This window comes from Paraburkholderia sp., assembly GCF_035948235.1.
In the GTDB taxonomy this organism is placed as follows: Bacteria; Pseudomonadota; Gammaproteobacteria; order Burkholderiales; family Burkholderiaceae; genus Paraburkholderia.
In genome coordinates this window covers 1-56,664 of the sequence record NZ_DASZJJ010000085.1, presented here as the reverse complement: position 1 = coordinate 56,664, position 56,664 = coordinate 1, and the positions used below count along the sequence as shown (strand labels likewise).

The window sequence follows — 56,664 nt, the reverse complement described above, 5'->3', positions numbered from 1 at the left end:
GATCGAAGGCGCACGCCTGTGCGCCGCGGGACGTTATGCGTCCACCGCGCCAGGAGATGCCTGGGTGTTGTCGTTTTTGAGAATGCGAATGTTTCTCATTCGCTTCAGCAATTGTAATTAATCGTCACAATCATGTAAACAATTAAAAGGGGTATTCGTAGGATTTCGTTGACAGAATGACGAGGCTCGACGCCGCGAGGGCGGTCCATGCGCCCTGCGAATGGCGATATTGAGCGCTACGCCGCCCGCCTTCGGGCCGGTATGATGGCGCTCTCGCACTGGGCGCGCGGCGAGCAGAAGGACGCGCCCGGCGGCGCGAAGGCATCCATTCACGAACGTTCCAGAGGAAGACCGCCATGACGGCTGCAGCACAATTCGACCAGGTTTCCGTTATCAAACGCGCCAACGTCTATTTCGACGGCAAGTGCGTGTCGCACACCGTGCTGTTCGCCGACGGCAGCCGCAAGACGCTCGGCGTGATCCTGCCGTGCCAGCTCAACTTCGGCACCGACGCGCCGGAACTGATGGAAGTGCAGGCCGGCAAGTGCCGTATCCGTCTGGACGGTAGCGACGAGTGGAAGAGCTACGGCGCGGGCGAGTCGTTCTCGGTGCCGGGCAAGAGCCGCTTCGATATCGAAGTGACCGAGACGCTCGACTACGTCTGCAGCTACCTGTAAGCGATTTCGAGCACGCGCTTGCAACGCCCGCCGTGCCTTGCGCGCGGCGGGCGTTTTCGTTGCTGGCGCGACAACGCCGTCGCGACACCGTCGCTACAATTAGCGCGTGTTGCCAGACCGCAGCGCCTTTCCTCTACTGCCGCTCCTGCCGTGTTACCCATCGATCCCGCTCCACGCTCCCGCGCCCGACCCGACACCGAACGACCGCCCGCGCGCAGTCCGCTCGTGACGCTCGCCGTAGTGACTGTGCTCACCGGCATCGGCGCAGGCCTGGGCGGCATGCTGCTCGCGATGCTGCTGCATGCGATCCAGCACTTCGCCTACGGCTACAGCCAGGCGCATCTGATCGGCAACGAGAGCTTTCTGGAAGGCGTGACGGGCACCGCGCCGTGGCGGCGCGTGGCCGTGCTGGCGGCGTGCGGCTTGATCGGCGGCGTGGGCTGGTGGGCGCTTTACCGCTACGGGCGTGCGCTCGTGAGCATCAGCGCGGCGATCAAACCGGGCGGCCCGCGCATGCCGATGGTGTCGACTACCGTGCATGCGCTGCTGCAGATCGTGACGGTGGCGATGGGCTCGCCGCTAGGACGCGAAGTCGCGCCGCGCGAGATCGGCGCCGTGATCGCAAGCTGGCTTGCGCGACGCACAGGCCTGACCGCCGCCGAGCGCCGCGTGATGATTGCGTGCGGCGCGGGCGCGGGTCTGGCCGCCGTATACAACGTGCCGCTGGGCGGTGCGGTGTTCGTGCTCGAAGTGCTGCTGGGCACCTTCGGCTGGTCGGCGGCGGTGCCCGCGATCACGACATCGGCGATTGCGGCCGTAGTCGCCTGGATTGGCCTGGGCGACGAGCAGCAGTATCACGTGCCCGCCTACACGATCAACGCGCAACTGGTGGTGTGGTCGGTGCTGTGCGGGCCACTGTTTGGCGCGGCGGCGCATGTCTTTACGCGCCTGACAAGCCGCGCGCGCGACGCGTCACCAAGGGATTGGCGCTTACCGGTTTATTCAGTGCTGAATTTTGCGGCGATTGGCGTGCTGGCGATCTGGTTTCCGCAGTTGCTGGGCAATGGAAAAGGCCCGGCGGGATTGAGCTTCGACGATAACCTCGGCATTGGCCTTGCGGCCACGCTGCTGGTGCTCAAGGTCCTCGTCACGACGACGACGCTGCGCGCGGGCGCCAAGGGCGGCCTGCTCACGCCGGGGCTCACGAACGGCGCGCTGCTCGCGATCGTGATCGCGGGCCTCCTCAATCATGTGTGGCCGGGACTCGCGGCGGGCGCGTTTGCGATCGTGGGCGCGGCGGCGTTTCTCGCCGCATCGATGCAGATGCCTTTGACCGCCACGGTGTTGATGCTGGAGTTCACGCACGTGAACCACGATCTGGCGATTCCGATGCTGCTGGCCATCGCCGGATCGGTGGCGACGCTGCGCCTGCTCGCGCGTGCGCAACGGCCCGCGCGCGGCGCGGCGGCTGGCCGGTCGCCCCGGTTATCGGATGAAGAGCGCCAGCGCCGCCTCGCGGCCCTGCGCGACCCGAGCGCGGCGCGCGAAGCGTCGGACTGACACCTCTGCAGAACTTCACGCGCCCAGATCCGCGAGCGGATGCGTCTGACTACGCCACGGCGAGCAAAGGAACTGCTGCACGCGTTCATCGCGCACTTCGGCGAGCGTCGCGGGCGCCCAGCGTGGCTTGCGGTCCTTGTCGATGAGGTGCGCGCGCACGCCCTCGCAGAAGTCGCCCTCTTCGATTGCGCGCGCAACGATCCCGAGCTCCATCCGGAAGCTCTCCGCGAGCGTCAGTTGGCGTCCGCGCAGCAAGGCTTCGCGCGTGACTTCGAGCATCGTCGGCGAATAATGCGTGAGCGCTTCGAGCGAAGCTTCGAGCCAGGCGCGATCGGCTTCGGACGGTTCGCGTTCGAGCGCGGCGCGCAATGACGCGACGATCTCGACGACCGGTTTGCGGCGATCGAAGTGCTGCACGATCAACGCCGCGTTCCTGCTCAAGGCGCTCTCGTTCGTATGAACGTCCTGACACGGCGCATCGAACACGCGCCGCAGCGTGTCGCGCACATTGCCGTCGAAATGCGTCTGTGCAAGGCGCGCTTCGTAACCGTCGAGCCATTCGCCGGGCACGCAAAGATCGGCGAGATTGCAGTGAAGCGCGTCCGCGCCATTCAGCATCGCGCCAGTGAGACCCACGTAAAGCTCCGTCTCCACCGGCATTTTCGCCAGGAAGTGCGTTGCGCCCACATCGGGCAGCAGGCCGATGCGCGTCTCGGGCATGGCGATCTTCGTGCGCGAAGTCGCCACGCGCAGCGCGGCCGCCTGTCCGAGCCCCATGCCGCCGCCCATCGTCACGCCGTCCAGCAGCGCGACGAGCGGCTTTTCGAAGGTGTGCAGCGCATAGTCGAGCCGGTATTCATCGACGAAAAACTGCTGCCAGCCGTCCTCGCCCAGGCGCTCGCCCGCGCGCGCCAGCCGGTCGATCGCCCGCACGTCGCCGCCCGCGCAAAAGCCCTTCGGCCCTGCGCCCTTCAGCACCAGTGCAACGATGGCGTCGTCGCGGCGCACGCGTTCGAGCATGGCGGCGATCTCGCGCACCATCGCATGCGAGAGCGCATTGAGCGCGGCCGGACGGTTCAGCGTGATGATCGCGACGCGGTTGACCACGCGAAACAGCACATCGGCTTCGGCCTGCACTGCGGTCTGCGTGGAAGCGGGTATTGCATTCATTCCTTAGTTCTCCGTTTCAAAATGCCAGTTCGGCTTGCGCTTTTCCAGGAACGCATTGACGCCTTCGCGCTGATTGGGCGATTCGAACAGGTCGAGCATGCGCTCGCGCTCGACCGCCAGCGCCGCGCTGCGCGGCACACCATTGCGCGCCTGATGGATGAGCGCCTTGCTCGACGTCACCGCCTGCGGACTGAGCGTGGCCACGCGAGCGGCCATGACGAGCGCCGCTTCGCGCGCGCCGCCCTGCGGCACCACTTCTTCGACCAGGCCGATGCGCAGCGCCGTGGCGGCGTCCACGCGCTCGCCGGTGAGAATGATGCGCTTGGCCCAGCCTTCGCCGACGAGCCAGGGCAGCGTCTGCGTACCACAACCGCACGGCAACAGGCCGACGGCCGGTTCGGGCAGCGCCAGTTGTGCGTGCTCTTCGGCAATGCGGATATCGCAGGCGAGCGCGCATTCCAGGCCGCCGCCCATCGCATAGCCGTTGATCGCCGCAATCACGACGGCGCGCGCGTTCTGCAGCGTTTCGAATGCCGCGCCAAACGCGCTGGCCGCTTCGCGCGCCACAGCGCGGTCGCCGTCGGCGAACGCAGTGAGATCGGCGCCCGCGCTGAAAAACTTCGGCCCCTGCCCCGTGATGACGATGGCGCGCACGCGCGCCTCGCGATTGAAGGTTTCGATCACCTGCTGAAGCTGGCGCAGACCGTCGATAGTAAAGGCGTTCACAGGCGGCCGAGCGAGCGTGACAAGCGCCACCGCGCCCTCGTGGAGGTACTCGAATTCGATCATTTCGGACTCCGTCCTGATTTCAGCGCAGCTCAGGGAAATCTTCTTCCCAGTACTCGTCGGGCTGGCGTGCGGGCTCGGCCGTGCGTTCCATTTCCCGGCGACGCAACTCCACGCGGCGGATCTTGCCGGAGATCGTTTTTGGCAGATCGCTGAACTGCAGACGGCGAATGCGCTTGTACGGGGCTAGTTTTTCGCGCGAGAAGCGGAACACCTCGCGGGCGAGATCGGGACCGGCCTCGAACCCCTGACGCACGATCACGAAAGCTTTGGGCACGGAAAGCCGCAGTTCGTCGGGGCTTGGCACGACGGCGGCTTCGGCGATCGCTTCGTGTTCGATCAACACGCTTTCCAGCTCGAACGGGCTCAGACGATAGTCGGACGACTTGAATACATCGTCGGCACGGCCCACGTAGACGAAGTAACCATCGTCGCGGCGTAGCGCCACGTCGGAGGTGTGGTAATAGCCGTTGCGCGTGGCGTACTCGCTGGCCTTCGCGTTGTTTGCGTAACCCGTCATCAGGCCCAGCGGACGCTGCGCCAGCGGCAGGGCGATTTCGCCTTCGCTCACGGGTTGATCGTCGGGATCGACCAGTTCGACGCGATAACCCGGCAGCGGCCGCCCCATCGAACCGGCCACCACGGGCTGGCCCGGCGAATTGCCGATCTGGCAGGTGGTTTCGGTCTGCCCGTAGCCGTCGCGGATCGTGATGTCCCACGCGTGGCGCACGCGCTCGATGATCTCGGGATTGAGCGGCTCGCCCGCGCCGACGATTTCACGCAGCTTTACCGCATGGCTGGCCAGCGGCTCCTGGACCAGCATGCGCCAGACCGTGGGCGGCGCACAGAGCGTGGTCACGCCGCACTGCACGAGCGCGGCGAGCGTGTCCTTCGGCACGAAGCGCGCGTAGTTGTAGACGAACACGCAGGCCTGTGCATTCCACGGCGCGAAGAAGCAACTCCACGCATGCTTGGCCCAACCCGGCGAGCTGATGTTCCAGTGGACGTCGCCCGGCATCAGGCCGATCCAGTACATCGTCGAAAGATGGCCGACGGGATAGCTTTGATGCGTGTGCTCGACGAGCTTCGGCTTGGAGGTCGTGCCGGACGTGAAGTAAAGCAGCAGCGGATCGGTGGCGCGCGTGGGACCATCGGGTTCGAAGAACACGTTCGATGAATAGGCCTGCGAAAGATCGATCCAGCCTTCGCGCGACGCGCCAACGGCAATGCGCTTCACGTTTTCGTCCAGCGCGTCGAATTTCGCGAGTTCGGCGGCATCGACCACGACGAAACTCGCACCGCCCGCTTCGACGCGCTCACGCACGTCATCGGGCGAAAGTTGCGTGGTGGCGGGCAGCACCACGGCGCCCAGTTTCATCGCCGCGAGCATCACGTCCCAGAGTTCGACGCGATTGGGCAGCATCAACAGCAGACGATCGCCGCGCCCAACGCCCTGCTCGCGCAGAAAGTTCGCCATGCGCGAGGAGCGTTCGGACATCTGCGCATACGAATATTTCGTGCCGCCGTGCGCGAGATCGTCGACGATCCAGAGCGCCCGGCTGTCGTTGCCGCGCGCGATCACATCGAAATAATCGAGCGCCCAGTTGAACGTGTCGAGTTGCGGCCACGCGAATTCCGCGTAAGCGCGCTCGTAGTCGGTGCGGTGTCGCTGCAGCAGATCGCGCGCTTCGATGAAGGCCTGCGCGGAAGGGGTGAACCTTGTCATCGTCGTCTCCTGTCGATCAGAGTTGGCGCTTTAGCGCTTACTCTGATCCCATGCAGAGCACGTCGGCTGCACCTGGCGCGTTAGCGCCTGGTGCAGCCCCGTGCCGAGCTGATATGCGGCGCGATGGCGCCTCGTTTTTATTTCACAGCTGCCGCGCAATCACCATGCGCTGCACTTCGCTCGTGCCTTCGTAAATCTGCGTGATGCGCGCGTCGCGATAATGACGCTCGACCGGATAGTCGTTGAGGTAACCATAGCCGCCGTGTATCTGGATCGCGTGCGAGCAGACTTCCTCGGCCATTTCGGACGCATAAAGCTTGGCCTGCGAAGCCTCCGAAAGACAGGGCTTGCCCAGCGAGCGCAGCCGCGCCGCATGATGCACCAGATGGCGCGCGGCATTGATGCGCGTGTGCATATCCGCCAGCATGTTCGCGACGCTCTGATGGCCGATGATCGCCTCACCAAACTGCACGCGCTCGTGCGCATAAGTACGCGCCGCATCGAAAGCCGCGCGCGCAATGCCCAACGCCTGCGCCGCGATGCCGATACGCCCCCCCTCCAGATTCGACAGCGCGATCTTGAGCCCTTCGCCGCGCTGGCCGAGCAGATTCGCCTCGGGAATCGCGCAATCGACCAGCGAAATCGGGCAGGTGTCCGACGCGCGGATACCCATCTTTTTTTCGGGCGGCCCGACGTTGAAACCGGGCGTGTCGGTGGGCACGACGAAGGCCGACAGACCACGCTTGCCCGCATCGGCATCGGTCACGGCGAACACGATCGCAAGGCTGGCGCGCGAGCCGTTGGTCACGAACTGCTTGTTGCCGTTGAGCACCCATTTGCCGTCGCGCAGCTCAGCGCGCGTGCGCAGATTGTTGGCTTCGGAACCGGCCTGCGGCTCGGTCAGGCAGAACGCGCCGATCATCTCGCCGCTCGCCAGTTTTGCGAGCCAGCGGTCCTTCTGCGCGTCGCTGCCGTACTGCAGGATCGGGCCGCAGCCCACCGAGTTGTGCACGCTCACGAGCGTCGCGCACGAAGCGCAGCCCGCGGCGATTTCCTCCATCGCGAGCGCGTAGGCCACGTAATCGGTGTAAGAGCCGCCCTGCTCTTGCGGCACGATCATGCCGAGAAAACCCAGCTCGCCCAGTTGCGCGACGACTTCATCGGGCAGCTTGCCTTCGCGGTCCCATTGCGCCGCGTTCGGCGCGAGGCGCTCGCTGGAGAAATCACGCGCGGCATCGCGGATCATTCGCTGATCGTCGGTATAGAACTCGTCCATCTGTGTCTCCTTCCTCGGCCCGTTTCTGGGTCTATGTCTGCATCGCTGCGTGCCGGATTGCCGTTATTCGCCACTGTCGCGCGGCGCGGCGCCCGCCGCAAGGCTCCTGAAAAGTGTAGGCAGGAGCGCGTGCGGATTCGATGCCCGCCACGCTCAAATAGACTGAGCTGATTTACCATGAACGCTTCGGCAACCCCGTCAAAGGCCTGTTCGTGCAGCCAGGGAAAACCAGCAAAGTGAGCGAAAAAGGCACGATCGCGATGAGCCTCGTGCACGAGACGATTGCGCTCGCGCGTGCGCGCGGGCTGGACGTGACACCCATCGCGCAGGCGGCGGGCATCGCCCTCGACGCCCAGACACGCGTAAGCGCCGCGCAATACGGCGCGTTATGGGCGGGCATCGCGCGCGCACTCGACGACGAGTTCTTCGGCCAGGATTCGCACGCGATGAAAAGCGGCAGCTTTATCGCCATGACACACGCGGCGCTCGGGGCGCGCACCGGCCGCCAGGCGCTGCAGCGCACAGTGCATTTCATGCGGCTCGTGCTCGACGATCTGGCGGGCGAGATCGACATCGACGCGGCGCGCGTGCGCATCGCGCTCAATCATCGCGCGGGCGCGCCAGCGCCGGCCATGTTCGCCTATGCAACCTGGTTCATCCTCGTCTACGGCCTGCTGAGCTGGTTGGTGGGACGGCGCATTCCGGTGATCGCGGCGCGCTTTCGCTGCCCGGCGCCGGTCGCGGCCGAGGAATACCAGACGATGATCTGCGATGACATCGCCTTTGATCAGGACGGTTCGTGGTTCGAGCTGGCGCCCGCGTTTCTCGACTTGCCGGTGATCCAAACGGCCGCTTCGGCGCGGGCCTTTCTGCGCAACGCGCCGGGCAATTTTGTCGTGAAGTATCGCAACCCTGGCTCGTTCGCGGCGCGGGTGCGGCGTACGCTGCGCGCGCTGCCCGCCCACGCCTGGCCGGACGCCGACACCATCGCGCAACGCCTGAACGTCGCGCCCGCGACGCTGCGGCGGCGTCTGCATCAGGAAGGTCATAGCTGCCAGTCGATCAAGGACGAACTACGCCGCGACCTGGCGGTGGCGGCCTTGCAGGACCCGGCGCGCCCCGTCGCGGATGTCGCTGCGTCGGTGGGCTTCGCTGAGCCGAGCGCGTTTCACCGCGCCTTTCGCAAGTGGACCGGCTTGCGCCCGAGCGAGTACCGCCAGATGCGCGAGCGGGTGGCGGCGAAGGCGCGGTGAGCTTGCCATCGGCGCACGCGCGCTGCCCGCAATCCTGCGACGGCACCTTACTCAAACTTACCTTTCAGTTATCGAGATAGCGCCTATACTTTTAAGGGTTATCCCTAATACGAAAGGCCGTATCATGACTTCCCTTTCACGTATCGCGCTTGGCGTGTTCGCAGCGGCCTGCTGCGTGGCATCGGTATCGGCAGTGGCGCAGCCGTACGATCCCTCGGCCCCGATGACGCGCGCCCAGGTGCGCGCAGACCTCGCGGAATGGCGCGCGGCTGGTTACGATCCACTCGACTGGATCGACTACCCCGAAAACGCCCAGCGCGCAGGCGCCATCGTCGCGGCGCGCCGCGCGGCACGTATGTCAGGCGGCATGCCGCAGCCGATGCAATAAGCGCCCGTTGCGGGCGCTTCTTCCGGGGCGGGAGCGTCGATCCGCGTTTTCAGGCGGATCGGAGTTGCCGCTTTGTCTGTTTCACCCCCGCCCGACTGCCGCCAGACTGCCACCCGATTTTCACCGGACTACCACCTGAGTCAGTCCTGATTGCGCGCACATCGACCTTCACGATTGCTGCGCGCCGCTGCACAAATTGTTGCAGCGACTCCACGCGTTTCGCCCTGCCATTTCTGCTCACGACGGACAATTGTTTACAATCCCGCCCGTAGCGGCCTGACCCGGCATCCGCGACGCCTTCCGTCGCCCGCCCGCCGACGCCGCTCACCACAACAAATCAACCCGCTCGACTCTCAAGGGCCCGATCTTCATGGACGCCATCAAACGCTATTTCGGCTTCGAGGAAGCAGGTACCAACCTGCGCACCGAAGTCCTCGCCGGTTTCACGACCTTTCTTACGATGGCCTACATCATCTTCGTGAATCCGTCGATTCTCGGCGATGCCGGCATGCCCAAGGAAGCCGTCTTCGTCGCCACCTGCCTCGTCGCGGCGCTGGCGTCGATCGTCATGGGCCTCTATGCGAACTACCCGATCGCGCTCGCACCCGGCATGGGTCTGAATGCGTACTTCGCGTACGCCGTGGTCAAGGGCATGGGCTTTACGTGGCAGGCCGCACTTGGCGCCGTGTTCATCTCGGGCTGCCTGTTCTTCGTCGTCACGCTGCTGCGCGTGCGCGAGGCCATCATCAACGGGATTCCGCATTCGCTGCGGGTGGCGATCACCTCGGGTATCGGCCTGTTCCTCGCCATCATCTCGCTCAAGACCTCGGGCGTGATCGTCGGTAGCCCCGCCACGCTGGTCGAGCTTGGCAATCTGCACGATCCGCACACGATTCTCGCGATCATCGGCTTCTTCGCCATCGTCACGCTCGACGTGCTGAAGGTGCGCGGCGCGATCCTGATCGGCATCGTCGGCGTGACCATCCTGTCGTTCTTCTTCGGCGGCAACCAGTTCCACGGCATCTTCGCGACGCCGCCGTCGATTGCGCCGACCTTCGGCCAACTCGACATCAAGGGCGCGCTCTCGGGCGGAATCCTGAACGTGGTGCTGGTGTTCTTCCTCGTCGAACTGTTTGACGCGACCGGCACACTGATGGGCGTGGCGAACCGTGCCGGCCTGCTCGTGCACGGCAAGATGCACCGTCTGAACCGCGCCCTGCTGGCCGACAGCACCGCGATTCTCGCGGGCTCGGTGCTCGGCACTTCGTCGACCACGGCTTATATCGAAAGCGCCTCGGGCGTGCAGGCGGGCGGCCGCACCGGCATGACCGCGCTGACCGTCGCCGTGCTGTTCCTCGCCTGTCTGTTCATCGCCCCGCTCGCGGGCGTGGTGCCCGCCTACGCGACCGCGCCGGCGCTGCTGTACGTGTCGTGCCTGATGCTGCGCGAACTCGCCGACCTGCCGTGGGACGACGCCACCGAAGTCGTGCCCGCCGCGCTCACCGCGCTGGCCATGCCGTTCACGTACTCGATCGCCAACGGCGTCGCCTTCGGCTTCATCTCGTATGCAGGCCTGAAGCTGCTGACGGGCCGTGCGCGTCAGGTGCGCCTGATCGTGTGGCTCATCGCGGCGGTGTTCCTGTTCCGCTACTTCTATCTGGCAGGCGGTTAAACACCACGCGCCACGCGCGGATTCCGATCCGATGCCAGAACGGGCGGCCTGCGGGCCGCCCGTTTTTGTTGGTGTTTCGTTTGCAACAGCGCGAGCGAGGTCAACATTCCGGCCATGCTTGCGCACAGCGCGGCGCACACTCCTTATCATGCGAACACCCCATGATTACGCCGCTGAGCCAAGGAGCCGCTTTTGGCCACTTTCCCCGCCACCGCCGAACGCTATTCGAAGCCCGCCATCTTTTTCCACTGGGCGATCTTTCTGCTTGTCGCACTCGCTTATCTGGCGATCGAGATCCGCGGACCCAAGGGTTCTGACAGCCGCACGCTCTGGAACACCGTGCACTACTGCGCCGGCACCGCCGTGCTGGCGCTGGCTGTGCTGCGGCTGCTCTGGCGGCTGTGGCGCGGCGCACCGCACGAAATCGACTCCAACCGCGTGCTCACTTTCCTGTCGCGCGTCGTGCATCTGGCGCTCTATCTGTTTATTTTCGTGCAGCCGCTGCTCGGCATTCTGACGGTCAACACTGGCGGCCAACCGGTCACGCTGCCCGGCCTCGATCTGCAAATCGTGCTGGTCGGCCCGGACCCGCTCGCGCGCAAGCTCATCAAAGATGCGCACGAGTTGATCGGCAATGTCTTCTATTGGGTGATCGGCATTCACGCGCTGGCGGCGATCGCGCATCACGTGTTCTTCCGCGACAACACGCTGCGACGCATGCTCTGAGCGCCCTCAAAGCAAAAACCCCGCAACGCGCGGAGCGTTGCGGGGCGTCGCTGGGGCTATTGATCGGTCAGCCGCAGGTCAGGCCTCTGTCCAGTCCGTTCAGGACGCGTGCGCCTGCACGAAGCGCACATAGCCGCTGCGCAGCGTCAGGCACTGCGCGCGCGTTTCGGAAAGCAGGCGGCGCGCGACCGCCTCGATGCGCTCACGATGATGATCGAAGGCGTCCAGCACGTCCTCCGCACGCGGCGATGCGGCACCGAAATGATCCTCCAGCGCCGCCGCCGTGATCGTACATTCCACCCTCTCTCCATCGATCATTGCCGGGAACGCCAAAGTCAGTTCTCGCCCCGAGTATTCAGGGGCCTCGTTCGGAAACAGGATCTTCATGGGAGTCGCCTTAGGGTAGGAAGTGAGCGGGGGCCGCGGTTTTCGATGCACCTCCTCGGCATACACGCGGTTCAAAATGTCGACCGCCGCACGTCTCGCTTCGCGAACCCGTTGCGGCGGTCGATTGGATTCACTTTAGGACACTTCGCGCGGCTGGCAAGGTCGACTTTGTCACACGCGCGAAATGTTCTTCGCGGCCCTGTTTTTCAGCGTCCGCTGGGTCTGAGCTGGGTCTGAGTTGCGGCAGCGAATGCGGCGCACGTTGCGCGCGCAAGCGCAATTTCGATGATGCAGTGCAGCGTCGCCCAGGCATGCGCGACGTGGCCCGACGATCAGGATTCGCGATGCTGGTGATGTTCGATTTCGACGTCCCTGGGATGGACTGTCAGCATCACGACGAATGCGGCGATACCACCCGCCACGATCGCCATGCCGTAATCCACGTAGATGTGCTCGTCGAAGAGCAGACCGTGGATGGCCAGCGCGAGACCGGCCAGCGCGGCAAAGACGGCAAGCGCCGCCACCAGGATCCTCAGTTCGCCATGGACCATGATGCACTCCGCAAGGGAGCCGCGACGGCCCTGAAAACCCCGTACTGCGCATTGCGCCGCCGCCGGAACGCCGTTGCGCGTCCCTGTATTTATCCTGGCACCCGTGCACGGAAAGGCAAGCAGCCGTTGCGATGAATTGCCCCCGCCCGCCGCGCCGGGCAGCAATTGCCCGGATGCAGCGCGCGCCGGGCTTCCTGTACCATGGACCGAATACCTGCCGGGCGCGCATCGGTTTTCGTCATGCTGCAAAGCAGCGATAACGTGCGCACGCCCAGGCAGACACGAGCAGCCGGCGCGCATGGATTCGAACGCTTCCGATTGGATCGGAACGGATCGCAATGCATGCGCCAGCCGGCCAGACATGGAGACACGCGTGACCCGACGCCCAACCGTCACCGTCAAGGCACCCGACGCGGCCCGCGCCGACGCGATCGCCCAGGCGCATGCGCGCTCGCGCTCGCTGGGCCTGCGTGCGAGCGCCACGCCCGAGTTCGACGCCCTGGCGGGCGCCGACCTGCGCAATCTGATCGACGCTAACCGCACGCTCTACCATCAGGCGCGGCCCGTGATGGACGCGCTGCACGCGCAGATCGTCGATACCGAAAGCATGGTGTTGCTCACTGACCGTAACGGCGTGATCCTGCACAGCCTCGGCGACACCGATTTCGTCGAGAAGGCGCGCCGCGTGGCGCTGCGTCCCGGCGTGTCGTGGGCCGAGCGCGACCGGGGCACCAATGCGATCGGCACGGCGCTCGTCGAGAGCCAGCCCACGACCATCCATGCAAGCGAGCACTTCCTGCGCGCCAACCACATCCTGACCTGCTCGTGTGCGCCCATCGCCGATCCGTGGGGCCGCACGCTCGGCGCGCTCGACGTGAGCGGCGAGTCGCACGGCTTTCACAAACACACGCTGGCGCTCGTGCGCATGTCGGCGCAGATGATCGAGAACCATCTCTTCAACACCGAATTCGCCGATGCCGTGCGCCTGCAATTCCACGCGCGCGCGGAATTCATCGGTACGCTGTACGAAGGACTGGCGGCGTTCGCGCCCGACGGCACGCTGCTGTGTGCGAACCGCAGTGCGCTGTTCCAGTTCGGCGCGCCGCTCGCAACCTTGCAGCAGCGCGGCTTCGACGCGCTGTTCGGCATCCCGTTCGCGGCTTTTCTGCAGCGGCTCATGCAGGCGCACGGCAACCCGAATACGCCGCTCACGCTTACGCTGCCAAGCGGCGTGCGCGTGCTCGCGCAGGGCACTCCCGGTGCGACGGTTTCGCGCGCGCAGCCGGCATGGCCCGCGACTTCTGCGCCGGCCGCCGCATCGGCCGGTCGCAGCGAAAACAAATCCGGGCGCACGACCGCCACCGACTGGCAGCCGACACTCGCCGATCTCGACACCGGCGACGCCCGCATGGCCGCCGTGCTCGAGCGCGTCGCGCGGGTGCGCGGGCGCGACATCCCGGTGCTCGTGCTGGGCCGCACCGGCACCGGCAAGGAATGGCTCGCGCGGGCGCTGCACCAGGATTCGCCGCGACGCAGCGCGCCCTTCGTCGCGCTCAACTGCGCGGCCTTACCCGATTCGCTGATCGAAGCCGAATTGTTCGGCTACGAAGACGGCGCGTTCACGGGCGCGAAGCGGCGCGGCAGCCCCGGCAAGATCCAGCAGGCGCACGGCGGCACGCTCTTTCTCGACGAGATCGGCGACATGCCGCTCGCGCAGCAGGTCAGGCTCATGCGCGTGTTGCAGGAGCGCGCCGTGGTGCCGCTCGGCGGTGCGCGTGCTGTGCCGGTCGATCTGCGCATCGTCTGCGCGACGCACCGCGACCTGCGCGCAATGATCGCCGAAGGCACCTTCCGCGAGGATCTCTATTACCGCATCAACGGACTTGCGGTGACGCTGCCGCCGCTGGCCACGCGCAGCGATCTGGATGCGCTCGTCGCGCGCGTGCTGACGCTCGTGCGCCGCGAGATTCCCGAAGCACCCGCGCGCATCGCGCCCGAGGTGCGGGCCTGCTTCATGCGTTGCCGCTGGCCCGGCAACCTGCGCCAGCTCGCCAACGTGCTGCGCACCGCCGCGATCATGGCCGAAGGCGAGGACGCCATCGAACTCGCCCATCTGCCCGAGGATCTGATCGACGATTGCGACAGTGCCGAAGATGCGCAGGCGCCCGATCTGGCCGCCGATCCGCCAGCCGTCATGCCCGATATCGCGTCCGACGCGGCGCCCGCGCGTCTGGCCGACTGGCAGGCGCGCCTGATCGACGACACGCTCTCGCGCCATGGCGGCAATGTCTCGGCGGCGGCGCGCGAGCTGGGACTGGCGCGCAACACGGTTTATCGGCATTTGCGGCGGCGCTAAAGGTACGCGGCGGGGGCGCCGCCTGGTTCCAGGTTAAGCTTCGCGGCGACGCTTTGCCGATACGCCCGCCTATGAATCCCGACGCACCCGAATCCCGCTCAAATGAGAACGACGCGGCCCATGTGCCGGTCGTGCGCGTAGAGCCGCTAGGTGGGGAATTCGAAGCGCCAGCCGAACTCACCCTGCTCGAAGCGGCCAGTTTTGCGGGTATCCGCCTGCCGCGCCTGTGCCGCAACGGCACCTGCCGCACCTGTCTGTGCCGGCTCGTGAGCGGCGAAATCCGCTACACAATCGAATGGCCGGGTCTGTCGCGCGAGGAAAAGGCCGAAGGTTACGTGCTGACCTGCGTGGCGGTCGCGCAAACGGACCTCGTGCTGGACGTGCCCGAGGCCGAGTGGTCCTGAGCTAAAAAACCTTAAAAAACGAAAAACGGCCCGCGACGTTGCATCGCGAGCCGTTTGTTTCCTGTTTCCTGACCGGGCGTTGGACGCCCGCCGCTCAGGTTCGAGCGGCCTTATCGATATTACTGCGATCTTACTGACCGCCGAAGTACACCGACTGCGGACCACGGCGAGCCGCTTCCGAGACATATCCAGCGCCAGCCGCCGACGTGCTGCTCACACCACCATAGGCGCTGTCGCCCTGGGTGACGGCCGCGCTACCTGCGCCAACGACGTTCTGATTACGGCTCGTTTGCTGGAACTCGACGAGCTGGGCGCGCACCTGATCGCGCGTGAGGCCCTGGTCGGCAGACTGGGCGAAAGCGGCCAGCGGGGCGGTGCAGGCTGCGGCGATAACAACGGCTTGAATCAGCGACTTCATGATGTGACCTCCGGAATTGTTTGAATCGCCCGGCATGCTGCATCGCGATGCGCGTGTTCGAGCGTTGACTGGATTCTAGGCAAGCCCTTGATCCGGATATATGCCGAAGTCGGCGAATTCCAGTTGCGGATTTCGCAATAATCGATTTACTGCAGCGCAACAATGTGACCCCAAATCTCTCCCTTGTGCTGTCTACCTGTACGAAATAATCAGACAATTTCTCCCGTCGATTGTTGTCGCCAGGAGAACACTGAATTCGTTTTCTAAGTATTTACCCTAGGCCTTCGAACGCATACATTGCTGCCATGGGTTACGCCATCGCGTGAACCCCTCAAAAAAGAAATCGGAGGTAGTGGAAATGAAATCGCTTCTTGGAGCTGCGCTCCTCGCCGCAGTGGTCGCCGTCCCGACTGTTTCGTACGCACAATCGCAAGAGCAAGGCCTCACGCGCGCCGAAGTCCGCGCCGATCTGGCGCAACTGCGTGCTGCCGGTTACGACCCGAGCGACTGGATGCACTATCCGCAAAACATTCAGGCTGCTGAGCAGAAGGTTGCTGCCGAGAAGGCCAACACGGCCTACGGCTCGTCGACTGGTTCGACCTCGCAGTCCGGCCAGTAAGCACTGGTTCGAAATAAAGGCCGCCTTGTGCGGCCTTTATTTTGTTTGCAGCGCCCAATGCAATCAGGCCCGCCGCTCTTTCGAGCCGCGGGCCTGATTGTTTATGGCAGCAATTGAGGGCACTCACTATGCGCCAGGTCAGGCGCCAGTCGAGCGATCCGGTGAACGGGCTAACGGGCTTAGCGACCGCCACCGCCGTGACCTCCGCCACCGTGCCCACCACCGCCACGGCCGCCTCCACCATCGTGACCGCCGCCTGACGGCCCCCATTGGCCGCCGTGACCACCGCCGCCATGCCAGCCGCCGTGACCGCCACCCCACGGCCTGCCATGATCGCCGCCGTGCCAATGGTCACCGCCACCACCCCCGCCCCAGACACCGATATTGACGCTGCCATAAGCAGGGGCGGCGTACCCCGGCGCGTAGCCGTAATCGTAATAGCCCGGTTGGCCGTATCCGTAGCCATAGCCCGGCGCCACCGCACACCCGGCCAGCAGGGTGATGGAACCCAGTATCAGCGCGATTTTCAACATGACGTGCTCCCCTTTCTACTATGTAAGAAAGAGGATTCGTTATGAAGTTCTCGCTGAATTGTGAGCGTGAATTACGAATGTAACTGCGCGTGTAGCCTCAGTTGCGGCCGCCGAAAGCGTCGTTGATCTTGCGGTCGGTCTGATACTGGCTGAGCGAATAAACGGCCCAGATGGCGGCCGGAATCCAGCCGATCAGCGTGATTTGCAGGATCAGGCAGATGATGCCGGCGATCGGCCGGCCAATCGTGAAGAACAGCAGCCAGGGGACGATAAGCGCAATCAGAAGACGCATCTTGGAAAAATCCTCGAGGACGGTTCAAGCAAAAAAGAAAAAATCAGTTGACCGGCGCAAAGCGCGGCACGAGCGAGCCTTCGAATTCGACCAGTTCGAAGAACACCGAAGCCGGCCGCGTCCAGATCGTGCCGTTTGCCGCGCGGTACACGATCATCGTGACCGTCGGATCCGATTCGAGCGTCGCCTCGCAAACGAGTTCATACATTCCGCCCTTGTAGTGCCGATAACGCACCATTGTGATTACCTCGTCGATTGCGCAAGACCGTCTTGCATGATCCGCCAGTGTAGCAATGACGCGCGGTGGCGTGCGACGGCGCTTTCTGCGCCCTGCCGTCGCAGACGAACGATACCGCGCTTTTAATACGCAGTCCGGATCAATGAGCATAAACCGGCGTGCACTCGCATGCCGGGATTTTTTTTGCGCTGGCGCAAGGCTTTTTGTCGTGCAATAAAGCATGCATTGCCACACTCGCTGGAGCCACGCGATGGCCACGCTCGAAGCCTTCCGCACCGTACTCGACGATCCGCATACGCCCGAGATCATCCGCAATCACATCATCGATTCGCTGCAATATGCGCTGCGCAATCACGGCCAGATTTTCGCTTCCAAAGAAGTCGAATGGCTCGCGACCTGGGACGACGCGCGCATTCCGCTGGCGGCGTCCAGAGAGCTGAAACGGCGGGTCGCCGAAATCAGCTAGCCGCGCCTTCAATCCGCGCGCATGGCGAACACCGCCTTGAGATCGTGCTGCGAACGCAGGCGCGCCTGACGCGCGATGCGCTCTTCGATTTCGTCGAGGTGTTCGCGCATGGCCGCGAGCGCCGCAGCCTGCTCGCCGCTCTCCAGCGCCGCGATGATCTGCGCGTGCTCGTCACTCGCGCATGAGGTGGCCTTCGACGGATCGAAGAGCGCCTTGTAAAGCTCCGTCTTCGCGACCAGTTGCGCGAGCGCCGCTACCAGCGCGGCACCGCCCGCCAGCTCGGTCAGCAGCAGATGGAACTGGCCGGCGAGCCGCACCGCTTCATCGACGCGACCTTCACGCAACGCCTTCTTCTCACTGCGCACGTGCGCGGCGAGCTTGCGGCGCATGCCCGCGTCGAGTCTGCCGCACAGGCTCACGACCACGCCCGCCTCCACCACCTGACGCGCCCGGAAAGCGGCGCGAATGTCCTCCTCGGATGGCGACGGCACAAACGCGCCGCGATTCGGCGCGAGCACCAGCTTGCCTTCGAAACCCAGCCGCGCCAGCACCTTGCGCAGCGCGCCGCGCGTACAGCCAAACGCCGCGGCGAGTTCGCGCTCGACCAGTTGCTGGCCCGGCGCGAGCTTGCCCTGCAACAGCGCTGAATTGATGGCAGCGTAGACCTGCGCTTCGACGTCGGCATCGTCGCCAGCCGCGGCGGGCGGCGCTTCGGTGGAGTGAGCGGTACGTGAGGATCGGGTCGAGGAAGCCATGAAGCGATGCGCGTGAAAGAGCCAGCCGGCATTGTAACGATGCTGCCAGGCGCGCGTCATACAACGTGAGCCGTCGCGGCCGCTATACCTGGCATAGCAATCCACCGCCCAGATTGTTGACAATCAATCTGTATAATGGTCAACCAAAATAGCTTTGAAAGGTTGACCGAATGCCTGCTTCATCCAACCCCACATGCGTCCGGGCAGCGGACGCCAGCGCCATCGTCTGGTACGCCACCATCGTCGCCATCGGGCTGAATCTGCGCCCGCTGCTCACCTCGATCAGCCCGCTCATGACGACGATCCGCGAAGCGACCGGCCTGTCGTTCTACGGCGCGTCGCTGCTGACCAGCCTGCCCGTGGTGGCGATGGGGCTGGGCGCGTTCGGCACGGGACTGCTCGCGCGCAAGCTGGGCGAGACGCGCGGGGTGGCGCTCGGTCTCATCGCGATTGCGGCGGCCTGCGGCGCGCGCGCATTCGCCGCTAGTGGCGGTGCGCTCATGCTCACCGCCACGGCTGCGGGCGCGGGTGTCGCCGCCATCCAGGCGCTGCTGCCGGCCGTGATGAAGCAGCGCTTCGCGCAACGCGTACCCCTGGCGATGGGGCTTTTTTCGGCGTCGATCATGGGCGGCGGCGGTCTGGGCGCGAGCCTGAGTCCGCTGGCGGCGCGGCTGGGTGGCTCGTGGCATATCGCGCTGGCCGTCTGGGCCGTGCCTGCGCTGCTGGCTCTGGTGCTGTGGTTGTGGCTGAACCGCGGCGCACGGACAACGGCAAGTACGGCGGCGGCGCACAACCACGGCCATCACGCCTCGGTGCCGGTCTGGAAGAAGCGCCGGGCGTGGACGCTGGGCCTGCACTTCGGCCTCGTCAACGGCGGTTACACCAGCCTCGTGGCCTGGCTGCCCGCGTACTACCAGCAGCATGGCGCAAGTGTCGCGGCCAGCGGCTCGCTGCTGGCGGCCATGACGGTCTTTCAGGCCGCCTGTGCCCTGCTGCTGCCGCTCGCCGCCGCGCGCTTCACGGATCGCCGCCCCTGGCTGATCGCCGGGCTGAGCCTGCAGTGGATCGGCATCGTGGGTCTGGCGGCCTGGCCCGAGGCCGCGCCGCTGCTGTGGGTCGCGGCGGCTGGCGCGGGCCTGGGCGGCACGTTCTCCGTCACACTGGTGACCGCGCTCGACCATTCGGGCGACCACCGCATCGCGGCACGGCTCGTGGCGTTCGTTCAGGGGCTGGGCTTTGTGATCGCCGCGCTGGCGCCGGTCGTGGCCGGACGCGTGCGCGATCTGACGGGCGGGTTCACCGGCGCGTGGATCATGCTGGCCGTATCGATTTCGGCGATGATCGCGCTCACGCTGGCCTTCTCGCCGCGCAGCTACGGGCGCTGGCTCGGCCTGCATGGGGGCACCGCCCTCGACGCCTGATCTGTCGCCGTATTCGATCTCCGTACGCGGCGCCCACGGCAAACCCGGACGCCGCGTGCGCGCAACACTCTCGCGCGGCGCGCCGTCAAACGTTTGCATTCACCGCTGTACGAATGTACAGTGCGTGCAGCCCGGTTGCCGTACCGGGCTTCGCCGCCTGCGGGCGTGCCCGCCAGCCAGCGCAAGGTGCGCGGCCGGCGCGGCGGGGCGGCCCTGTTCATCAAAACGGAGATCACGACGTGCGATTCATTCTGACGGGGACGATGCTGTGCGTTCTCGCGTCCACCGCGCTCGCCGGGGAACACTACACCGAGATCTGGAACCCGCCCGAGGCGCGCACGCCCGGCGCGCATCCGGTGTCGCCCGACAGGAAAGCGCACGCGCATCACACGAAGAAAAAGCTCGCCAGCGTCGAGCGTCCGGACACGCGCAAGATTGCCGAACCGGCCATGCGCGCACCGGCTCCCACCGTGCCGATGCTTCCGAACGGCGCATCCGGTCAGGGCGGCGCGACCGGTGGCGTGAAGTCGAAAACCGACGGCCTGCCCGAAATTCCACCGCAGATCGGCCCGGACGGCAACGTCCTGCAGGTGAGCTACGCCGCTGCGGCGCGCCGCCAGCACAACCCGTCACCTGCCGCACTCAAAGCGCTGCCCAACGTCTCCGTCTACCGCGCTCAATAAGCGCAAGGCATCGCGCCGCTCATTCCCGCATCGGCGCCTTCAGAAAACGTCTCCAGAAAAAAAGCGGCCCCGCCACCTTACGGTGCGGGGCCGAATCCCATGTCAAGGAGATGCTCATGGAGGAGACGCTTTCATCGTACCGATGCCCGCACGCCGCCCCAACCAATGCTTTCAGCTATGCATATGGCGCGGGCCGCACAGGGCTGAACCCGTCGCCTGCGCATATCGTTAGAACAAAAAGTCGTTTCGCGCGACATGGCGCGGTCACTAAGATGGCAGTTCCGACGTGAACGCATTCTTTGCGCCGGCCCGCAGCCGCAAGACGCGTTGCCGCGCGTGCGGCGACGCATCCGGACACGGGCCCCACCGCTTACCCGAGGAGCACCCCTTGAGCATTTCCGATTCCAGACATCGTCCGCTCGTCGTTGGCATCGGCGGCACGACGCGCGAAGCGTCCTCCACCGAACGCGCACTGGCCTTCGCGCTGCGCGGCGCGGAACAGGCCGGCGCACGCACGCAACTGTTCGGCGGCACCTTCCTGCACAGCCTGCCGCACTACGCGCCCGAAGCCGCGACCCGCACCGACGCCCAGCTCGAACTGATCGAAGCCGTGCGCGCGGCGGACGCAGTCATCATCGCTACGCCTGGCTACCACGGCGGCGTGTCCGGCCTCGTCAAGAACGCGCTCGACACGCTGGAAGAACTGCGCGCCGACGAACGCCCCTATCTCGACGGCCGCGCCGTGGGCTGCATCGTCACGGCCTATGGCTGGCAGGCCGCAGGATCGGTGCTGACGTCGCTGCGCTCGATCGTGCATGCGCTGCGCGGCTGGCCGACGCCTTTCGGCGCGGGCATCAACACGCTGGAAACGCGCTTTGACAGCGCGCATCAATGCTCCGATCCCAAGGTCGTCGATCAGCTTTCGACGGTGGGCCAGCAGGCCGCGCAATTCGCGCTCGCTTTCAACACGCAACGCGCGGCGCACCCGTCGCAAACGCTTGCGACGAGCGCGACCAGCACAACCAGCGCCGCTTCTGCGCGCAATGAAGACCGCCTGAGCGTCGCGGTTTAACGCCGCGCCCGATACAGCCGAAGCATGACGGGGCGCCGCGCGCCTCGTCTTTCTGTTCGCCGTTTGCGCTACGCGCACCGGCGCTTCCCCTTCCGAGCGCCTGCCTTTGCGCGCCAGCGCACAGAGGCGCACGCCTTGCGTCGGCCAGCCCACAGACGCCGCATTTTGCGCGATCGACATTGGAGCCGGGCACACCAGCTCGCCTCATCGCGATCATTCTGCTGACCGTTCCAGTCCGCCCGTGATTTGCTTGCGACGAAAGATTGGTTCCCCTCGCGCATGGCAGCCCCTACGCTGGGCTCGTACTGGCAAACGCACAAGCGAGGTACTCATGCGCAATTCGCATACAGGCAGAACGCAGGAGCTGGACGCCATGAACGCACCCATCCGCTACAAAGGCTACGAAGTCGCGCCCAGCGCGCAGGCATTGCCCAACGGGCTGTACGCCGCCAATCTGACGATCGGCACGCTCGCCGCCCCCGCAACGGGTCAATCCGCCGCTCAATCCTCAAGCGCGCGCGGCGGCGCGAGCCAGAAGATCGTTTCATTCGACGCACTGGATTATTTCTTCGACGAACGCCATGCGCTGGCCTATGCATGCCGCTGGGCGCGCATGTGGATTGACGAGCAGCGGCGCTGCGCGTGAGCCAGCGCCTTTCCTTACGGTTATGACAGAATAGGAGTCACATTACTGTCATCCTTTACGCTCCATGTCTGACACCCTGACGCCAATCGAGGACGTCGGCGCCACCGACCTTGCCGACCAGGACGCCGCGCTGCGCCACTGGACTCACGACACGCCAGGGCCCATCAGGATAGGATCGGACGAACATCGCAGGATGTTCAGCCGGATGTTGCTCGACACCCACGATCCGTACCGTCCCGCCGTGCTCGACTGGCCGAAGCTCGAACCCGACGCGCTGCGCCGGTTGACCTCGCTGCCGATCTGGGACATCGCCGTGCAGACCGAAGGCCGCGCGTCGATCCGCGTGAAAACCTACGCGAAAACCGTGCGCGATCCACTCCTGCGCGAAGCCATCGAAATGGACGGCGACGAGGAAGCGCGCCACAAGGTCGTGCTCTCGCATCTCGTGCAGGCCTACGGCATCGAACTCGCGCCCGAACCCAGCTACCCGCCGCCGAAAGATCCCGAATGGGCGTGGATGTTCACGGGCTACAGCGAATGCATTGACAGCTTCTTTGCGTTCGGCTTGTTCCGCTCCGCGCAGCGCTCGGGATTCTTCCCCGCCGAACTCGTCGAAACCTTCGAACCCGTGATCCAGGAAGAAGCCCGCCATATCCTGTTCTTCGTGAACTGGGTGGCGTGGTATCGCAGCAATCTGCCGTGGTGGCGACGTCCCTGGCACTCGCTGCGCGTGGGCGCAATCTGGATCAAACTGGTGTGGGACCGCGTGGCGATCGCGCGCGGCATCGACGCGGACGGCGTCGCGCAAGATTCAAATTTTCTGCCCGCCAACCGCGAAGTACTGGGCGATTCGCTCAAGCCGCATGAGATGATCGAACTGTGCCTCAAGGAAGATGAGGAGCGCATGAGCGGCTACGATCCGCGCCTGTTGCGCCCGCGCGTCGTGCCCGCGCTCGCGCGCCTGGCGCTGCGCTTCATGAAGAAGAAGTAAACAAACCGGACACCGCGCACGCGACAACGATCGCATCGCCATCACGGCTGCACGAGGAGAAGACTGCATGACCTGGACTGTCGACCAGCAGCTGGAACTGACCTCGACGCAAGCCGTCGAGGCGATTCGCGCGGGACGCCTCAAAGCCGCCGACTATGTCGCCACGCTGATCGCGCGCGCCCAGGCGCTCGCCAATCTCAATGCGCTCACCGCGCTCGACGTGGAAGGCGCGCTCGCCGCCGCACAGCGTATCGACGCGCTAGGCGCCAACGAGCGCACGCATCTGCCGCTCGCGGGCCTGCCCGTGGTCGTCAAGGACAACATCAACACGCGCGTGCTGCCCACCTCGGCGGGCACGCCCGCACTCGAAGGCTTTGTGGCGGCGCGCCACGCGCCTTCAGTGCAACGACTCGTGGATGCTGGCGCCATCGTGCTGGGCAAGGCCAATATGCACGAGCTGGCGTTCGGCATCACCAGCACTAACCTCGCGCCGCATGCCGGCCCAGTGCGCAATCCCTGGGACCCCGAACGGATTCCCGGCGGCTCCTCAGGCGGTACGGCCGCGGCGATCTCGGCGCGCATCGTGCCTGCCGGACTGGGCTCCGACACCGGCGGCTCCACGCGCATTCCCGCCGCGCTGTGCGGCATCGTGGGCCTGCGTCCGAGCGTCGGTGACGGCGGCACGCAGCGCCGCTATCACGACCCGCAGGCCGTCGTGCCGATCAGCCATACGCGCGACACAGTCGGGCCGATGGGCCGCACCGTCGCCGATGTCGCGCTGCTCGACGGCGTGATCACCGGGCTCGGCCCGCTCTCGCAGGCAGCCGTCACGAATCTGCGCATTGGCCTGCCCGCGCCGTTCTGGGCGGGACTCGAAGCCGCCACCGAAACAGTGGCGCGCGCCGCGCTCGCGAAACTGACGGCGGCGGGCGTCACCCTCGTGCCGGTCGAGATGAGCGACATCTTCACGCTCAACGACCGCGTGAGCATGGCCATTGCGCTGCACGAGCCGATCGACGATCTGCAGGCCTGGCTCACGGCCAACCAGACGCCCGTCCAAACCGTGGCCGACGTGGCCGCGCGCATCGCCAGCCCCGACGTACGCGCCGCCTACGATGCGATCCTTGCCGACACGCGCGGCAGCGACTATCAAACCGCCATGACGGTATGGCGGCCGCGCCTGCAGCAACTCTACGCGCAGACTTTCGCCGCCAGTGGCATCGACGCGCTGCTGTTCCCCACCACGCGCCTCGCCGCCGTGCCGATCGACGATCTGAACGGCTCGTCGAGCGTGTCGATCGACGGCGGCGCGCCCATCGACGAACTGGAAGCCTATCTACGTAACACCGACCCCGCGAGCAATGCCGGCATCCCAGGCCTCTCGCTGCCCGCCGGACTCACCGATGCGGGCCTGCCCGTCGGACTCGAACTCGATGGCCCCACCGGAAGCGACCGCCGGCTGCTCGCAATCGGCCTTGCCTTCGAGGAAATTCTCGGCACGCTGCCTGCGCCGGGCATCTGATCCCTTATGCAAACACAGGACACCGAATCAATCTGATTTCGTAACCCGCTGCACAGTCACAACGTAGTTCCTACATAAACAATCAGGAGACAGGTGATGAAGGTATCGAAGCTCTTTCTCGCAGGCGCGCTCGCGCTATCGACCCTCGGCTTCACGGCCGTGGCCGCGCACGCCGAAGACCTGCTGGACAGCGTGAAACAGGCGGGCGTGCTCAAGATCGGTCTGGAAGGCACTTACCCGCCGTTCGACTCGCGCAATAGCGCGGGGGAACTGGAAGGATTCGACGTCGATGTCGCGAAGGCCGTGGCCGCAAAGCTCGGCGTCAAGCCCGAATTCATTCCCACCGAATGGAGCGGCATTATCGCGGCGCTGCAGGCCGGCAAGTTCGACGTGATCGTCAACCAGGTGACCATCACGCCGCAACGCCAGCAAGCGCTCGATTTCAGCCAGCCTTATACGTATTCGGCTGCGCAATTGATCCAGCGCGCCGACGACAAGCGCAGCTTCACCTCGCTCGACCAGTTCAAGGGCGAACAGAAGATCGGCGTGACGCTCGGCACCAATTACGACCAGATGGCGCGCGCCGTGCCCGGCATCAATGTACAAACCTATCCTGGCGCGCCCGAGAAGCTGCGCGACCTGGCCGCGAAGCGTATCGACGCGACCATCGACGATCGTCTGATGCTGCCGTACATCATCAAGAATTCGCAGTTGCCACTGCGTCCTGGCGCCGTGCTCAAGGGTGCGAATCAGGAAATGGGCATCCCGTTCCGCAAGGGCAATCCGAAGTTCGAGAAGGCGATCAACGACGCGCTCACGCAACTGAAACAGGATGGCACGCTCAAGAAGATTTCGATGCACTGGTTCGGCAGCGATGTGACCGTGCCGATCGCGCAGTAAGCGCAGGCATAACCCTATCTTCACGCTTCACCGACAGCGCCTGACTCGCGATGAGTCCGGCGCTGTCGTCTTTTCAGCAGCGCGCGAACGATCTTCGTCAAGAATCGTCAGAGCGCTCATTGCCCTGTCAACGCCTGTCGTTCGCACCCGTTAGCCGATAGTCTGCCCGGCATTGCGCCCCAGACGAACCGGATTAAAAAGGGAAAAAGCATGCGAATCCCAGGTGTTTTGTGTGGTGCGGCGGTGTTCACGCTCGCTTCGATGGCGGCGCACGCCGATGATTTCGGCTTGCGCGACAATGGCGCACCCGCGCAAATCGTGCAACACGCGCAGACGCATCACGACGATAGCCACGAGCGCGGGCGCGCCGCACATTGGCGCGAAGAGCGTCGGCGCGATGCGCACGCGCACGACCACCACGGTCAGCACGAAGACAGCGGCGCGGTATTCGATCCTCGCCGCACCGATTACCGCAGCTAGCCACATCGCTGCGCTGGGGCAGAGGACGGGCATCGCGCGAATTGACCGCTCAATACTGGTCCCCTACACTGATATCCCTTTTGCCTCAACGACAAAAGGGATCGCCATGCCCCGAAACCGCAAGCCGCAGCGCCCCAGAAAGTTCGGCACGCGCTTTCGCCAGGAAGAATTTTTACCCAGGGACTCCTGACGAATATCCTGAACCCGAAAATGGCGCTATTTGTACTCGCGCTGTTTCCGCAGTTCGTCCGCCTGCAGGACGGCAACATCGCGGGCCAGATCCTCATCCTCGCCACCGTGCTGAATCTGATCGGCCTGTGCGTGAATGGCGCGGTCATTCTCTGCGCCAGCCATGTCGCGCGCCGCCTGGGAGCGCGCCATCAGCCATCGCGCTGGCCGCAATATCTGCTGGGTTCCGTATTCGCGGGCCTCGCGCTGCGCCTCGCTTGCGCCAATCGAAATTAACCGGCTTGTCATCCATGCCCGCCGCAATCGGCAAGCGGGCAAACGGTGCGCGCACTACTGCGACAAAACCGCGCACCGCCTCCCCTCAAATCCTTCTCCAAGCGCTCTATTTCCAGCCACCGCAGCGCTGAATCAAGGCGCGCGTGTCCGTTTGAACCCCCTCCGTCACACATCGCCGCTACAATGAGAACAGTTCTCATTTCATAAAACAACGAATCCCCATGCGGCTGACCGACCTAACCAAAGGCGCGACTGCCTTTGTCGAGCGCGTCGAAGACGCCTCTACACGCGACCCCATCGCACAACGCCTGCGCGATCTCGGCTTCGTGCCCGGCGAACCGGTGCGCATCGTGGCCCGCGCGCCATGGAGCGCCGACCCGCTGCTCGTGCAGATCGGCTCCACGCGCTTCGCGCTGCGCCGCGCCGAAGCGGCACGTGTAAATGTAAGCATCGAACGCGACGAACTCGTTGCGGGAGCAACGAAATGAGTCAGCTACCGCTGCGCGTCGCCCTCGTCGGCAATCCCAATTGCGGCAAGACCGCGCTCTTCAACCTGCTCACCGGCGCGCGCCAGAAAGTCGCGAACTATGCGGGCGTGACCGTCGAGCGCAAGGAAGGCCGCTTCTCCACGCCCTCGGGCCGCAAGATCCAGTTGCTCGATCTGCCCGGGGCCTACAGCTTCGATTCGGCCAGCCCCGACGAACGCGTCACGCACGACGTGCTGATGGGCCGCTATCCCGGCGAAGCGATTCCCGATCTCGTGGTCTGCGTGGCAGACGCGACGAATCTGCGCCTGCATTTGCGCTTCGTACTCGAAGTCAAACGCATGGGCCGCCCGGTCGTGCTTGCGCTCAACATGATGGACGCCGCGAAGCGCCGCGGCATCACCGTCGATGTGCCGAAACTCGCGCGCGCGCTCGGCATGCCCGTGGTCGAAACGGTCGCCGTGCGGCGCAACGGCGCGCAGCCGCTCATCGAATTAATCGATGGCGTCGATATCAGCACCGCGCTCGCGCCTGACGCCGATGGCGCGGCAATCGACGCAGGCGGCGATCTGCACGCCACCGTGCGCGCCATCCTCGCCGATGCCGTGACGATGCCGCGCGCCACCGACGCCCGCGACGACGCCATCGACAGCGTCGCGTTGCATCCGGTGCTCGGCCCGCTGATCCTGGCCGTGGTGATGTTCCTCGTTTTCCAGGCGGTGTACTCGCTCGGCAAGCCGCTGACCGACTCGATCGGCGATGGCTTCGACTGGCTTGGCGGCATCGCGGGTGCATGGCTGCCCGACGGCCCGCTGCGCAGCCTGCTGACCGACGGCCTGCTCACGGGTCTTGGCACCGTGCTGGGCTTTTTGCCCGAAATTCTGGTGCTGTTCTTCTTCATCCTCGTGCTTGAGGAGTCGGGCTATCTGCCGCGTGCGGCCTTTCTGCTCGACCGCATGATGGTGTCGGTCGGCCTCACGGGGCGCTCGTTCATCCCGCTGCTGTCGAGCTTTGCCTGTGCGATTCCCGGCGTGATGGGCACGCGCAGCATCTCCGATCCACGCGACCGGCTGGCCACGATTCTCGTCGCGCCGCTGATGACCTGTTCCGCGCGCCTGCCGGTGTACGCGCTGCTGATCAGCGCGTTCATCCCGCATCGCATGGTGTTCGGCATCTTCAATCTGCAAGGGCTGGTGCTGTTTGCGCTTTACGTCGCGGGCATCGCGGGCGCGATGGCGGTGGGCTGGGTCATGAAGCATCTGCGCCGCGACCGCACGGAACATGCCTTGCTGATGGAATTGCCTTCGTACCGCGTGCCTCGCGCGCGCGACGTGGCGATCGGCCTGTGGGAGCGCTGCACGATCTTTCTCAAGCGGCTTACCGGCATCATCCTCGCGCTGACCGTCATCATGTGGTTCGTGTCGACGTTCCCCTCGCCGCCTGCAGGCGCGACCGGACCGGCCATCGACTACACCATCGCGGGTTATCTGGGGCGCGCGTTGCAATGGCCGTTTGCGCCACTCGGCTTTAACTGGCAGATGAGTCTCGCGCTGATTCCGGCGTTTGCCGCGCGCGAAACCGCCGTGGCCGCGCTAGCAACGGTCTATGCCGTAGCGGGTGGCGACAGCGACGTCGCAGCGCTCGGTCATACGCTCGCGCAGAACTTCTCCGTGGCGAGCGCGCTTTCGCTGATGGTGTGGTTCGCGTTCGCGCCGCAATGCATGTCGACGCTCGCCGTGATTCGCCGCGAGACGCGCTCGTGGCGAGCCGTAGTGGTGTCGTTCGGCTATATGTTCGTGGTGGCGTATGCGGCTTCGTTCATCACGTACCAGGCTGCGAGGTATTTTCTGTGAGCACGAATCTTCTGCTGCAATATGCGGTGATCGCGCTGCTCGTCGCGGTGAGCTTCTGGACCGCACTGCGCAAGGTCGCGCCTAAAACGACTTCGCGCATGCAGGCTGGTATGGCGGCTACGCTGTTGCGCTCACAACGAAATGCATTTGCGCAACGCGTGGGTCGCTGGCTCCAACCCAAAGGCGCGACGGGCGATTGCGGCGACGGTTGCGGCACCTGTGGCACCTGCGGGCCGACTGACGCGCCTGCCGGGAAAACGGTGACGTTTCATCCGCCGCGCAAATAAGGTCAGTGCGCCTGAACGAAAAAAACGGCCCACCAGATCAACTGGTGGGCCGTTTCACTTCACACGCTGTGTTGCGTTCAGTGACGAATCATCACGTGACGCGCAACGGTATAGTCTTCGAGCGCATACGCCGACATATCCTTGCCATAGCCCGAACGCTTGAAGCCGCCATGCGGCATCTCGCTCACGAGCATGAAGTGCGTATTGACCCACGTGCAGCCATATTGCAGACGTGAGGCAAACTGCATCGCCGTGCCCACGTCCTTCGTCCAAACCGAACTCGCCAGACCATATTCCGAGTCGTTGGCGTATTCGAGCGCCTGTTCGGCGTCGCGCACCGGCGTGATCGACACGACCGGCCCGAACACTTCGCGCTGTACGATCTCGTCGGTCTGACGCGCACCGGCAATCACAGTCGGCTCAAAGAAGTAACCGCGCTCGCCCCACGCACGGCCGCCGGCAACCACTTCGATATGCGCATTGTCGCGCGCGCGATCGACGAAGCCCGCCACACGCTCACGCTGGCGCGCCGAAATCAGCGGCCCCATCTCCACGCCTTCGTCGCGTTGCTCGCCAAGCTTGATGGTCTTGACCGCAGCCGCGAGATCGGCAACCAATCGTTCGTACACCTTCTGATCGGCATAAATCCGGCACGCTGCCGTGCAGTCCTGACCCGCGTTATAAAAGCCGAACGTGCGGATGCCTTCGACCACCGAGGCGATATCCGCATCGCCCAGTACGATTACCGGCGCCTTGCCGCCCAGTTCCAGATGCGTGCGCTTCACGGTCTGCGCCGCGCTCTGCATGATCTTCTGCCCGGTGCCCACGTCGCCGGTGATCGACACCAGACGGATATGGCGATGCGCGGACAGCGGCGCGCCCACGCTCTCGCCGCGCCCAGTAACGATGTTGAGCACGCCACGCGGGAACAGATCGACGGCGGCTTCGGCCAGCAGCAGCGCCGTGAGCGGCGTGAGTTCCGAACTCTTGAGCACGACGGTATTGCCCGCCGCGAGCGCAGGGCCGATCTTCCACGCCGCCATCATCAGCGGATAGTTCCAGGGCGCGATGCCGGCAACCGCGCCCAGCGGATCGCGGCGAATCATGCTCGTGTGACCGGCGAGATATTCGCCCGCCGCCAGCCCATGCTGCGTGCGCGCGGCGCCCGCGAAATAGCGCAGGACGTCGGCGATCGCCGGGATTTCATCGTTGAGCACGGCCTGATACGGCTTGCCGCAATTGAGCGATTCGAGGTTCGCGAAGCGCTCGGCGTTACGTTCGATACGGCTGGCGAGTTCGATCAGCGCTTCGGCGCGCTCGCGCGGCGTGGTGGCCGCCCACGCGGGAAACGCGGCATGCGCGGCGGCAACCGCCTGTTCGACCTGCGCCGCGGATGCCTCCGAGATCTCGCACAACGGCAGCCCCGTGGCCGCGTTGTAGACGGCGTCGGCCGGGCCCTCGCCCGCCACCAGCTGGCCGTCGATAAGCAGACGCGACGGCAGTTCCTGTTTGATCGTCATGATGTCCTTGTTCCTGTTTTCGTGGAAAACTTTCGTGGATAAATTCAGTCGATGCCATTGCCAGGCGACGTCGGCGCACCGTCGTCGTATTGCGCGAGAAAATCCACCATCGTCTGGTGATAGAGCGAAAAGCCTTTATAGTCGATCAAATTCTGGTTGAGTGATTTAAGCACGCGATGCGTGCGGCGCGCCCACTTGGGGATCGTCACGAGTTCGTCGAGGCTCAGGAAATACGTGCGCACCGGAAACACAATCGCATTGCTGCGCGGCAGCCGGTGCAGCGGCTGCAACTCCAGCCGCATATGCACTTTACTGCCAACGTTTTCGGGCGTCACCGTCAGGCGGTCGGGCGCCCATTCGTGCAGCGTCTCCGCCGAGGTTTCCAGACGCGGATTGACCGTGAGCGTCCAGTTCAAACGGCGCACCGGGTGGCCCGTGCGCAAACGCTTGAGGAATTTCAGCGCGCGGTCGAGCACGCCGGTTTCCTGAATCAGCGGCACCGGGCCATGCCATTCCGACCAGCTCATGCCCAGATTGAAACGCAGCGAATAATCGGCGCGCTCCGTGGCCATGCCGGCCGATTTATAGAGCGAATCGTCGCGATCGTCCACCACGATCCATTCGCCTTGCGCCTGGCGCGTTGCGTACTCCATCGGCTCATACGGCAGCGTAGCCGGATCGCCAAACGTGAAGGTATCGCGCAGACCCATCAGGCGGTTTTCCCACGTCCAGCGCGAGCCTTCGCGGATCAGGGTGAAATGCTCGGGATAATCGCGCGCATACGATTCGAAAATCAGTTCCAGCAAATCCCATTGCGCCTGCATCGTATGCGGCAGCGACGCGTAGTGCATGCCCGGATTGTTCTCCAGCGCAATCGCGCGCTCGCGCATTTCCGTGAGGTAATGCTCGTCGATATCGAAGGCCGCGCGCAGCACACCGTCTCCGGTCGGCACGTGCGGTTCGAGATTCATCGAATAGGCGTACTCATCTTCGAAGTACGGGAACGGGAAGCGGCGAATGCTCTCTTCGCTGTTGCGAAACGCGTAAGGCGGGCGGAAGCTGCCTTCCTGCTTGAATACGGTGGTCATGGCTTTTCCTAGAGATCGAGAACGAGTTTGCGGCAGCTCGCGCGCGACACGCACGGCATGATGCGGTCATTGCAGACGCGCTGTTCGGGCGAAAGCCAGTCGTCGCGGTGTTCGATTTCGCCGTCGAGGGCGAGCACGCCGGTTTCGCAATGGCCGCATGCGCCACCCCGGCACAGATAGGGAATATCGACGCCCGCAGCCTCGATCGCTTCGAGCAGGCTCATCTCGGGCGCGACCGTGATATGCACGTCGCTGCGCTGCAGATAAGCGTCGAACTGCACGCCACCGGTCTGCTCGACGAACTTCTCGTAGTGCACGTGACTGTCGGCCCAGCCCGCGTCACGCGCGGCGTCCAGCACCGCGTCGATCATCGCCTGCGGTCCGCACACGTAGACGTGCGTGCCGAGCGGCTGCGCGCCCAGCACCTGCGCGAAGTCGATCGTTTCGCCCGCAACGTCGTGGTAGACGCGCACATCGCCATCCGGCAGATCGGGCAGAAAGCGCGCCATGCGCGCATGCGCCTCATCGCGCACGCCGTAGTGCAGTTCGAACGGCACCTTGCTCTGCCGCAGATCCTGCAACTGCGAAACGAACGGCGTGATGCCCACGCCGCCCGCAAACAGGATGTGCTTGCGCGCAAGCGCATTGAGCGCGAAGTTGTTGATGGGCGGCGTGATACGCAGCGTGTCGCCCACTTTCAGCTCGTGCATGCGGCGCGAGCCGCCGCGCCCGTTGTCCTGGCGGCGAACGCCGATTTCATAGCGGCGCGTGTCGAAGGGCGAACTCATCAGCGAATAGGCGTTGCGATACACGATCTCGCCATTGGGAATGAGCGTGAGCACGTGGCTGCCGCCCGAGAAACCGGGCAGCGGCGCGCCGTCCTCGGCTTCGAGCGAAAACACGCGGATCAGCGGCGTGACATCCTCCACCGCACGGATCACGACTCCAATGCTGCCTGCCTGCGTACTCATGTATCCAGTTCCTCGTCGGGTTGTGCGGCGCCGGTCTGCTCGGCATCGAACTTGACGCCCATGAACGCGGCCATGCGCGTGGAGTAGTGATCGCGCACGATCAGATCGAGCCCGCAACCACCGCAGCGAAACACGCGGCGTGTGACGTCTTCATTGCGCGCATCGCAATGCACGCACCACACGCGGCGCACGAAGGTGCCGTTGTGCTCGCGCTTCACTTCATCGCGATTGAGGTTGAATTCGGAGGCCACCTGCATGGTGTTGCCGATAAAGCTCTCCGAACCCGACAGATAGAGCCGCAGCCCCATATGCGCGGCGTCGAGCGTGTTGCGCAGGCCGTCGACCAGCGCAGCGTTGCTCACGAATACGCCGAGTTCGTCGGCACATTCGCGCTCCAGTTCGGCAAGATGGCTCACGCCCGAAAACGACTGCGTGGAATACATCACGCGGATGCGCGAAGCGGGCGTGCCGCCTTGTTTCAGTTCGCGCAACAGGCGCAGCATGGCGGCGCCGCCTCCGCCCTGCCCGACCACGAGATGCACCGTGCCGCGTTCGAACGGCGTGAGCGTCTCGTAGACCGGGCGGCTCTTGATCCCAGTGATCAACATGGTTGGTGCCTCCTCCGGTTACTGCATCGGCCACCGCACTGGCGTCGGCGGTTGTGTGTGCAACGATGCTGCAATCGATAAAGCCAGATCCGTGCCAGCGCCATAGAACCCATGTTTTACGGCTGTCTGCCGTAGTTAACCCTGATTGCCGGGGTTTTTTGGCGCTGCAAATATGCAGCATTCTTTTTTTCTGCAGCACGCAATTCATGTTGAGAGAGCTTCCGTTCGTCGCGTTCGAGATCGCCCCGGACGGCACCGTCGCCGAGTACAGCGAACTGGCGGCGCGACTGGTGGGCTACGGCCGCATCTGGCGCGGCTGCCCCATCGAAATCCCCTTCGACCCCGATAGTTGCGCACGCATCCGTTTGCGCCTGGACGCCGTGCGCAGCGCCAACAGCAACGATTACGAGCCGCCCGTGCGCCTCGTCGCGCTCGATCGCGACGGCCGTACGGTGCCCATCGACATGCAGCTGGTCGGCTTCAGCTCGCGCCAGCACCTGCGCGCGCGCCTGTTCGTCTACGAGACCACGCGCCCCGAACTGCTGATGGGCGCGCTGATCGACCATACGGAAGTGCTGCGCGGCTTTATCGAAACCTCCAGCGAGCCGATGTGGGGCATCGAGTTCGACGAACCCGTCGATCTGCGCGGCACCGAGGACGACATCGTGCGCCAGGTGTTCGTCAACGAATGCCACTGGATCTTCTGCAATGTGGCGCTGCATCGACTCTATGAACTGCCCGAGGGCGAGGACATGCGCGACAAGCCGGTGGCCGCGCATTTCCCGCGCAACGCACAGAACGAGTCGTTCGTGCGCCAGCTCGCGCGCAGCGATTTCAACGTCGAGCGCAGCCTCACGGTCGATCTGAAGCACGACGGCACGGCCACCTATGTGGAAAACAACGTGCGCGGCCATATCGAATGCGGCCGCCTGCATCGCATGTGGGGCACGCTGCGCGACGTGACCGAATCGCGCCGCGAGCGCGAGCAGATCGTGCGCCAGACCGAACTCGTGCATCGCGTGCTGGCCGCGCTGCCAGTCGCCGTGGTGGTGGTCGATCGCGAGGCGCGCATCACGGGCGTCAATCCTGCCGCCGAAGCGCTGCTGGGCGCGGGCGCGGTCGAACTGCTCGATACCGCGCTGGACGCGCGTATTCAACTCACCGATGAAACCCTCAAGCGCCGCTGGTTCAACGGCGAGCCACACGAAGGCGATGCGGAAATCCATTTGCAATCGGGCCTTGTGATTGGCTGCAACCTGCGCATCGCCCCGGTCGACAACGAATTGAGCGAATTGTTCGTCATCAGCGTCGTGCCGGTCGCGAGCACGCATGCACGCCGCCGCCAGGCGCTCTTTCACCGGGGACGCTCGTGAGATTCGCCCAGACCCCGCTCGACGCGCGCCGCCCCTTCAATGCGGCCGATATCCCCAGCTTTCTCGGCGATCCGCGCTGGGAAGCGATCTGCGATCTGATCCCCGAAGGCGTGACCGTGGTGGATGCAGGCGGACTCGTGACCTATATGAATACGTCCGCGGAAAGCCTCAATGAATTGCGCAAGGCCGAATGGATCGGGCGCAGCTTCGAGGATTTCATCGAGGAATCGTGTCTGCGTTGCGACGCTTTGCGTAGCGCCTGGCGCGGCGCGCAACGCCTGCCCGATACGGCCGTGCGCGCCGGCGAGCGGATGGTGTCGATCTCCGCGCGGCCCTTGCGTGACAGCCAGGGATTGCCGTGCGGCTATCTGTTCTTCCAGCGCAAGCTCAGCTCGCCCGCGACGGCGCAAAACGCGCCGCTGCGCGAGAGCGGCGAGCGTCCGCTATTCGCGGCATCGGCGCTGTGGGACGAGGCGTACCGCATCGGCCTGCGCGCGATCGACATGAATAGCCGCGTGCTGTTGCTCGGCGAATCGGGCGTCGGCAAGACCGAACTCGCGCGCCAGTTGCATACGAATTCGACCCGACGCCATGGCCATTTCATTCACGTCAGTTGCGCGGGCATTCCCGAATCGCTATTTGAATCGGAGATGTTCGGCTATGACCGTGGCTCGTTTACCGGCGCGCTCAGCAAGGGCAAGGCGGGACTGATCGAAGCCGCCGACGGCGGCACGCTGTTTCTCGACGAAATCGGCGAAATGCCGCTGGCGCTACAGGCCAAACTGCTCGTCGTGCTTGAATCGGGCCGCGTTCACCGGCTGGGTTCGACGCAGCCGAAAACAGTGGATATCCGCGTGATTGCGGCCACCAATCGCGATCTCGAACAACTGGTCGCCGAGGGCAAATTTCGCAGCGATCTTTACTACCGCCTGAGCGTCATCACGCTGTCTCTGCCGCCTTTGCGTGAACAGAAGATGTTGATTGGGCCGTTGCTCGATTATTTCGTCGCGGCGGCGGGCGTGCGGCGCGGCAAGCCATTTGCACTGGCGGCGGAATGCCGGCCCTTGCTCGAAGCGCACGGCTTTCCGGGCAATGTGCGCGAGTTGCAGAATCTCGTCGAATATCTGGCCGTTGTTTGCGATGAAGTCGCGCAGATCAGACATTTGCCGCGGCACGTGGGACTGATGCGCGCGACAGCGCGCAACGACGTTGCGGCGCAGACCGAAGCGAGTGCACTAGCAGCACAGCCACGACCGTCGCATGCGACGAATCCCGAAGGCGCGAGCCTCAAGAGCCTCGTCCGTGAATTCGAAAACGGCCTGATTGCCGATGCCATCACGCGTTACGGCAGCAAGCGCAAGGCCGCCGAAATGCTGCAAACCGATATCGCCACGATCGTGCGCAAAAGCAAGCTCGCTAATCCGGTATGAAATCGCAGCGTGAATTCAGCAGACGAATCACCTGCGAGCGCTGCATAAATTCATCACCGGGCCATCAAACGCTGCCGACGCGCAGCACCCTTGCGCCCACAACCAACCGAAACACCATATCGAATAAGGCTTTGCGCATTTTTATGCGCGCCATTCGCGTGTTGGTATGAAACCTGCATTAAACGTCCTCGCGACCCGGAGCGCTCCGGCGCATCGAGCGAAAAAGAGCCGCGCCTTGCCGCTTCGAAAAGGCGCGCGACGACATGACATGAGGACAGACAATGAACCATCCCCATCCCTCTCCCCACGAGGATGACGATCTCGCGCAACTGAAAGCGCTCGGCTATACGTCGAATTTCGACCGGTCGATGAGCCTCTGGGAAAACTTCTCGCTTGGCTTTACGTATCTCTCGCCGGTGGTCGGCGTGTACACGGTGTTTCAGTTCGCGTTTTCGGCAGGCGGGCCGCCGATGTTCTGGACGTATCTGCTGGTCGGCCTCGGTCAGTTGCTGGTGGCACTCGTGTTCGGCGAGATCGTCTCGCAGTTTCCGATCGCCGGTGGCCTTTATCCGTGGGCGCGCCGCCTCGTCGGCAAGCGCTGGGCGTGGATGGCGGGATGGATCTATCTTTGGGCGCTGTTTTCGACCGTTGCGGCTGTGGCGGTGGGCGGCGCGCCTTATCTCGTGCAGTTGCTGGGACTGCCGCCCAATCACACGCTGGAAATTCTGGTCGCCGTTGCGATGATTGCGGTCACAACGATTCTCAATCTGAGCGGTACGCGTCTGCTCGCACGGGTGGCCATGTTCGGCTTCATTTGCGAATTGATCGGCGCCGTGGTGGTGGGCGCATATCTGCTGTTCTTCGCGCGCCTGCATAACCTGAGCTTCCTGTTCGACACGATGCATCTGGGCAATGGCGCGAGCTATCTGCCCGCCTTCCTCGCCTCGAGCGTGGCGGCCATGTTCGCGTACTACGGCTTCGAGGCCTGCGGTGACGTCGCGGAAGAAACGCCCGACCCGGGCCGCGCAATTCCAAAGGCCATGCGCATGACGATCTATATCGGCGGCGCGGCGGCCATGCTGGTGTGCCTCGCGCTCGTGCTCGCGCTGCCCGATCCGCAAGCGGCGATCAGCGGCAAGGACGCCGATCCGGTTGCCAGCACTCTGCGTCATGCCCTGGGCGAAGGCGGCTTTCGCGCTGTGATCGCCGTGGTGCTGGTGTCGTTCTTCTCGTGCCTGCTGAGCCTGCAGGCAGCAACCAGCCGCCTGATTTTCGCGTACAGCCGCGACCAGATGATCTTCGCCTCGCGTCATCTCGCGGTGCTCTCGCCGAATACGCATGTGCCCACGCGCGCGCTGTTCGTCGCAGGCGTGGTGCCGGCGCTCGTCGCCCTGCTCGGGCTCTTCCTTGACGACGCGGTGAAAACCATCATCGTGTTCGGGTCGGCGGGGATCTATATCGCGTTCCAGTCGATCGTGCTCGCGGCACTGATCGCACGCGCGCGCGGCTGGAAGCCGGCGGGCAAGTTCCGCCTGGGCGCGTGGGCGTGGCCCGTGAATCTGGCGGCCTTCGCTTACGGCGTGTCGGCCATCGTCAACATGATGTGGCCGCGCTCGCCCGACGATCCGTGGTATCTGAACTACGGCATGATCTTCACGACGGCCCTGGTGATTGCAGCCGGCCTGATCTACATGATCGCTGGCCGCCCCTATGCACACGGCACCGCCGCAGCGGGCGATGCCCATCTGCTGCACCTGAAGAATCCGCGCGCACAAGCCGCGCTCGATCAGGACGACGCCCAGCACGCGACGCGCTCGCAACTGCAAAGCTGATACGGGCAACTCGCTGATGCGGCGCGGCGGATACGAACACCGCGCCGCCTCCCACTCTTCGACTGGAAACACCATGCGACGACTTCACGCCGCGCTGCGCGCGTGCGTCCACGGCTGCGTGTTCGCCTGGACGATTTACGGCACGGGTGTGCCCTGCCGCTCCTGAACCTGCGCGCTCGACTCATTAGAACGAACATCATGCAACGCAAACACCTTCTGATTGCCGCGTCTTTCATGTGCGTATGCACATACGCAGCGGCGCAAAGCAGCGTCACCCTCTACGGCGTACTCGACGACGGCATCAACTACACCTCGAATTCGGGCGGCCACGCTGCGTGGCAAATGGCCAGCGGCGATCTCGCCGTGAGCCGATGGGGCCTGAAAGGCAGCGAGGATCTGGGCGGCGGCCTGCACGCCGTCTTCGATCTCGACAGCGGCTTCAATCTGCCTTCGGGCCAGGCCGGCTACGATGGCCGACTGTTTGGTTACCAGGCTTATGTGGGCCTGCAGTCGGACCAATACGGCACGCTCACGTTCGGCCGCCAGTTCGACTCCGTCGCCGATACGGTCGCGCTGCTCACTGCCAATGGCAGTTGGGCCGGCTTTCTGTTTTCGCATCCGCTCGACAACGACAACACCGATGCGACTTACCACGCGAACAACGCCGTCAAATTCACCAGCGCGACATACGGCGGACTCACGGCCACGGCGCTCTATGGCTTCAGCAATCAGGCCGGCAGTTTCGCGCAGAACCGCATCTTCAGCGCGGGCGTGAATTACACATGGCAGACGCTGACGGTTTCCGCCGTCTATGCCGATCTTGGCGCGCCGGGAAGCAATGCCTCAGGATCGATCGCCGCCGACGACATCGGCTTTTCCGCGGCAAATCAGAAAACCTGGGGCGTGGGCGCGAGTTATGGCATCGGCCACGCAACCGTGGCGGCCGTGTACACGCATGCGAACGTGCAAAAGGCGCGCGAATCGATCTACACCGGCGATCTGGGCCTGGCCGAAGATGCGGGTCTACGCTTCGACAATATCGAGCTGAACGCACGCTATAACGTGACACCTGCGCTGATGCTCGGCGGCATGTACACGTACACGCGCGCCACGCTTGCGCAGAACGGCAACCAGGCGTCGCTGCACTGGAATCAGTTTGGACTGATGGCGCAATACGCGTTGTCGGTACGCACTTCGCTTTACGCGCAAACGGTCTATCAGAAGGCGTCGGGCGGCAACACCGGCAGCGCGCTCGACTTCGCCTATATTCCGGGCGCGGCGGGTCTGGCGTCCGGTTCCAGCCAGGTGGTTGCGCGCGTGGGCATCAATCACGCGTTCTGATCCATGGCAACGGCGCGCGCTTGCAGCGTCATGCGGCCTCAAGCGCGCGTCACAGAGTTTCGGCTACACTCCCCGCAGCAAGGCAAGCCCGCGCGGCGTCGCGCGGTTCTCACCTCATTCGCCCTTTCTGCGCCGATGTCCCTACCCCGTCACGCTGCCGCTGCATTTTCGTCCCACCGCCGGTTCGCATCGCTCGCCGCCACATGCGGCTCTGCGCTGATTGTGGCGCTCGCCGTCACGGGCTGCGTGCGGCTTTCCACTTTCGACCCCAACGGTCTCTGGAAGGTCGTCGGCGAACAGTGCGTGCCGAATGCTCGGGACAAGGGCCAACCCGGTCCGTGCACCACGGTCGACTTCCAGAAGCGCTATGCGGTGCTCAAGGACATCAGCGGCCGCGCGCAATATCTGCTGATTCCCACCGACCGCGTCTCCGGCATCGAAAGCCCCGATATTCTCTACGCGGGTTCGCCCGAATACTGGGCCGGCGCGTGGTCGGCAGGACGCTACGTGGGCGACAAGCTCAAGATGACGCTTGCGCCCACGCAACTGGGCCTCGAAATCAACTCGTCCCAACAGCGTTCGCAGAACCAGTTGCATATTCACGTCGATTGCATGCGCAACGATATCGCCGATGCACTCGCGCCTTATCGGCACGACGCGCCGGGTTCATGGCGCACTGCCACGCTCGACGGCAAGCGCTATCGCGTCACGCGCGTGACGAGCCTGACCGACAGCAACAATCCATTCCGCGTGGTCGAGCGCGACCTCGGCCCGCAGCAGGCCATGGCCACACAGACGATCCTCGTAACCGGAGCCGGTGCCGACACGGCACGCGACGGTTGGCTCGTCGTCAACAGCGCCCAGGATAGGGAAGGCGGAACGGGCACCGCAGAGGGCCTGCTCGACCATTCCTGCGCGCTGGCCAGGACGCAATAACGCTTGTTGCACGGCTCAAACTGAGCCGTCCTCACGGGCGAGCGCCACAAGCCAGCGTCGAATCACCTGCTCTTCATCGGCGTTAAAACCTTCGAGCATCTGCGTTTCAAGTTTCCTCACGCGCGCGCGGCATTGCTTGAGCAGGCTCTGCCCCGCCTGCGTGACCTCGATCTGCTGAATGCGCCCGTGCACGGGATGTGGACGGCGCTCGATCAGGCCATTGCGCGTGAGGTTCGCGACGATCACGCTGACTGTTTGCGGCGTGAGCGCCGCGAGCCGCGCCAGATCCGCGCCCGACACACCCGGATAAGCCACCAGCATCGTCAAGACAACGAATTGCGGCGGCGTCACACCCAGATCGTCGAGCGCGCGTTCCATGCGCAAACGCTGCGCGGCGCCCGCCTGACGCAACAGATAGCCGATATAACCGCTCTCGCCACGCTTGCCAACGCCCGCTGCGGGAATCTCCGGCGCATTGCCGGCATTGCCCCCAACCCCGTCGGAGCCGATTTTGTGTATACGCTTCGCCATATTGCAGATGATGTCAGTGTTCGAATATGATGTTCGTGCTCTGATATTATCTCCCAACCGACGCGAGGTCCAGTCATGTCGCAGCGCATTTCCTACGAAACGTTTTCGCACGATGCACCGCAGGTAGTCGCGGGACTCGTGACCATGAGCAAGGCCGTGGACGCCTCCGGCCTCGAAAAGTCACTGACCGAACTGTTGAAGATTCGCGCTTCGCAAATCAACGGCTGCGCGTTCTGTATCCAGTACCACCTGAACATCGCACGCGATCTGCCGATTGCGCGCGAGAAGCTCGATCTGGTTTGCGCATGGCGCGAGGCGCGCTCGTTCTTCAGCGAACGCGAGCAGGCGGCGCTGGCCTACACGGAAGCGCTCACAGCGAAGTTGCACGAAGGGGTGAGCGAGGCGCTCTACCGGAAGGTTGCCGAGCAGTTTCCCGGCGAGCAGATGGCGTATCTGACTACCGCCATCGCCAATATCAACGCGTGGAATCGCATTGGTGTGGCGCTGCAGTTCGCGCCGCCTGTCAAGGCTTAAGGCGTAATCGACGCGGGCCTGTTTGCGTTGCGCAAACAGGCCCGCCTGCCGCTTTAACCGGCTTCCAGCATCAGCAACTGCGCCCCGTCGGCCACCTGGTCGCCCACGCCATACAGCACTTCGGTGACCTTGCCCGCAGTCGGCGCGCCAATCGTGTGCTCCATCTTCATCGCCTCCATGACGATGAGCGGCGTGCCCTTTTCCACCACCGTGCCCGGTTCCACCAGCACGGCGATCACCTTGCCCGGCATCGGCGCGGTGAGGCGGCCTTCGCCGTGCTCCGCATCGGCCGCATGCGCCAGCAGGTTCTGCCATTCGAAGGCTAGCGCCGTGCCAAGGCAGAACACATGGAACACATCGCCGTCGATAAACACGCGCCCCGTTACGCGCGTATCGCCGATCGTCGCGCCGTATTCGGCCGTTTGCGCGCCGCGCCACCAAGTGTAGGCTTCGTCGCTCCCCACGCTATTGATGGTCTGCGCGCCGCCGTCGTGCGAGAACGCCACGGACACCTGCGCATCGCTATCGACGTCGCGCCACGAAAACGTCTGCGTGAAACCGCTATTCAGGCGCCAATGCGCCAACGCCTGCCACGGCGAGCCACTTTGCGATACACCGCCTTCGCGCGCGATCAACGCCGCGCACGCCAGCGCGAGCGCCTCGCGCACCGGCTTGTGCTGCGCGGCGAACAGCGCGTCGTGATGACGCTCGATGAGCCCCGTATCGAGATCGGCGTTCGAGAACGGCTCGCTCGTCACCAGCCGATGCAGGAATTCCACGTTCGTATGCGGCCCGACGATCTCGCACTCCTCCAGCGCGCGACGCATGCGCGCGAGCGCGTCCGCGCGCGTCGTGCCGTGCACGATGAGCTTGGCGATCATCGGATCGTAGAACGGCGTGATGGTGTCGCCTTCGCGCACACCGCTGTCGATGCGCACGCTGGCGCGCCGCCCCGCATCGCCAAGCCGGAACTCAACGCCCTCCGGCATGCGCAGATGCTTGAGCGTGCCGGTGGAAGGCAGAAAGCCGCGCGCCGGATTTTCCGCGTAGATGCGCGCTTCCAGCGCGTGGCCCGTCACCGCGAGTTGCGACTGTTCGAGCGGCAGCGGCTCGCCCGCCGCCACACGCAACTGCCATTCGACCAGATCGAGGCCCGTGACCATTTCCGTCACCGGATGCTCGACCTGCAGACGCGTGTTCATCTCCATGAAATAGAAGTCCGCGCCCGTCATGATGAATTCGACGGTGCCCGCACCCACATACTGCACCGCGCGGGCAGCGGCCACAGCGGCTTCGCCCATCGCGCGCCGCACTTCATCGGAGAGGCCGGGAGCCGGCGCTTCTTCCAGCACCTTCTGGTGCCGACGCTGCACAGAGCAGTCACGGTCGAACAGATAAACCGCGCCGCCGAGTTTGTCTGCGAAGACCTGCACTTCGACGTGGCGCGGACGCGTGAGGTATTTCTCGATCAACACGCGGTCATTGCCGAAGCTGCTCGCGGCCTCGCGCTTGCATGACGCCAGCGCGGCGGCGAAGTCCTCGCTGCGTTCGACCACGCGCATGCCTTTGCCGCCACCGCCCGCACTGGCCTTGAGCAGCACGGGATAGCCCATGGCGTCCGCTTCGCGTTGCAGCAGCGCGGCGTCCTGATCGTCGCCGTGATAACCTGGCACGAGCGGCACGGCTGCCGCATGCATCAGCGCCTTGGCGGCAGCCTTCGAGCCCATCGCCGCAATCGCCGCGACCGGCGGGCCGATAAAGACAATCCCAGCCGCCTCGCAGGCATGGCCAAAATCTTCGTTTTCCGAAAGAAATCCGTAGCCCGGGTGAATTGCTTCGGCGCCCGTCGCTTTTGCGGCAGCGATGATGCGTTCGATACGCAGATAGCTCTGCTGCGCGCTCGCTTCGCCGATATGGACCGCCTCGTCGCAGGCGGCAACGTGCTTGGCGTTGGCGTCGGCATCCGAATAGACGGCCACGCTCTTCACGCCAAGCCGTCGGCAGGTGGCCGCAACGCGGCAGGCAATCTCGCCCCGGTTGGCAATCAGAATCTTGTTGAACATGAGTGTGTCTCGCTAGGGATTCTTAGGCGCGCCAGCGCGGCGTGCGCTTTTCGAGGAACGACGACACACCGTCGCGGCCTTCGTCGCTCGCGCGGATGCGCGCGATGCGCAACGCCGTATCGTCGATCAACGCGTTGTCGATCGTCAGGTTCGCCACGTCCTGGACAAGCTGCTTGCACTCGCGCACGGCGTTCGGACTGTTGGCGCAGAGTGTGTCGGCGATGCGCTGCACGGTGGCATCGAGTTCGCCCGCGCTTACGGCTTCGCTCACGAGTCCCAGACGCAGCGCCGTTGCGCAATCGAACGCCTCCGCCGTGACGAAGTAGCGCCGCGAAGCCTGTTCGCCCAGCGCGCGAATCACATATGGCGCGATGGTAGCGGGCATCAGGCCCAGGCGCGCCTCGGACAGGCAGAAGTTCACCGTATCGGCCGCCACGACGATATCCGCCGCGCAGACCAGCCCCATGCCGCCCGCGTACGCATCGCCATGTACGCGCGCGATCACGGGCTTAGGACAACGATAGATTGCCGACAGCATGTGCGCGAGGCGCAGCGCGTCGGCACGGTTTTCCTCATCGGAATAGCCCGCCATCTTGCGCATCCAGTTCAGATCAGCACCGGCGCAGAAGGCCTTGCCATTGCCCGCGAGCACGATTGCGCGCACGTCGTCACGCGCGCCGAGGGCGGTGAAGGCCGCCGTCAGGTCTGCAATCATCGCCTCGTTGAACGCGTTGCGCACGTCAGGCCGATTGAGCGTGACGGTTGCCACATGTCCCGCGATGCCGACGGTGAGGGTTTCGTAGTTCATGGTGATGTCTCCTCCGCGCTCGCGCTTACATGCGGAACACGCCGAAGCGCGTTTCCTCGATCGGCGCATTCATCGTGGCCGACAGCCCGAGGCCGAGCACGTCGCGCGTCTGCGCGGGATCGATCACGCCGTCGTCCCACAGGCGCGCGCTGGCGTAGTACGGATGCCCTTGAACCTCGTACTGGTCGCGGATCGGCTGCTTGAACGCCTCTTCTTCTTCCGCGCTCCAGCTACCGCCCTTCGCCTCGATGCCATCGCGGCGCACCGTGGCCAGCACCGATGCGGCCTGTTCGCCGCCCATCACCGAAATGCGCGCGTTCGGCCACATCCACAGGAAGCGCGGCGAATACGCACGCCCGCACATGCCGTAATTGCCCGCACCAAACGAGCCGCCGATGATGACCGTAAATTTAGGCACTTTCGCCGTGGCCACCGCCGTCACCATCTTCGCGCCGTTGCGCGCGATGCCTTCGTTCTCGTACTTGCGGCCCACCATGAAGCCCGTGATGTTCTGCAGGAATACCAGCGGGATTTTTCGTTGCGCGCACAACTCAATGAAGTGCGCACCTTTCAAGGCCGATTCGGAAAACAGAATGCCGTTGTTCGCGACGATACCAACCGGATGGCCCCAGATATGCGCGAAGCCCGTCACGAGCGTGGTGCCGTAGCGCGCCTTGAATTCGTCGAAGGCCGAATCGTCGACAATGCGCGCGATCACTTCGCGCACATCGAAAGGCTTGCGCGTATCGACCGGAATCACGCCGTACAGGCTCTTTGCGTCATAACGCGGCGGCAACGGTTCGCGCAGCGCCACCGGCGGCACCTTCGTGCGATTCAGATTGCCGACGATCGAGCGTGCAATGCCCAGCGCGTGCGCATCGTTCTGCGCGAGGTGATCGGCCACGCCGGAAAGACGTGTGTGCACATCGCCGCCGCCCAGGTCTTCGGCGCTCACTTCTTCGCCCGTCGCGGCCTTCACGAGCGGCGGGCCGCCGAGGAAAATCGTGCCCTGGTTCTTCACGATGATCGATTCGTCGCTCATCGCCGGCACGTAAGCGCCGCCCGCCGTGCACGAACCCATCACCACGGCGATCTGCGGAATGCCCTGCGCGGAGAGATTCGCCTGGTTGTAGAAGATGCGGCCGAAGTGATCGCGATCGGGAAACACCTCGTCCTGATTCGGCAGGTTCGCGCCGCCCGAATCGACCAGATAGACGCAAGGCAGATGATTTTCCTGAGCGATTTCCTGAGCGCGTACGTGCTTCTTCACCGTAACGGGGTAATAGGTGCCGCCCTTCACGGTGGCGTCGTTACAGACGATCACGCACTCCTGGCCCGCAATGCGCCCTATGCCGGTGATGACGCCCGCACCCGGCGCATCGTCGTTATACATGCCGTAGGCCGCAAGCTGCGAAAGCTCCAGAAACGGCGTGCCCGGGTCAAGCAGTTGCGCGATGCGATCGCGCGGCAACAGCTTGCCACGCGAAACGTGCTTGTCGCGCGCAGCCTGGCCGCCGCCCAGCGAGAGCTTCTGGATTTTCTCGCGCAGATCGGCAACCAGCGCTTCGAGCGCGGCGGCGTTGGTCTTGAAGTCGTCCGAACGCGGGTTGAGTTTCGTTTCGATGATCGGCATTTCGTTGTTCTCGCAACGTTATTGCTTATGCGTGATTAAGCGGTTTCCGCGAACAGTTCGCGGCCGATCAACATGCGGCGAATTTCGCTGGTGCCCGCGCCGATTTCGTAGAGCTTCGCGTCACGCCAGAGACGTCCCACGGGATACTCGTTGATATAGCCGTTGCCGCCCAGAATCTGGATCGCCTCGCCGGCCATCCAGGTGGCTTTTTCGGCGGTATAGAGAATCACGCCGGCGCAGTCCTTGCGGACCTGACGCACGTGTTCCTTGCCAAGCGTATCGAGTTGACGGCCCACCGCGTAGAGATACGCGCGGCATGCTTGATAGGTGGTGTAAAGATCCGCCACCTTGCCCTGGATGAGCTGGAATTCACCAATGGCCTGGCCAAACTGTTTGCGTTCGTGGATATACGGCACGACCGAATCCATCACGGCGGCCATGATGCCCGTGGGACCGCCCGCGAGCACCGCGCGCTCGTAGTCCAGGCCGCTCATCAGCACCTTCACGCCGCCGTTGAGCTGGCCGAGGATGTTTTCTTCCGGCACTTCCACGTCCTGGAACACGAGTTCGCCGGTGTGCGAGCCGCGCATGCCCAGCTTGTCGAGCTTCTGCGCGACCGAAAAGCCCTTCATGCCTTTTTCGACGATGAAGGCCGTGATGCCCTTGGGGCCCGCTTCGATATCGGTCTTCGCGTAGACCACCAGCGTGTCGCAATCGGGACCGTTGGTGATCCACATTTTCGTGCCGTTGAGCACGTATTTATCGCCCTTTTTATCGGCGCGCAGCTTCATGCTGACGACGTCCGAGCCCGCGTTCGGCTCGCTCATCGCAAGCGCGCCGACGTGTTCGCCGGACACCAGCTTCGGCAGGTATTTGCGCTTTTGCGCCTCGCTGCCGTTGCGGTGGATCTGGTTCACGCACAGGTTCGAATGTGCGCCGTACGACAGACCCACAGACGCCGAGGCGCGCGAGATTTCCTCCATCGCCACCATATGTGCGGTGTAACCCATGCCCGCGCCGCCGTACTCTTCCGACACCGTCATGCCGAGCACACCCAGATCGCCGAACTTGCGCCACAGATCCATGGGGAACTGGTCGGTGCGGTCGATCTCGCCCGCGCGGGGCGCGATTTCCTTCGCCGCGAAATTCGCGATGCTGTCGCGCAGCATTTCGACTTCTTCACCAAGCGGGAACTGCAAACCGGGTACGTTGCTCATCTGATGTCTCCTTTGTCGGCTCGGGCGCTGGGCGCGCAGATCGTGACTGCCGCAGCTGCCCCTCGGGGACACATTTCACGCCACATTTACGTTAACGTCAATAGGTATTTTTGAGTGACACTCAGATTTCTGCATCTGAACCATTCATGCCTTTCCAAATGCCTTGCAAAGCCAATGGCATCGTGCATAATCGGCACGAATCCAGCCTTTAACTGAATCGCACTCAGAATGTCAGCCGCCCCGCAAACCCTCCTGCCCGCCTCGCGCCGCGAACCCGCCGGGCGCAAATCCCAGCAGCGCGTGAAGGAAATTCTCACAGCGGGCCGCGAGGTGTTTTCCGAGAAGGGCTACACCCGCGCCACCACCGCCGAGATCGCGCAGCGGCTGGGCATTTCCGAGGCCACGGTGTTCAGCTACTTTCGCGGCAAGCGCGAGCTGTGCGCGCGCGTGATCGGCGACTGGTATGACGAATCGATCGAAGCCATCGAATCCGGCTTGCCGCGCGACGGCACGGTGCGCCAGCAATTCGATTTCATCGTGCGCATGCATCTGCAGTTGATGCTGGAAAGCGGCACGGGCATCTGCGAACTGGTGTTGTCCGAGGGACGCACGCGCCATCACGATCTGAGCGAGGCGCTCATGGAAATGCAGCGGCGCTACACCGCGCCGCTCATGCGCGTGCTCGCGCGCGGTCAGGAATGCGGGCAGATCCGCAACGACATGCCGCTGCGCCTGCTGCGCTCGCTCGTGTTCGGGCCGATGGAACATGTGCTGTGGGACGCGACGCTCGCCAACCGCCGCACCGATATCGACGCTACAGCAGAACAGCTTGCCGACGTGCTCTGGAGTGCGCTGCAACCGCCCAATCTCGAACTGGCCGCGCTCGCGCAATTCAGTCAGGATGTGGGCGAAGCGATGCAGCGGCTTGCGCGCGAACGTGCGCCGCGCAAACCTGGCATACCGTTGAGCGACGACTAGGCCTGCACGCGGGCGAGCCAGATCGATTTCGCGCTAAGCTGGCAGGCGTGTTCACCACGCTTCCGACGCCATGCACAGCACGCTCACCGCCCCGCTTGCCTCACGTTTCGCCTCGCTCGCGCTTGCGCATCTCACGCGCGAATATCCAAACCGTCTAACCCACTCGCTCGCCGGTCCGCAGGACGTGCAAGGGCCGCGCGCGTTGCATCCGGTGTTCTACGGCAGCTATGACTGGCATTCGTGCGTGCATGGCTACTGGCTCGTCGCGCATCTGTTGGCGCGCTTTCCGGATCTGCCCGAAGCGCCGCGCATCGTCGCCGTGTTCGACGAGCATTTCACCGCAGAGAAGATGGCGGGCGAGCGCGCCTATCTCGACCTGCCGCACAACCGCAATTTCGAGCGCCCGTATGGTTGGGCGTGGCTGCTGGCGCTCGCGGGGCAATTGCACGGTATGCGGTCGCCGCAGGCGCAGCGCTGGTCGAATGCTTTAGCGCCGCTGACGGACGCTTTCGTCGAGCGTTTTGAGGAGTTTTTGCCGAAAGCGACTTACCCGCTACGCGTGGGCACGCATTTCAACACCGCGTTTGCGCTGACGCTCGCGCTGGATTTCGCGCGGCAAACCGCGCGCGATTCGTCGGCAGACCTGATTGAATGCACGGCGCGGCGCTGGCACGAAGGCGATGCCGCTTGTCAGGCATGGGAGCCGTCAGGCGACGAATTCCTCTCGCCCGCTTTAATGGAAGCGGTCTTGATGAGCCGCGTGATGCGCGCCGATGAATTCAACGCATGGTTTACGCGCTTTCTGCCCGCCCTTGCCGCGCGCGAACCCGCCACGCTATTCATACCCGCAACGGTCACCGACCGCAGCGACGGCAAGATCGCGCATCTGGATGGCTTGAACCTCAGCCGCGCATGGTGCCAGCGCACACTCGCGCGCGTGCTGCCCGAAGGCGACACGCGCATCGAAATCCTGCAGGAAGCGGCGCAAACGCACCTGGACGCCGCACTCGCGCACGTAGCCGGCGACTATATGGGCGAGCACTGGCTCGCCAGTTTCGCGGCGCTCGCGCTGGAAGCCTGATGCTTCTGGCGGCCTGAAAACTGCTTCAGGCCGCCGCCGCTTCCAGCGCCACACGCTCGCAAAGCGATACGGGATCGAGCAGCATCAGCGTACCCTGCCCCGGCAACTCCACCGCTTCGCGCATATCGCTGCGCACGTTCGTGCCCGCGCCGCGTGTGAGCATCGTGGGCATGGTCAGTTGCGCGCCGCCCTTGAGCGTGACGATATCTTCGACCGAATCGACCAGCAGGCCATACTTTTCGCCTTGGTGCTCGACGATCAGGATCTTCGCGCGCACGAGGTCTTCATACGGCGGCATCGCGTACATCGCCCGCACGTCGATCACCGTCACAATCACGCCGCGCAGATTCAGCACGCCGCGCACGAATGCAGGCAGCCCGGGCGTCTTCACGACGTCGTCGCGATAGTCGATCACTTCGCGTAACTCGGCGATACGCACCCCTACCAGTTGGCCGATGCGGAACGTCACGATCGTCTGGCGCGTGCCGTTACCGCGTTTCTGCGCGGCGGTCGCGGCCTCCGTCGCCTTGCGATAAAGATCGCGATGCCCTGCCGCCACCGCCGCGATGCGTGCGTTCTCGTAGAGCGCATCGGCGCTCACGAGCAGCACGCCCGCCACGCCGTCGGCGGCCAGGTAGCCCGCAAACAGCGAACGATGCGCGGTGCCGTAGGACGGCATCGGCAGAATCTGATCGTCGCGATACGCAACGATGCTCGCCACTTCATCCACCAGCAGTCCGAAGTAAAGCTCATCACGACGTAGCACGACGATGCGTCGTTCATCGACTGACACTTCGCAATCGGGCGCCCGAGCGAAGCCGAGGAAGCGCCCGAAATCAAGCACCGGCACCGTCGCGCCCCGCAGATTGAGCATGCCGATACAGACATCGTCGGCGAACGGCGAGTGCTGCAGCGCCGGCACGCGGATGATCTCCTGAATCGCGTCCATTGGCAGCGCGAGCGCCGTACCACCTACCTTGAACGAGACGTTCTGGCGTCGCTGGCCTTGCTGTGCGCGCCGTTCCGTTGTGCGCGCAAGCGGTTCGGCCAGATGCGGCACGTCGCGCAATTGCAGCAGCGCGGCAGCGGAAAGCACCTGCAGGATGCGCTCGCCGCCATCGAGCTTGAGCACCGCGCCGATTGCCGAAGGTGCGCTGCCTTCGACCGTTTCAATCGCAACCACCTGGTCCCTCGGCACGCGCAGGATTTCGCCTGTGGCGTCGAATTGCAGGCCCACGCGCGCGTTGGCCGTTTCGACGATGGCGATCTTGCGCACGCCCGTCGCGCCTTCGGCGGGCAGATTCAATAGCTGACGCAGATCGACCACCGGAATGAGCGTGCCGCGCAAATTGAATAGCCCAAGCAGGTACGGCGGCGCGAGCGGCACCGGCGTGAGTGTGCCGGGATGATTGACCACTTCCTGGAGCGCGGTGACAGGCAGCGCAAGCTCCGTCCCGGCCAGGTGAAACGACCCGTATAGCTCGAGCTGGCCACTGGCCAGCGAACGATGATTCATCGTCAAGCTCCGTTTGATATGAGCGTTGTGATGCGGATGTCGCTTGGGTTTGCGCTCTCGCCGCCGTTTAAGCCGGACGCGAAAAACGCCGCACCGCGTAGTGCGGCTGCTCGCAGTCGATGGTGAGTTGCCGCCCGCACTCGCCGCCCACGTCCATGTGAACGACGCGCACGCCCGCGCCCGCCAGCACCTGCTGCGCCATGCGTACGTTGAGTTCGCCGATCGGCTCGTGCAGCGTGGTACGGTGCTGCATCATGTTGGCGCCGCCCGCGAGCACGGCTTCGATCTCGCCATCGGGAGCCGACTGGGCGCCCATCATCGAAATCAGCGCAGGCAATGCGTCGATCACATACTTCGCGCCGTTGCCGAGCTGCGCGCCGGGCACCGCGTAGCGAGCATGGCCCACCGGTTGCGGCAACAGGCAATGCGCGAGGCCATAGGTGCCACGCGCGCGCCACAGCAGCCCGATGCCCACGCACGAGCCAAGCGTCGCGCGCAGCACGCGGGCATCGCTGCCGCTGCTCACGGCGATCTCGCACATCTTCACCTGCAGGTCACGCGTGCTCATGGTCGCGCTCCTCACGGTGATGGCCGTTGCGATAAATCAGCGGCTGCTCAAACGTGAAGCCCGTCGACACACGGCTAAGCGACTCCGACTCGCCGACGATCAGCACGGCATCGGGCTTCATCGCTCGGCGCACGTTGGACAGCACGGCGTGCTGCCCGTCGATGTCGAAATAGATCAGCACATTGCGCAACAGGACCAGATCGAACTGGCCCAGATCGCGCGGCACGGTATAGAGGTTGTGCTGGCGAAACGAAACGTGCGTGCGCAGTGCATCGTTGACGGTGGCCTGTGCGCCATTGCTGCGGAACCACTTTTGCAGCAGCGCCGGATGGCTGGCGCGCAAACCTTCGATACTGCGGCCCTGATAACTGCCGGCTCGCGCGCTCGCCAGAATGCCATCCGAAATATCCGTGCCGACGATGCCGTAGCGAAACGCCGGTTCGCTGGCGCGAAACTCCTCGCACAGCATCGCCGTGGTCTAGGCTTCCTCGCCGCTCGACGCCGCCGCCGACCAGATACGCAGCGGCGTACCCGCATGTGCCGCATGCCATTGCGGTAGATACGTCTGCGCGAGGTATTCCCAGATGCGCGGCGTGCGAAAGAACGAGGTCTCGTTCGTCGTCACGAGGTCGATGAAATCGCGCACCTCCTCGGCGCTCGTGTCGAGCACCTGGAGATAGTCGCGATAGTCCGGCAAACCGAGCGCCATCACGCGCCGGCGCAGGCGTCCCTTGAGCATGGTCCACTTGCGCTCGTTCATGGCGATGCCCGTATGACGGCGCACCTGCTCGATCAGTGCGCGCTGCACCGATGCTTCGACATCCTTATCGATATCCATTGCCGTGTCCCCCGCGTCATACGACGAAACGCGCTACCGTCTTGTCGAGACCTTCGGCGCCACCCTTGAGGGAGGCGGCCGCACGGGCAATGGTGTCGCAGGCGCCTGCGGACTTTTCGGTTTCCTCGGCGACCTGCTGGATTGCGGCGGCCACTTCACGCGCGGCGATCAACTGCTCGTCCGCGCCGCAGGAAATTTCGGAGATCGCCTGGGTAGTACGGCTCACGCCGCTCAGGATGCGCTCGAACGCTTCGCCAGCCTGCTTCGAAATTTCGCTGCCTTGCGCCACGCGCTTGACCGACTCGTTGATGAGCTTGGAGATTTCCTTGGTGGCCTGCGAGGAGCGTTCCGCGAGCTTGCGCACTTCGTCGGCGACCACCGAGAAGCCCAGGCCGTGTTCGCCCGCGCGCGCCGCTTCGATCGCTGCATTGAAGGCGAGCAGATTGGTCTGGCTCGCAATCTCGCCGATCACCTTGATGATTTCGCCGATGTCTTCCGACGAACGGTTGATCAGCTCCATCGCTTCGATCGAGCGCGTCACGGCCTTCGAGCCGCGCTCCGCTTCCTGCTGGGTGTCCTTGGCAAGCTGGTCGGCGCCGCGCGAGTTATCGGCGATCGAGTTGATCGACGCGGTCAGTTCTTCGATCGACGCGTTCATTTCCTCGACGGTCGCGCCAAGCAACTGCGCGCCGCCCGCAACGGTGTCCGCGCGCGCCGCGATGTCCTGCGACGAATCCTTGAAGGTGCCCGCCGATTCCACCACCTTGCCGATCACGCCCGCCAGATCGCTCATCATGCTCTTGATGCCGGCGGCGAGCTGGTCGATCGGCTCGTCGCCCTGTACGTCCACCTCGCCGCTCAGGTCGCCCGACGCGGCCTTGCGCACCGTATCCAGCAGCTTTTCGACCTTGCGCTGATCGTCGTCGGCGCGGCGCTTCACGCTCTCTTCCAGTTCGACCTGCGCGGTCACGTCGTTGGCGAATTTCACGACCTTGTAGAGCCGCCCGTTCACATCGAAGATCGGGTTGTAGGTGGCCTGAATCCACACCACGCGACCGCCCTTGCCGATGCGCTTGTAGCGACCCATATCGTATTCGCCGCGGTTGAGCTTGGCCCAGAACTCGCGATATTCGGGCGCGGCAGCATACGATTCTTCGCAGAACATGCGGTGATGCTTGCCCTGGATTTCATCCAGACGATAGCCCAGCGTGTCGAGGAAATTCTGGTTCGCCTGCAGCACGATCCCGGAGGTGTCGAACTCGATCACTGCCTGGGCTTTGTCGATCGCGCGCAGACGGCCCGCGGATTCGGCGTGCTCCTGCTTGGCCTGGGTGATGTCGGTGGCAAATTTGATGATCTTGTACGCCCGGCCCTGCTTGTCGAGCACCGGGTTATACGAGGCATTGATCCAGATCTCGCGGCCGTCGCGCGCTACGCGCCGGTATTCGCCGCGGTCGAACTCGCCACGCCCAAGACGCTCCCAGAACGCGCGATAGGCATCGCTGCAGACATATTGAGGATCACAGAACATTCGATGGTGCTTGCCGCGAACTTCGTCCAGCGTGTAGCCAAGCGTCTTCAGAAAGTTGTCGTTGGCGTGCAGGATGATGCCCTGCAGATCGAACTCGATCACGGCCTGCACCCGGTTTAGTGCGGCGCTCACCGCGCTCAGCTCGACCAGTTCGAGCTCACGGTCCGGCGTCGAATGTTCCATCGTTTTCCCTCGTAGTTTTGTGGTCCGCGAGACCTGGCTTTTTCGGGCCGAAATCGCGCGTATCGCCTGCAATCCTTTACTTGCATTACAGGCGCGCTCTCAGTGACTTTTGTAATGTGTTTATTAACGTTCGAATAATCGAATCGTCTTGATGCGTAGCGAATCCATCGCCGGCAAACTGGCTTTCCCTACCAGCGCTATAACGGCCCACATAGCGAAGGGCTTGACCAGGGGTTTCTACCAAGGCAAACGATTTCCTTCCCGTATTTATGGGCCTATACGTGGAACGATTTTTATTTTCTTTCAATTACGTTATCGAAAATAGCACGCGATGGAAATAAAGGGCCACAAAATAGCCCGCGCTGCAATTATTTGTAAGTCGTTATTGAAATTCATGAACTGTAGTTCAATAAATCCGGCTTCAAAAATAATCAGCGAATTGAGAAAGGTTCGAGCGTGGTGCAGGCGACGCGCCGGTACGTTTCGCAGATGCCTGCGTTGCCGGATCGCCTCATCGACTGGCCCGTGGCGATGTCCAATTATTACAAGACTCCATCGCACCACTACGCACATCTCCAGCCTGCAGATGCACGAAGCCGATGGATCGCGCCACGAAGCCGCAGCTTGCACGCCGATAGACGCGCAACGAAGCGCTGTCGCGTTCAACCGACCTTTCCTTTGTAACAACTCGAAAAAACGGCGCAACTCCGGTAATTGCCTTGCGCACTACGATGACTTAGCGTTGGAAGATGCAAGGGCACGACCGTGCGGGACACCGTCCCCGCCAGCCGGCTGCCCGAACCCATCCGTCCTGGAGAACGTTGTGAGAAGGTCGAAACTGATATTTGGAGCCGCTGTCGCCGCCATCGCCTGTGCGAGCGGCGCGGCACAGGCGGCGCACGTCGGTGTCTATATTGGCGGTGGCGAGCCTTACTACTACCCGGTCGCGCCCGCCCCGTACTACTGGGGACCGCCGCCGCCCGTGATCGTGGCGCCGCCGCCCGACGCACCCGACTACATCGAGCAGGGTCAGCCGCAAGCGGCCGCAGGAAACTATCAAGGCAATTATCCGCAAGGACCGGCCGACGCGCCTGGCGCCAGCGACAACGGCGACACCTGGTACTACTGCGACGCATCGAAAACCTATTACCCGTACGTGAAGCAGTGCTCGTCGGGCTGGCGCGCAGTGCCGGCTCAAGCGGCACCTTCGAATTGATTTGACGAGATCGAGCCGCACATGAAAACGACTTATTTCGCGCTGCTCGCTGCTGCGGGCCTCCTGAGCGCGTGCGCCGTAGTGCCGAGCGGGCCGAGCGTGATGGCCTTGCCGGGCACCGGCAAGACTTACGACCAGTTCCGCAACGACGACTACAACTGCCGCCAGTTCGCCTTCCAGCAAACGGGCGGCGTCTCCACCAACCAGGCGGCGACCAATTCGGCAGTGGGTAGCGCCGTGGTGGGCACGGCGCTTGGCGCGGCTGCGGGCGCCGCGTTTGGCGGCGGCCAGGGCGCGGCGATCGGTGCAGGCGCCGGTCTGCTGGCCGGCAGCGCCGTGGGCATGGGCAACGCCCAGGGTTCGGCGTACCAGGTGCAACGCAACTACGACAACGCGTATCTCCAGTGCATGTACGCCAACGGCAACCGTATTCCGGTTGCGGGCCACATGCAGACGCAGCAGCCGTATCAGACTTACCAGCCGCAACAGCGCTATCTGCCGCCTCCGCCACCGGGATCGCCGCCTCCGCCGCCGGCTGGCTCGTACTAACCGCCCCCCGCGCACCCAGCGCCCCCAGCGCACCAAAGAAAAATGCCTGATCGTCTCACAACGATCAGGCATTTTTTTCGCGGCAGCAAGGCAACTATTTTGCCGCCGATACCTTCGCCGATGATTCGGCATCCGAATAAAACCCCGGCATCGTGCTGCTCCAGCCCGGCGTGTTCGCCCGCGTGAGCTGCGTCCAGCTGACCTGCTGCGTCGCGCCAGTCGCAGTGTCGATCAGCGTCACCTGCTGCGGCTGGGTCGCGGTCTTGAGCTTGCCGTCGGGCGCGCTCTTGTCTTCCAGCAGCGGCTGCAACACCGGCGCGAGCGACTTGAGCAGTTGCACCGACAGCGCGCTCGTAAAGGTATAGCGCGCCGCATACGGCTCGTGCACCCACGCGGTCAGCGTGCCGTAGAAGCGGTTGCCGATCACGAACACGAAGGTCGCGCTGCGGTTCACCTTGCGCGATTCAATCAGGCGCGCGCCCGGCGCATAGACGTTGAAGCGCTGGTCGCCCGTGCCCGTCTTGCCGTAGACCGGCAGCATCTTGCCGTCGGGCATCGGCATGCCGTCGGCGAGACGCTTGGCCGTGCCGCCCTCCACCACCGAACTCAGCAACTCGCGCGTGACCTTGGCGATTTGCGGCGAGATCAGCGGCTGCGGCGGCGTGGACGCGTGCACGAAACGCGTTTCATAAGGCGTGCCGCGCGCAAAGTCGAGCGATTCGAAGCTGTGCGTCGGCAGCTTTTCGCCATCGCTCGACACGAGGCCGATCAGATACGCCAGCGCCGCCGGACGATCGCCCGATGCGCCGATCGCCGCACCATACGACGGCGTGATGCTGTCGAACGGATAGCCCAGCGCACGCCACGATTTGCCGATCGCATCATAAGCCTGCAGTTCGATCATGCGGCGGATACGGCGATCCTGGGTTGCGTGGTAACGCGTCTTGAAGAGCCACTTGTAGGTGTAGAGACGCACATCGCGGCTTTGCTGCTGCACCTGGGCGAGCGTCGCATCGGGATGCGCACGCATATAGTTGAGCAACCACAGTTCGAGCGGATGGATGCCCGAGATATAGCCGCGATCGTTGAGATTGAATTTGTCGATGGCGTACTTGTCGTAGTACTTCGCGAGATCCTCGTCGTCGAGCCACTGGAACTTCGTGTTCTTGAGCTGCGCGCGCATCAGCGCATTGAACTCCGCGGGCTTGATGTCCGGGTCCACGCTGCGCAGCACCGTCGCAATGCGCGCCGGACCCTTGCG

General features: G+C 64.2%; 54 protein-coding genes and 3 pseudogenes. 32 read left to right on the top strand and 25 right to left on the bottom strand.

Translation table 11 applies throughout. The features are described from left to right. The first annotated feature begins 356 nt into the window (after positions 1–356). Both VG320_RS07080 and VG320_RS07075 read left to right on the top strand, forming a co-directional pair. Positions 357–677: a pyrimidine/purine nucleoside phosphorylase gene (locus tag VG320_RS07080; protein WP_027816991.1), complete on the top strand. Its 321-nt coding sequence runs from the start codon at positions 357–359 to the stop codon at positions 675–677. A 225-nt stretch (positions 678–902) separates the two neighbouring features. Beyond that, positions 903–2,237: a chloride channel protein gene (locus VG320_RS07075; RefSeq protein WP_414695988.1), complete on the top strand. Its 1,335-nt coding sequence runs from the start codon at positions 903–905 to the stop codon at positions 2,235–2,237. Between the two features lie 15 nt (positions 2,238–2,252). Here VG320_RS07075 and VG320_RS07070 read toward each other — a convergent pair whose 3' ends face one another. The 4 genes from VG320_RS07070 to VG320_RS07055 all read right to left on the bottom strand — a co-directional run bounded on the left by VG320_RS07070 (position 2,253) and on the right by VG320_RS07055 (position 7,195). Next, entirely contained in the window at positions 2,253–3,407 is a 1,155-nt protein-coding gene (locus VG320_RS07070; protein ID WP_327199416.1) for an enoyl-CoA hydratase/isomerase family protein, read from the bottom strand. Between the two features lie 3 nt (positions 3,408–3,410). Continuing rightward, positions 3,411–4,196 (bottom strand): enoyl-CoA hydratase, encoded by a 786-nt coding sequence (locus VG320_RS07065; RefSeq protein WP_327199415.1) that lies wholly within the window; start codon positions 4,194–4,196, stop codon positions 3,411–3,413. Between the two features lie 19 nt (positions 4,197–4,215). Beyond that, positions 4,216–5,919 carry an AMP-binding protein gene (locus VG320_RS07060; RefSeq protein ID WP_327199414.1) on the bottom strand — a complete coding sequence of 568 codons (1,704 nt, stop codon included), beginning with the start codon at positions 5,917–5,919 and terminating at the stop codon, positions 4,216–4,218. Between the two features lie 142 nt (positions 5,920–6,061). Further along, entirely contained in the window at positions 6,062–7,195 is a 1,134-nt protein-coding gene (locus VG320_RS07055; RefSeq protein ID WP_327199413.1) for an acyl-CoA dehydrogenase family protein, read from the bottom strand. A gap of 260 nt (positions 7,196–7,455) precedes the next feature. On the opposite strand from VG320_RS07055, the gene VG320_RS07050 reads away from it, so the two are divergent. The 4 genes from VG320_RS07050 (at position 7,456) to VG320_RS07035 (ending at position 11,234) form a co-directional block, all read left to right on the top strand. Continuing rightward, complete coding sequence (locus tag VG320_RS07050; protein ID WP_327199421.1) at positions 7,456–8,448, top strand: AraC family transcriptional regulator; 993 nt, start codon at positions 7,456–7,458, stop codon at positions 8,446–8,448. Between the two features lie 124 nt (positions 8,449–8,572). After that, positions 8,573–8,836, top strand: coding sequence for a DUF4148 domain-containing protein (locus VG320_RS07045; RefSeq protein ID WP_327199412.1), 264 nt, complete (start codon positions 8,573–8,575; stop codon positions 8,834–8,836). 370 nt (positions 8,837–9,206) lie between these two features. Next, positions 9,207–10,508: an NCS2 family permease gene (locus VG320_RS07040; RefSeq protein ID WP_327199411.1), complete on the top strand. Its 1,302-nt coding sequence runs from the start codon at positions 9,207–9,209 to the stop codon at positions 10,506–10,508. Positions 10,509–10,700: 192 nt separating this feature from the next. Further along, entirely contained in the window at positions 10,701–11,234 is a 534-nt protein-coding gene (locus VG320_RS07035; protein ID WP_327199410.1) for a cytochrome b, read from the top strand. A 99-nt stretch (positions 11,235–11,333) separates the two neighbouring features. Here the strand turns inward: VG320_RS07035 and VG320_RS07030 are convergent, their stop codons facing one another. Together VG320_RS07030 and VG320_RS07025 are read right to left on the bottom strand one after the other, a co-directional pair. After that, positions 11,334–11,621 (bottom strand): DUF1488 domain-containing protein, encoded by a 288-nt coding sequence (locus VG320_RS07030; protein WP_103703176.1) that lies wholly within the window; start codon positions 11,619–11,621, stop codon positions 11,334–11,336. Positions 11,622–11,953: 332 nt separating this feature from the next. Further along, positions 11,954–12,172, bottom strand: coding sequence for a DUF2964 family protein (locus VG320_RS07025; protein ID WP_327199409.1), 219 nt, complete (start codon positions 12,170–12,172; stop codon positions 11,954–11,956). 373 nt (positions 12,173–12,545) lie between these two features. On the opposite strand from VG320_RS07025, the gene VG320_RS07020 reads away from it, so the two are divergent. Together VG320_RS07020 and VG320_RS07015 are read left to right on the top strand one after the other, a co-directional pair. Next, positions 12,546–14,528 (top strand): sigma-54-dependent Fis family transcriptional regulator, encoded by a 1,983-nt coding sequence (locus VG320_RS07020; protein ID WP_327199408.1) that lies wholly within the window; start codon positions 12,546–12,548, stop codon positions 14,526–14,528. Positions 14,529–14,599: 71 nt separating this feature from the next. Then, positions 14,600–14,932, top strand: a complete 333-nt coding sequence (locus VG320_RS07015; RefSeq protein WP_327199407.1) for a 2Fe-2S iron-sulfur cluster-binding protein — start codon at positions 14,600–14,602, stop codon at positions 14,930–14,932. 130 nt (positions 14,933–15,062) lie between these two features. Here the strand turns inward: VG320_RS07015 and VG320_RS07010 are convergent, their stop codons facing one another. Then, entirely contained in the window at positions 15,063–15,350 is a 288-nt protein-coding gene (locus VG320_RS07010) for a DUF4148 domain-containing protein (protein WP_327199406.1), read from the bottom strand. 358 nt (positions 15,351–15,708) lie between these two features. Between VG320_RS07010 and VG320_RS07005 the strand changes: the two genes are divergently transcribed. Then, positions 15,709–15,969, top strand: a complete 261-nt coding sequence (locus tag VG320_RS07005) for a DUF4148 domain-containing protein (RefSeq protein ID WP_327199405.1) — start codon at positions 15,709–15,711, stop codon at positions 15,967–15,969. Positions 15,970–16,148: 179 nt separating this feature from the next. Here the strand turns inward: VG320_RS07005 and VG320_RS07000 are convergent, their stop codons facing one another. The 3 genes from VG320_RS07000 to VG320_RS06990 all read right to left on the bottom strand — a co-directional run bounded on the left by VG320_RS07000 (position 16,149) and on the right by VG320_RS06990 (position 17,032). After that, positions 16,149–16,502 carry a hypothetical protein gene (locus VG320_RS07000; RefSeq protein WP_327199404.1) on the bottom strand — a complete coding sequence of 118 codons (354 nt, stop codon included), beginning with the start codon at positions 16,500–16,502 and terminating at the stop codon, positions 16,149–16,151. A gap of 97 nt (positions 16,503–16,599) precedes the next feature. After that, positions 16,600–16,794: a YqaE/Pmp3 family membrane protein gene (locus tag VG320_RS06995; protein WP_327199403.1), complete on the bottom strand. Its 195-nt coding sequence runs from the start codon at positions 16,792–16,794 to the stop codon at positions 16,600–16,602. 43 nt (positions 16,795–16,837) lie between these two features. Continuing rightward, on the bottom strand, positions 16,838–17,032 hold the full coding sequence (locus VG320_RS06990) for a DUF1653 domain-containing protein (protein WP_327199402.1): 195 nt from the start codon (positions 17,030–17,032) through the stop codon (positions 16,838–16,840). 250 nt (positions 17,033–17,282) lie between these two features. Here VG320_RS06990 and VG320_RS06985 point away from each other — a divergent pair, with 250 nt between their 5' ends. Next, a complete protein-coding gene (locus VG320_RS06985; protein ID WP_327199401.1) occupies positions 17,283–17,498 on the top strand; it encodes a hypothetical protein in 216 nt (71 codons plus the stop codon). 8 nt (positions 17,499–17,506) lie between these two features. Here VG320_RS06985 and VG320_RS06980 read toward each other — a convergent pair whose 3' ends face one another. Further along, a complete protein-coding gene (locus VG320_RS06980; protein WP_327199400.1) occupies positions 17,507–18,253 on the bottom strand; it encodes a GntR family transcriptional regulator in 747 nt (248 codons plus the stop codon). 170 nt (positions 18,254–18,423) lie between these two features. Here VG320_RS06980 and VG320_RS06975 point away from each other — a divergent pair, with 170 nt between their 5' ends. The 12 genes and pseudogenes from VG320_RS06975 (at position 18,424) to VG320_RS06920 (ending at position 29,058) form a co-directional block, all read left to right on the top strand. Continuing rightward, positions 18,424–19,674, top strand: coding sequence for a cyanate transporter (locus VG320_RS06975; protein WP_327199399.1), 1,251 nt, complete (start codon positions 18,424–18,426; stop codon positions 19,672–19,674). A gap of 239 nt (positions 19,675–19,913) precedes the next feature. After that, positions 19,914–20,357 carry a hypothetical protein gene (locus VG320_RS06970; RefSeq protein WP_327199398.1) on the top strand — a complete coding sequence of 148 codons (444 nt, stop codon included), beginning with the start codon at positions 19,914–19,916 and terminating at the stop codon, positions 20,355–20,357. A gap of 388 nt (positions 20,358–20,745) precedes the next feature. Continuing rightward, positions 20,746–21,429 carry an NAD(P)H-dependent oxidoreductase gene (locus VG320_RS06965; protein WP_327199397.1) on the top strand — a complete coding sequence of 228 codons (684 nt, stop codon included), beginning with the start codon at positions 20,746–20,748 and terminating at the stop codon, positions 21,427–21,429. Between the two features lie 373 nt (positions 21,430–21,802). Continuing rightward, the gene (locus VG320_RS06960) at positions 21,803–22,075 is read left to right on the top strand and encodes a transcriptional regulator (RefSeq protein WP_327199396.1); all 273 of its coding nucleotides are present in this window, start codon (positions 21,803–21,805) and stop codon (positions 22,073–22,075) included. 64 nt (positions 22,076–22,139) lie between these two features. After that, the gene (locus VG320_RS06955) at positions 22,140–23,066 is read left to right on the top strand and encodes a ferritin-like domain-containing protein (RefSeq protein WP_327199395.1); all 927 of its coding nucleotides are present in this window, start codon (positions 22,140–22,142) and stop codon (positions 23,064–23,066) included. Between the two features lie 67 nt (positions 23,067–23,133). After that, a complete protein-coding gene (iaaH, locus tag VG320_RS06950) occupies positions 23,134–24,588 on the top strand; it encodes an indoleacetamide hydrolase (RefSeq protein WP_327199394.1) in 1,455 nt (484 codons plus the stop codon). Between the two features lie 96 nt (positions 24,589–24,684). Further along, a complete protein-coding gene (locus tag VG320_RS06945) occupies positions 24,685–25,488 on the top strand; it encodes a transporter substrate-binding domain-containing protein (RefSeq protein ID WP_327199393.1) in 804 nt (267 codons plus the stop codon). Between the two features lie 210 nt (positions 25,489–25,698). Next, positions 25,699–25,968: a hypothetical protein gene (locus tag VG320_RS06940; protein ID WP_327199392.1), complete on the top strand. Its 270-nt coding sequence runs from the start codon at positions 25,699–25,701 to the stop codon at positions 25,966–25,968. A gap of 117 nt (positions 25,969–26,085) precedes the next feature. Beyond that, a pseudogene (locus VG320_RS06935) lies at positions 26,086–26,433 on the top strand (LysE family translocator); the annotation flags it as partial. Positions 26,434–26,654: 221 nt separating this feature from the next. Further along, entirely contained in the window at positions 26,655–26,921 is a 267-nt protein-coding gene (locus VG320_RS06930; RefSeq protein WP_327199391.1) for a FeoA family protein, read from the top strand. After that, entirely contained in the window at positions 26,918–28,771 is a 1,854-nt protein-coding gene (feoB, locus tag VG320_RS06925; protein ID WP_327199390.1) for a ferrous iron transporter B, read from the top strand. The genes VG320_RS06930 and feoB overlap by 4 nt, the downstream gene beginning before the upstream one ends. Next, a complete protein-coding gene (locus VG320_RS06920) occupies positions 28,768–29,058 on the top strand; it encodes a DUF6587 family protein (RefSeq protein WP_327199389.1) in 291 nt (96 codons plus the stop codon). Before feoB ends, VG320_RS06920 begins: the two co-directional genes overlap by 4 nt. A gap of 77 nt (positions 29,059–29,135) precedes the next feature. Here VG320_RS06920 and VG320_RS06915 read toward each other — a convergent pair whose 3' ends face one another. The 4 genes from VG320_RS06915 to VG320_RS06900 form a co-directional block, all read right to left on the bottom strand. Then, positions 29,136–30,548, bottom strand: coding sequence for a gamma-aminobutyraldehyde dehydrogenase (locus VG320_RS06915; RefSeq protein ID WP_327199420.1), 1,413 nt, complete (start codon positions 30,546–30,548; stop codon positions 29,136–29,138). 74 nt (positions 30,549–30,622) lie between these two features. Beyond that, positions 30,623–31,666 carry a DUF3445 domain-containing protein gene (locus tag VG320_RS06910; protein WP_327199388.1) on the bottom strand — a complete coding sequence of 348 codons (1,044 nt, stop codon included), beginning with the start codon at positions 31,664–31,666 and terminating at the stop codon, positions 30,623–30,625. A gap of 8 nt (positions 31,667–31,674) precedes the next feature. Then, the gene (locus VG320_RS06905; RefSeq protein ID WP_327199387.1) at positions 31,675–32,637 is read right to left on the bottom strand and encodes a PDR/VanB family oxidoreductase; all 963 of its coding nucleotides are present in this window, start codon (positions 32,635–32,637) and stop codon (positions 31,675–31,677) included. Further along, positions 32,634–33,245, bottom strand: a complete 612-nt coding sequence (locus VG320_RS06900; RefSeq protein WP_327199386.1) for a dimethylamine monooxygenase subunit DmmA family protein — start codon at positions 33,243–33,245, stop codon at positions 32,634–32,636. Before VG320_RS06900 ends, VG320_RS06905 begins: the two co-directional genes overlap by 4 nt. Before the next feature lie 206 nt (positions 33,246–33,451). Between VG320_RS06900 and VG320_RS06895 the strand changes: the two genes are divergently transcribed. The 5 genes from VG320_RS06895 (at position 33,452) to VG320_RS06875 (ending at position 40,157) form a co-directional block, all read left to right on the top strand. After that, positions 33,452–34,618 carry a PAS domain-containing protein gene (locus VG320_RS06895; RefSeq protein ID WP_327199385.1) on the top strand — a complete coding sequence of 389 codons (1,167 nt, stop codon included), beginning with the start codon at positions 33,452–33,454 and terminating at the stop codon, positions 34,616–34,618. Beyond that, a complete protein-coding gene (locus tag VG320_RS06890) occupies positions 34,615–36,048 on the top strand; it encodes a sigma-54 interaction domain-containing protein (RefSeq protein ID WP_327199384.1) in 1,434 nt (477 codons plus the stop codon). Before VG320_RS06895 ends, VG320_RS06890 begins: the two co-directional genes overlap by 4 nt. A gap of 281 nt (positions 36,049–36,329) precedes the next feature. Beyond that, complete coding sequence (locus VG320_RS06885) at positions 36,330–37,880, top strand: APC family permease (protein WP_327199383.1); 1,551 nt, start codon at positions 36,330–36,332, stop codon at positions 37,878–37,880. A 198-nt stretch (positions 37,881–38,078) separates the two neighbouring features. Then, positions 38,079–39,221: a porin gene (locus VG320_RS06880; protein ID WP_327199382.1), complete on the top strand. Its 1,143-nt coding sequence runs from the start codon at positions 38,079–38,081 to the stop codon at positions 39,219–39,221. A 222-nt stretch (positions 39,222–39,443) separates the two neighbouring features. Continuing rightward, complete coding sequence (locus VG320_RS06875; protein ID WP_327199381.1) at positions 39,444–40,157, top strand: CDP-diacylglycerol diphosphatase; 714 nt, start codon at positions 39,444–39,446, stop codon at positions 40,155–40,157. A gap of 15 nt (positions 40,158–40,172) precedes the next feature. On the opposite strand, the gene VG320_RS06870 is transcribed toward VG320_RS06875, so the two are convergent. Further along, positions 40,173–40,688, bottom strand: a complete 516-nt coding sequence (locus VG320_RS06870; protein ID WP_327199380.1) for a MarR family transcriptional regulator — start codon at positions 40,686–40,688, stop codon at positions 40,173–40,175. Positions 40,689–40,763: 75 nt separating this feature from the next. Here VG320_RS06870 and VG320_RS06865 point away from each other — a divergent pair, with 75 nt between their 5' ends. Further along, positions 40,764–41,222, top strand: coding sequence for a carboxymuconolactone decarboxylase family protein (locus VG320_RS06865; protein WP_327199379.1), 459 nt, complete (start codon positions 40,764–40,766; stop codon positions 41,220–41,222). Between the two features lie 53 nt (positions 41,223–41,275). On the opposite strand, the gene VG320_RS06860 is transcribed toward VG320_RS06865, so the two are convergent. Genes VG320_RS06860 through VG320_RS06845 form a run of 4 tightly spaced genes read right to left on the bottom strand, consistent with a single transcriptional unit; the run spans position 41,276 to position 46,943 of the window. Beyond that, entirely contained in the window at positions 41,276–43,285 is a 2,010-nt protein-coding gene (locus tag VG320_RS06860; RefSeq protein WP_327199378.1) for an acetyl/propionyl/methylcrotonyl-CoA carboxylase subunit alpha, read from the bottom strand. A 22-nt stretch (positions 43,286–43,307) separates the two neighbouring features. Then, positions 43,308–44,093: an enoyl-CoA hydratase/isomerase family protein gene (locus tag VG320_RS06855; RefSeq protein ID WP_327199377.1), complete on the bottom strand. Its 786-nt coding sequence runs from the start codon at positions 44,091–44,093 to the stop codon at positions 43,308–43,310. 25 nt (positions 44,094–44,118) lie between these two features. Continuing rightward, positions 44,119–45,726, bottom strand: a complete 1,608-nt coding sequence (locus VG320_RS06850) for a carboxyl transferase domain-containing protein (RefSeq protein ID WP_327199376.1) — start codon at positions 45,724–45,726, stop codon at positions 44,119–44,121. Positions 45,727–45,761: 35 nt separating this feature from the next. Beyond that, the gene (locus VG320_RS06845; protein WP_327199375.1) at positions 45,762–46,943 is read right to left on the bottom strand and encodes an isovaleryl-CoA dehydrogenase; all 1,182 of its coding nucleotides are present in this window, start codon (positions 46,941–46,943) and stop codon (positions 45,762–45,764) included. A 228-nt stretch (positions 46,944–47,171) separates the two neighbouring features. On the opposite strand from VG320_RS06845, the gene VG320_RS06840 reads away from it, so the two are divergent. Next, on the top strand, positions 47,172–47,921 hold the full coding sequence (locus VG320_RS06840) for a TetR/AcrR family transcriptional regulator (protein ID WP_327199374.1): 750 nt from the start codon (positions 47,172–47,174) through the stop codon (positions 47,919–47,921). A 70-nt stretch (positions 47,922–47,991) separates the two neighbouring features. Next, positions 47,992–49,002, top strand: a complete 1,011-nt coding sequence (locus VG320_RS06835) for a DUF2891 domain-containing protein (RefSeq protein WP_327199373.1) — start codon at positions 47,992–47,994, stop codon at positions 49,000–49,002. Between the two features lie 25 nt (positions 49,003–49,027). On the opposite strand, the gene VG320_RS06830 is transcribed toward VG320_RS06835, so the two are convergent. The 4 genes and pseudogenes from VG320_RS06830 to VG320_RS06815 form a co-directional block, all read right to left on the bottom strand. After that, a complete protein-coding gene (locus tag VG320_RS06830) occupies positions 49,028–50,518 on the bottom strand; it encodes a chemotaxis protein CheW (RefSeq protein WP_327199372.1) in 1,491 nt (496 codons plus the stop codon). Positions 50,519–50,585: 67 nt separating this feature from the next. Continuing rightward, positions 50,586–51,086 (bottom strand): chemotaxis protein CheD, encoded by a 501-nt coding sequence (locus VG320_RS06825; RefSeq protein WP_327199371.1) that lies wholly within the window; start codon positions 51,084–51,086, stop codon positions 50,586–50,588. Then, positions 51,073–51,924 (bottom strand): annotated as a pseudogene (locus VG320_RS06820) (CheR family methyltransferase). Before VG320_RS06820 ends, VG320_RS06825 begins: the two are co-directional and overlap by 14 nt. Before the next feature lie 16 nt (positions 51,925–51,940). Then, positions 51,941–53,638 carry a PAS domain-containing methyl-accepting chemotaxis protein gene (locus VG320_RS06815; RefSeq protein ID WP_327199370.1) on the bottom strand — a complete coding sequence of 566 codons (1,698 nt, stop codon included), beginning with the start codon at positions 53,636–53,638 and terminating at the stop codon, positions 51,941–51,943. An 823-nt stretch (positions 53,639–54,461) separates the two neighbouring features. Here VG320_RS06815 and VG320_RS06810 point away from each other — a divergent pair. Together VG320_RS06810 and VG320_RS06805 are read left to right on the top strand one after the other, a co-directional pair. Further along, positions 54,462–54,854 (top strand): hypothetical protein, encoded by a 393-nt coding sequence (locus VG320_RS06810; RefSeq protein ID WP_327199369.1) that lies wholly within the window; start codon positions 54,462–54,464, stop codon positions 54,852–54,854. A 21-nt stretch (positions 54,855–54,875) separates the two neighbouring features. After that, on the top strand, positions 54,876–55,403 hold the full coding sequence (locus VG320_RS06805) for a YMGG-like glycine zipper-containing protein (protein WP_327199368.1): 528 nt from the start codon (positions 54,876–54,878) through the stop codon (positions 55,401–55,403). 202 nt (positions 55,404–55,605) lie between these two features. On the opposite strand, the pseudogene VG320_RS06800 reads toward VG320_RS06805, so the two are convergent. Further along, positions 55,606–56,664 (bottom strand): annotated as a pseudogene (locus VG320_RS06800) (glycosyl transferase family 51); the annotation flags it as partial.

Excerpts from the sequence above, each read along its gene's own strand:
- VG320_RS06815 (WP_327199370.1), bottom strand. The coding sequence starts at position 53,638 with ATGGAACATTCGACGCCGGACCGTGAGCTCGAACTGGTCGAGCTGAGC.
- VG320_RS06840 (WP_327199374.1), top strand. The coding sequence starts at position 47,172 with ATGTCAGCCGCCCCGCAAACCCTCCTGCCCGCCTCGCGCCGCGAACCC.
- VG320_RS06830 (WP_327199372.1), bottom strand. The coding sequence starts at position 50,518 with ATGAATCATCGTTCGCTGGCCAGTGGCCAGCTCGAGCTATACGGGTCG.
- VG320_RS06905 (WP_327199387.1), bottom strand. The coding sequence starts at position 32,637 with ATGAGTACGCAGGCAGGCAGCATTGGAGTCGTGATCCGTGCGGTGGAG.
- VG320_RS06940 (WP_327199392.1), top strand. The coding sequence starts at position 25,699 with ATGCGAATCCCAGGTGTTTTGTGTGGTGCGGCGGTGTTCACGCTCGCT.
- VG320_RS06860 (WP_327199378.1), bottom strand. The coding sequence starts at position 43,285 with ATGTTCAACAAGATTCTGATTGCCAACCGGGGCGAGATTGCCTGCCGC.
- VG320_RS07030 (WP_103703176.1), bottom strand. The coding sequence starts at position 11,621 with ATGAAGATCCTGTTTCCGAACGAGGCCCCTGAATACTCGGGGCGAGAA.
- VG320_RS06805 (WP_327199368.1), top strand. The coding sequence starts at position 54,876 with ATGAAAACGACTTATTTCGCGCTGCTCGCTGCTGCGGGCCTCCTGAGC.
- VG320_RS07065 (WP_327199415.1), bottom strand. The coding sequence starts at position 4,196 with ATGATCGAATTCGAGTACCTCCACGAGGGCGCGGTGGCGCTTGTCACG.
- VG320_RS06985 (WP_327199401.1), top strand. The coding sequence starts at position 17,283 with ATGGCCACGCTCGAAGCCTTCCGCACCGTACTCGACGATCCGCATACG.
- VG320_RS07080 (WP_027816991.1), top strand. The coding sequence starts at position 357 with ATGACGGCTGCAGCACAATTCGACCAGGTTTCCGTTATCAAACGCGCC.
- VG320_RS06895 (WP_327199385.1), top strand. The coding sequence starts at position 33,452 with ATGTTGAGAGAGCTTCCGTTCGTCGCGTTCGAGATCGCCCCGGACGGC.
- VG320_RS06870 (WP_327199380.1), bottom strand. The coding sequence starts at position 40,688 with ATGGCGAAGCGTATACACAAAATCGGCTCCGACGGGGTTGGGGGCAAT.
- VG320_RS07010 (WP_327199406.1), bottom strand. The coding sequence starts at position 15,350 with ATGAAGTCGCTGATTCAAGCCGTTGTTATCGCCGCAGCCTGCACCGCC.
- VG320_RS07025 (WP_327199409.1), bottom strand. The coding sequence starts at position 12,172 with ATGGTCCATGGCGAACTGAGGATCCTGGTGGCGGCGCTTGCCGTCTTT.
- VG320_RS06955 (WP_327199395.1), top strand. The coding sequence starts at position 22,140 with ATGTCTGACACCCTGACGCCAATCGAGGACGTCGGCGCCACCGACCTT.
- VG320_RS07015 (WP_327199407.1), top strand. The coding sequence starts at position 14,600 with ATGAATCCCGACGCACCCGAATCCCGCTCAAATGAGAACGACGCGGCC.
- VG320_RS06990 (WP_327199402.1), bottom strand. The coding sequence starts at position 17,032 with ATGGTGCGTTATCGGCACTACAAGGGCGGAATGTATGAACTCGTTTGC.
- VG320_RS06835 (WP_327199373.1), top strand. The coding sequence starts at position 47,992 with ATGCACAGCACGCTCACCGCCCCGCTTGCCTCACGTTTCGCCTCGCTC.
- VG320_RS06960 (WP_327199396.1), top strand. The coding sequence starts at position 21,803 with ATGAACGCACCCATCCGCTACAAAGGCTACGAAGTCGCGCCCAGCGCG.
- VG320_RS07045 (WP_327199412.1), top strand. The coding sequence starts at position 8,573 with ATGACTTCCCTTTCACGTATCGCGCTTGGCGTGTTCGCAGCGGCCTGC.
- VG320_RS07060 (WP_327199414.1), bottom strand. The coding sequence starts at position 5,919 with ATGACAAGGTTCACCCCTTCCGCGCAGGCCTTCATCGAAGCGCGCGAT.
- VG320_RS07005 (WP_327199405.1), top strand. The coding sequence starts at position 15,709 with ATGAAATCGCTTCTTGGAGCTGCGCTCCTCGCCGCAGTGGTCGCCGTC.
- VG320_RS06850 (WP_327199376.1), bottom strand. The coding sequence starts at position 45,726 with ATGCCGATCATCGAAACGAAACTCAACCCGCGTTCGGACGACTTCAAG.
- VG320_RS06995 (WP_327199403.1), bottom strand. The coding sequence starts at position 16,794 with ATGCGTCTTCTGATTGCGCTTATCGTCCCCTGGCTGCTGTTCTTCACG.
- VG320_RS06885 (WP_327199383.1), top strand. The coding sequence starts at position 36,330 with ATGAACCATCCCCATCCCTCTCCCCACGAGGATGACGATCTCGCGCAA.
- VG320_RS06910 (WP_327199388.1), bottom strand. The coding sequence starts at position 31,666 with ATGACCACCGTATTCAAGCAGGAAGGCAGCTTCCGCCCGCCTTACGCG.
- VG320_RS06845 (WP_327199375.1), bottom strand. The coding sequence starts at position 46,943 with ATGAGCAACGTACCCGGTTTGCAGTTCCCGCTTGGTGAAGAAGTCGAA.
- VG320_RS06855 (WP_327199377.1), bottom strand. The coding sequence starts at position 44,093 with ATGAACTACGAAACCCTCACCGTCGGCATCGCGGGACATGTGGCAACC.
- VG320_RS06825 (WP_327199371.1), bottom strand. The coding sequence starts at position 51,086 with ATGAGCACGCGTGACCTGCAGGTGAAGATGTGCGAGATCGCCGTGAGC.
- VG320_RS06975 (WP_327199399.1), top strand. The coding sequence starts at position 18,424 with ATGCCTGCTTCATCCAACCCCACATGCGTCCGGGCAGCGGACGCCAGC.
- VG320_RS06930 (WP_327199391.1), top strand. The coding sequence starts at position 26,655 with ATGCGGCTGACCGACCTAACCAAAGGCGCGACTGCCTTTGTCGAGCGC.
- VG320_RS07000 (WP_327199404.1), bottom strand. The coding sequence starts at position 16,502 with ATGTTGAAAATCGCGCTGATACTGGGTTCCATCACCCTGCTGGCCGGG.
- VG320_RS06865 (WP_327199379.1), top strand. The coding sequence starts at position 40,764 with ATGTCGCAGCGCATTTCCTACGAAACGTTTTCGCACGATGCACCGCAG.
- VG320_RS07070 (WP_327199416.1), bottom strand. The coding sequence starts at position 3,407 with ATGAATGCAATACCCGCTTCCACGCAGACCGCAGTGCAGGCCGAAGCC.
- VG320_RS06945 (WP_327199393.1), top strand. The coding sequence starts at position 24,685 with ATGAAGGTATCGAAGCTCTTTCTCGCAGGCGCGCTCGCGCTATCGACC.
- feoB (WP_327199390.1), top strand. The coding sequence starts at position 26,918 with ATGAGTCAGCTACCGCTGCGCGTCGCCCTCGTCGGCAATCCCAATTGC.
- VG320_RS07055 (WP_327199413.1), bottom strand. The coding sequence starts at position 7,195 with ATGGACGAGTTCTATACCGACGATCAGCGAATGATCCGCGATGCCGCG.
- VG320_RS06900 (WP_327199386.1), bottom strand. The coding sequence starts at position 33,245 with ATGTTGATCACTGGGATCAAGAGCCGCCCGGTCTACGAGACGCTCACG.
- iaaH (WP_327199394.1), top strand. The coding sequence starts at position 23,134 with ATGACCTGGACTGTCGACCAGCAGCTGGAACTGACCTCGACGCAAGCC.
- VG320_RS06880 (WP_327199382.1), top strand. The coding sequence starts at position 38,079 with ATGCAACGCAAACACCTTCTGATTGCCGCGTCTTTCATGTGCGTATGC.
- VG320_RS06980 (WP_327199400.1), bottom strand. The coding sequence starts at position 18,253 with ATGGCTTCCTCGACCCGATCCTCACGTACCGCTCACTCCACCGAAGCG.
- VG320_RS07050 (WP_327199421.1), top strand. The coding sequence starts at position 7,456 with ATGAGCCTCGTGCACGAGACGATTGCGCTCGCGCGTGCGCGCGGGCTG.
- VG320_RS07040 (WP_327199411.1), top strand. The coding sequence starts at position 9,207 with ATGGACGCCATCAAACGCTATTTCGGCTTCGAGGAAGCAGGTACCAAC.